Source organism: Rhodopseudomonas telluris (assembly GCF_042432815.1).
In the GTDB taxonomy this organism is placed as follows: Bacteria; Pseudomonadota; Alphaproteobacteria; order Rhizobiales; family Xanthobacteraceae; genus Rhodopseudomonas; species Rhodopseudomonas telluris.
The window spans coordinates 170,980-227,184 of the sequence record NZ_JBHLWM010000004.1 but is presented as its reverse complement, the minus strand read 5'-3'; the positions used below and the strand labels follow the sequence as shown (position 1 = coordinate 227,184).

Sequence of the window (56,205 nt, the reverse complement as noted above, 5' to 3'; positions counted from 1 at the left end):
GCCCACGGCCCACAGCATCGGCGTCTTGAACTCGATCGAGCCGCCCCACATCGTGGCGATCCAGGAGAAGATCTTCACGCCGGTCGGCACCGCGATCACCATCGTGGCGGCGACGAAATAGGCCTGCGTCGCGCTCGACATGCCGACCGTGTACATATGGTGCGCCCACACCACGAAGCCGATCACGCCGATCGCCACCATGGCGTAGGCCATGCCGAGATAGCCGAACACCGGCTTCTTGGAGAAGGTCGACACGATCTGGCTGATCATGCCGAACGCGGGCAGGATCAGGATGTAGACTTCCGGGTGGCCGAAGAACCAGAACAGATGCTGGAACAGCAGCGGATCGCCGCCGCCTTCGGCCGAGAAGAAGGTGGTGCCGAAGTTGCGGTCGGTCAGCAGCATGGTGATGGCGCCGGCGAGCACCGGCAGCGACAGCAGCAGCAGGAACACCGTCACCAGGATCGACCATACGAACAGCGGCATCTTGTGCAGGGTCATGCCCGGCGCGCGCATGTTGAAGATCGTGGTGATGAAGTTGATCGCGCCCATGATCGACGACGCACCGGCCAGATGCAGGGCCAGGATGGCGAAGTCGACCGCGGGGCCGGGATGCCCCGACGTGGACAGCGGCGCGTACATGGTCCAGCCGGCGCCGACGCCGTTCGACGACGGCTCGCCCTCGACGAAGGTCGAGATGATCAGCAGCGCGAACGCGGCCGGCAGCAGCCAGAACGAGATGTTGTTCATGCGCGGGAACGCCATGTCGGGCGCGCCGATCATCAGCGGCACGAACCAGTTGCCGAACCCGCCGATCATCGCCGGCATCACCATGAAGAAAATCATGATCAGGCCGTGCGAGGTCACGAACACGTTGTAGGTGTGGCTTTCGTGGAAGATCTGCACGCCCGGATACATCAGCTCGATGCGGATCGCGATCGACATCGCGCCGCCGATGATCCCCGCGATGATCGCGAAGATCAAATACATCGTGCCGATGTCCTTGTGATTGGTCGAATAGACATAGCGCCGCCACCCGGTCGGGTGCGCATGAGCGTGGTCGTCGTGCGCATGATCGGCGTGAGCAACCCGTGCAGCTTCCATCGTCATTCTTCAGATCCTGCCTTGAAACCTTCGAACCTTGCGGTCCCCGTTCAGACGTATCGCGCGTCGTAACCGATCACTGCGCGGAGGCGCCGATCGAGGCGTAGGATTTGCGAGCCGCCGAGGCGACCTGCTGCTGCTTCTTCCAGGCGTCGTATTCCTGATCGCTGACGACGCGAACGACGATGGGCATGAAAGCATGGTCCTTGCCGCAAAGTTCCGAGCACTGGCCGTAGTAGCGACCTTCCCGCGTCGCCCTGAACCAGGTCTCGTTGAGGCGTCCCGGGATCGCGTCGATCTTCACGCCGAACGACGGGATCGCCCAGGAATGGATCACGTCGGCGGCGGTGGTCTGGATACGCACCACCTTGTTGACCGGCACCACGGTCTCGTTGTCGACCGCGAGCAGACGCGGCGGCACCGGATTCATCTTGGCGCGCTCCTCGTCGGTCAGCATGATCGAGGTGAACTCGATCTTGTCGTCGGGATACTGATAGGTCCAATTCCACTGGTTGCCGGTGGCCTTGATGGTGAGGTCGGCCTTCGGAATGTCGAGCTGGAAGAACAGCAGCCGGAACGACGGCACCGCGACAGCCACCAGGATCATCACCGGAACGATCGTCCACGCCACTTCGATCAGCGTGTTGTGCGTGGTCTTGGACGGAACCGGGTTGGCCTTGGCGTTGAACTTCACCACCACGATCACCAGCAGCGCCAGCACGAACAGCGTGATCGCGGTGATCAGCCAGAGCAGGAAGCTGTGAAACCAGACGATGTTCTCCATCACCGGGCTGGCAGCATTCTGCAGCTGCATCTCCCACGGAGAGGGCTGCCCTTCGCCCGCGAGCGCCGATCCGGCGAGGCCGAGCAGGCCTCCGATCGTCGCGATTCCGATACCCGCAACGCCAAGCAAACGCCGATCGAATCGGCTCTTCGACATCGTCATGCCGCCTTCGCTCCCCTACGTATTTTGCGGGCTGAACCACTTCCGCGGAGTGCCCTTGTCATTCTTCGAGGGCGATTGTTCGCTCCCTTAAGAACGCTTCTTATTCTCTCTTTCAAACCACAATTTGCCAGTACCCGCAATGCACTATTGGACTTTCGCAGGGGCCTCGCGGAGGTTTGTCGCGCGCGTCGCAGACGACGGACACGCTTCGGTATTTTGCGGTGTTCGGGTAATGTGAACCATGCTTGACAGCGGCACACGCCGATGTAGGCACAGCAGCCAGAATTCACGGGAGCCTGATTCGCCGGTGGGCGGTGTCGCCTTGATGGTGCCGTCATTCCGGATCAGTCGGGGCCCTGATCCATGACATGTGTCTGATCTACCTCTGACTTGAAAGCGACCCCGATGGGCTTTGCCGAACGTTTGCCGTTGCTCGCCTCCTGCCGCTTGGTGCGGGGAAGCAGCATCCGGCTGGGGATCGCGGCCGCGCTGATGATGGCTGCGGTGCTCGGCAACAGCGCCCGCGCCGACGCGCAGGGCGCCGTGCGCTCCGTGCATGGCGACTGGCAGATCCGCTGCGACACGCCGCCGGGCGCCAAGGCCGAGCAATGCGCGCTGATCCAGAGCGTCGTGGCGGAGGACCGCTCCAACGCCGGCCTGACCGTGATCATCCTCAAGACCGCCGACCAGAAGAGCAAGCTGATGCGCGTGGTGGCGCCGCTCGGCGTGCTGCTGCCGTCGGGGCTCGGTCTGAAGCTCGACAACGCGGATGTCGGCCGCGCCGGCTTCGTGCGCTGCCTGCCCAATGGCTGCGTCGCCGAGGTGGTGATGGACGACAAGCTGCTCGGCCAGCTCCGCACCGCCAAGACCGCGACCTTCATCATCTTCGAGACGCCCGAAGAGGGCATCGGCTTCCCGCTCAGCCTCAACGGGCTCGGCGAGGGCTACGACAAGCTGCCGTAGCGCGGTCGTGGATCAGCCGTTGCGGCGGCCCGCATAATAGGCGAGCAGCCGACGCGCACCATCCGACGTCCAGTCGGCGTCACCCACCAGATAGCCGGCGATCCGCCCCGCAGGATCGACGATGTACGAGATCGGCATGCCGTAGCGGCCGAACGGCACGCCGGGGTTGTCGTTGTTCGCCGCGCGCACGACGCGTCCCTCCGGATCGAGATAGATCTCGAGATGCCGGATGTTCAGCTTGCGCACATATGGGGCAACGACGGCCGGACCTTGCACGTCCAGCGACACCGCGATCACCTGCAGATCCGTGCCGCCGGCCACCTGCTGCAGACGGTCGAGGCTCGGCAGCTCGGTCCGGCATGCCGGACACCAAGTCGCCCAGAAGTTGACCAGCACGACCTTGTTGCGAAATGCGTAGAAAGTGGCCGTCTCGCCGTCCAGCCGCGTGATCGGAACAGGCGGCACCATGCGCTCGGGCCGCACCACCGTGAACTGATGCCGCTCGCCGCCGAACGGCGGCGGATTCTCGCCCGCCGCGGCGGAACTGGCGCAGGCGGCCGCGGCCGCTCCGCCCAGCAGCCTTAGCAACACGCGACGGCGCGTGACCTCATGGTCCATCATTCGGCTCCTTAGCGCTCGTCGATTACGCTGGGACAAATCCGCGTCGACATCAGGGCCGCAGATAGGACCATCCGGCCTCCTGGAGCTCGACCAACCTGACCACGCCGAACGGCACCGACCGCGCGCCGTCGACGAGAGACAATGGATGTCCCTCGTTTCTTTCCATGATGGCGATGGTGTTGCCGCAGGCACTGAACACCACATCGGGATGAGTGGCGTGCAGAAAACGCAACAGATCCTTCACCGGCGAGGTGTCTTCCCGGAACATGTTGACGCCGGCGCCATAGGCGACGATCTCGACGGCCGCGGCTTCGTTCCTGTCGCCATAGGCCTTCAGAAGGTTGAGGCTGTTGGTGATCGCGTGTTTCATGATCACCGGATCGTCCGAATTGACCTGAACCACGACGCGGTGCACCGCCGTCTTCGGAACGGCCTGAACCGCCCCCTGGACTCTCGACTCCTTCGGGCTTGCCGCGCACGCATCGATCAGCACGAGCGTGACCGACATCGGCACAAAGAACGATAGACCGAACAGAGCCGCTACGGCCCATCGGCGGCGCGGCCAGCCGAACCGGAGCATCAGCGCGGCCGGCCCGAGAGGACGGCCGCGATGTCGCTGCGCTTGACGAAGATCACCAGCGCGTTGAACGCGAGCAGGACGAGGGCAGGCACCGGGGAGCCGCCGATCACAAAGAGGTGCGTGATCGTCGCGCCGATCATCACGCAACTGAGCACCACGGCGCCGAACGCGCCCAGCGGAGGGACCAGCAACAGGCAGGCGCCGAGCACTTCGAGCATCCCGGTCAAATAGCGAAACCACTGACCGAGGCCGATATGCTGAAACTCCTCGACCAGCATCGGTACGCCGTACAGCTTGGCGCCGCCGGCCGCGAGAAACACAACTGCAAGTAGCCCTCTGACGACCCAGAGCGCTGCGGGGGCCAGACGCGACGGCTTCGATTGAACGGCGATCGACATGATACCTCCTGAATTGCGGCGGACGCGCAGGGGCGCCGCCGGTGAACTGTCCAAATTCAGGATTACGGCGTAGTCTCGGAACGACAAGTAGGATGCTTTTTATGAGGCAGTACGCAAAACATGACTATTGAGCACGACGGCGACTCCGCCGCGGACACGCCCTGCCAGGGCGGCTCATCGACCACGCTGCAACATGCGATCGGCGTGCTCGCGGGCAAGTGGAAGGGAGAGATTCTGCGGGCCCTGATACAGGGCAAGCAGCGCTTCGGCGCGCTCAGGCGCGCAATCCCCGGCGTGACTCAGCATATGCTGACGATGCAACTACGCGATCTCGAAGCCAACGGCCTGGTGAAACGCACCGTCTATGCGGAGGTGCCGCCGCGCGTGGAATACGAAATGACGCCGTCGGCCAAGGCCCTGAAACCGGTGTTCGACGAATTGTTCAAGTGGTCGCAGGAGCACGGCTTCCCGACCGGTCCGCAGCCGCGTCCAACCAGAGACGACGAGATCGCCAGTCAGCCGGCCGCACCTCATCGTCACTAAGCTGATGCCAGCGCACGCGGCGTCTTCGCGCATCCATCTTGGCAAGCGAAGGCCACAAGGGTCGCCTGCGCTGCCCTTGTGGCCGGGGACCTGAATCGGTCAGACCAGCGTCAGCGTCACGTCGATATTGCCGCGCGTGGCGTTGGAATATGGGCACACGATGTGGGCACGGTCGATCAGCGTCTGGGCCTGCTCGCGGTCGACGCCGGGGAGGCTGATCTTGAGTTCGACTTCGATACCAAACCCGGTCGGGATCGGACCGATGCCGACCGTGCCGGTGACGCTGACATCCTTCGAGATCGGCAGCTTGTCGCGACCGGCGACGAACTTCATCGCGCCGAGGAAGCAGGCCGAATAGCCAACGGCGAACAGTTGCTCCGGATTGGTGCCGGCGCCGCCACCGCCGCCGAGCTCCTTCGGCGTCGTCAGCGCGACATCGAGATGGCCGTCGCTCGACACGCCGCGGCCGTCGCGGCCTCCGGTGGCGGTGGCCGTTGCGCGGTAGAGAACCTTTTCGACTGACATGGTGGTCTTCCTTTCGAGGGGTTGAGGTTGAAGGGCTTAATTAAGCGCGCGACTTAAAATCGTGCGCGATGTATTAGCCGGCGTGCGCCGGACATGGGAAACAGCACCTGGCTCATGCGGCCTCGAATAAATGCGCGCGAACCTTGGTCAGCTTGTCGCGCAGCTCGACGATTTCCTCGAGCGAGCCGCCCATCGCGGCGCCGAGGCAGTCGGGCACGTGCTTGAGCTGCTGCCGCAGCGCCCTGCCCTCGTCCGTGAGACTGACGATCACCTGCCGCTCGTCTTCGGCCGACCGCTTCCGGCTGATCAGCCCGCGCGCCTCCAGCCGCTTCAGCAGCGGCGTCAGCGTCGTGGTCTCGAGATAGAGCTGATCGCAGATCTCCGAGACGTTGACCCGATCCTTCTCCCACAACACCAGCATCACCAGGTACTGCGGATAGGTCAGATCGAACTCGCGCAGCAGCGAGCGATACACCTTGTTGACCCCGAGCAGCGTCGAATACAGCGCGAAGCAGAGCTGCGAGTCCAGCTTCTGCTTGTCCGCTGCCCGCAGAGGGCGGCTCGGCGATGTCGGGTTCGATTTCATGGACGACGATTTATATCGCGCGCGATATATTCGCAAGTGGGTGGGCGAAACACGCGCGCGAATGTCGATCACGTCATTGCGAGGAGCGAAGCGACGAAGCAATCCAGTCCTGTGCACAGAGCTGGATTGCTTCGCTTCGCTCGCGATGACGGAGAGCGCCGCAATGAACAATTTGTCACGGGACTTCGACTTAGGCTTTGCCGATGATGCGGGCTCTTCCCGCTAGCCTCTCGCACAAAGCCGGCACAGCCTCTATCTTCAACAGCGAACAACAGTCGGGAACCAACCTCATGACCAATCCAGCCCAGACCTCCCTGCTCGACCGCGCCAAGCTCGATCGTGATGCAGTGCGGCGCGAACTCACGCGGGGGTTGGCGGGGGCCGACGATGGCGAGCTGTTTCTCGAATACAGCCAGACCGAAGCGCTGGCGTTCGACAACGGGCGGTTGAAGCAGGCGACCTACGACACCGCGCAGGGCTTCGGGCTCCGCGCCGTCAAGGACGACGCGGTCGGCTATGCGCATTCGTCCGACGTGTCGCTGCCGGCGCTGATCCGCGCCGCCGACGCGGTGGCTGCGGTGCGCGGCGATTACAGCGGCACGCTGGCGGTGGCGCCGGCGCACACCAATGTGCGGCTCTACGGCGACGACAACCCGCTCGACGCGCCCGGCTTCGAGGCCAAGGTCAAGCTGCTCGCCGAGATCGACGCCTATATCCGCGACAAGGACCCGCGGGTGCGGCAGGTGTCGGTGTCGGTCGGCGCCACCTGGCAGGTGGTCGAGATCCTGCGGCCGGACGGCGAGAGCTATCGCGACATCCGCCCGCTGGTGCGCGTCAACGTCTCGGTCGTCGCCGGCCAGGGCGACCGCCAGGAGAGCGGCTCCAAGGGTTACGGCGGCCGCGAGCCGTATGCGCGGTTCATCGAGACCAAGGCCTGGCGCGATGCCGCCGATGGCGCGCTGCGCGAGGCGCTGGTCAATCTGGAATCGGTGCCGGCCCCGGCCGGCGAGATGGACGTGGTGCTCGGCCCCGGCTGGCCGGGCGTGATGCTGCACGAGGCGGTCGGACACGGCCTCGAGGGCGATTTCAACCGCAAGAAGACCTCGGCCTTCGCCGGCCTGATGGGTCAGCAGGTCGCCGCCAAGGGCGTCACCGTGGTGGACGACGGCACCATCTCGGCGCGGCGCGGCTCGCTGTCGATCGACGACGAAGGCACGCCGACGAGCCGCACCGTGCTGATCGAGGACGGCATCCTCACCGGCTACATGCAGGACCGCCAGAATGCCCGGCTGATGGGCATGAAGCCGACCGGCAACGGCCGCCGGCAGTCCTACGCCCACGTGCCGATGCCGCGCATGACCAACACCTACATGCTGGCCGGCCAGCACGACCCGGCCGAAATCCTGGCCTCGGTGAAGAACGGCATCTACGCGGTGAACTTCGGCGGCGGTCAGGTCGACATCACCTCAGGCAAATACGTGTTCCAGTGCACCGAGGCCTACCGGATCGAGAACGGCAAGATCGGCGCGCCGCTGAAGGGCGCGATGCTGATCGGCAACGGTCCGACTGATTTGCACCGCATTTCCATGATCGGAAACGACATGCAGCTCGACGACGGCATCGGCACCTGCGGCAAGAACGGCCAGGGCGTGCCGGTGGGCGTCGGCCAGCCGACGCTGCGAATGGATCGGATTACGGTCGGAGGCACCGGCGGATGAACAGCAAGGCAGGCGTGATCAGCGGGGCGGTACGGCGCTGGGGCGCGCAGCTCGGGCAACTGGCGGCGGTCGTGGCGATCGTACTGGTCGGCAAGGGCGCGCTGGCCGAGCCGTTCTACGTGCCGTCCGGCTCGATGGAGCCGACGCTGCTGATCGGCGACGCGCTGCTCGCCTCGAAATTTCCCTACGGCTACTCGACGGCGTCGCTGCCGATTCACGTGGCGTTTCCGGAGACCGGTCGCGTGTTCAGCGCCACGCCGCATCGCGGCGACGTCGTCGTGTTTCGCTGGCCCGGCGACCGCTCGCAGGTCTGGGTCAAGCGGGTGATCGGTCTGCCGGGCGACCGCGTCGAACTCACCAACGGCATCGTCCGCATCAACGGCGTCGACGCGGTGGTGAAATCGGACGGCGTCGGCAAGGCCGAAGATGAAGACGGCGCCTACGAGACGGCGGCGAAGTATGTCGAGACGCTGCCGGGCGGCGTGTCGCACCCGATCTTCAAGCTGTACGACAACGGCCGGCTCGACAACACGCCGGAAGTCACCGTGCCGCCCGGGCATCTGTTCGTGATGGGCGACAACCGCGACAACTCCTCGGACAGCCGCGTGCCGGTGCGCCAGGGCGGCGTCGGTCTGCTGCCGATGGACAATCTGGTCGGCCGCGTCGACGCCATCGTCGGCTCGTGGAATCCGGGTGTGCGCAAGGAGCCGGTGACCAACTGGATCTCCGGCTTCCGCATCGCGCGGTTCTTCACGTCGGTGCACTGAACTAGTAGCACGCACAAACGCCGATTTGTGAGGAGGCGCGTGGCGCAGGCTCAAACCGTTCGCGTGTTTGGCCATCATCCTTCGAGACGCCGGCTAAGCCGGGGCCCCTCAGGATCAGGGTCACCGATGTAGCAGGCCTGATAACAGTGCTCGCTACCGCACCACGCCGGACACGAATCCCGGTTTACGGCGCGGGGGTTTGACCTGGTTTTTCAGGAAGCAGCGCGCGTTGCGCCCGACCAGGCCGGGCCGCGCATAGGTCCAGGCGCGGCATTTGTTGTCCTGCTCGCAGGCGGCCTTGCAGGCGTCGTCGCCCTCGTTGGCCTTCATCTCGAAACTACGGAAGTCCCCGCCGAAGCGGTCGATCGACGCCTCGACCGAGCCGTTGCGCGGTTCGATGACGCCGGCCCCGCGCACGCCGGAGACGCAGCAATTGCTCGGGCTGCGCTGCGGCACGCCGCTTTTCAGCCAGCAGAACGCGCCGTCCTCGGGGACCTGCGGATAGGAGAAGGTCCACGACCGACAGCGGCGGTCGCGCTCGCACATCAGCGCGCAATCGGCCGGATCGTTGCTGTCCACGGGGAGACGCAGATAGTCCGCCCCGGGGCGGTCGAAATTGGCCTGCGCGTGCGCGACGCGCGGCGCCAGCGCTGCCGCAGCCACGACGAGCAAGACCAACCATGCCCCTAGGAGGCCGCCCCGCCGCATTCACGCTCGCCTTCGTGTTAGGCCCGAATCCAAGGTTCCAGAAAATTGGAGGCTGGGCCGTAGTTCCAAAATGTCATCTGACGGTCGGAGACCTGTATGCGCGATGAACAAACGTTTGTTGCTCGGTCACAGAATCGACTGACTTCGGTACACGCCAAACCCAAGCACGGATGCACGAACCCGTCATGCTGTTCTTTCAGCTGGGTCGCGGCGTAAAACACCGGCCCCCGGCGCAAAAGGTTGAACGGACGGCGCAATGCGGCCGCGCGGCGGATTGCCGCGTCTCGGCCGCGGCGATTCAGAATGCGTATTCGTCGTAGGCCGGCTCGACCGAGCCCTGCCAGGCGCCGTGGTACTTCTCCAGCATTTCCTCGGCGGGCGAGCGGCCGCAGGCGAGGATCTGATCGAGCGGCGCCAGATGCCGGGATTCGTCGTTGCCGAAGGAATCGATCCGCCCGCGCCGGCGCAGTCCGGCATGCGACAGGATCAGACACTCCTTCGCGATCTCGAACAGGAAGCGATTGCCGATCTTCGACTTGAAGCCGAGCCGGGGCACCTCGTCACGCAACGCCTGGCGCTCCTCGGCGGTCCAGCTCTTGACGATCTCCCAGGCCGCATCGAGGCTGGTGTCGTCGTAAAGCAGGCCGACCCAGAACGCCGGCAGCGCCGGCAGCCGGCCCCACGGCACGCCGTCGGCGCCGCGCATTTCGAGGTAGCGCTTCAGCCGCACCTCGGGGAAGATCGTCGACAGATGATTGGCCCAGTCCGACAGCGTCGGGCGCTCGCCCGGCATCTTGTCGTTCTTGCCGTCGAAGAAGGCGCGGAACGACGAGCCCGATACGTCGATGTACTGATCGCCGCGCTTGACGAAATACATCGGCACGTCGAGCGCGTAGTCGACCCAGCGCTCGAACCCCATGCCGTCCTCGAACGCCCACGGGATCATGCCGGAGCGAGCGTTATCAGTATCGCGCCAGATCTCCGAGCGGAACGACAGGAAGCCGTTCGGCTTGCCCTCGGTGAACGGCGAATTGGCGAACAAGGCGGTCGCGATCGGCTGCAGCGCGACCGAGACGCGCAGCTTCTTGACCATGTCGGCTTCCGACGAGAAGTCGAGATTGGTCTGCACCGTGCAGGTCCGGTACATCATGTCGAGGCCGTACGCGCCGACCTTCGGCATGTAGTTGGTCATGATCTTGTAGCGGCCCTTCGGCATCACCGGGATCTGCTCGCGCGACCACGACGGCGTCATGCCGAGGCCGAGGAAGCCGATGCCGAGCGGCGTCGCGATCTCGCGGACCTGCGCCAGATGCGCCATCAGCTCGGCGTGGGTCTGATGAATGGTCTCGACCGGCGCGCCGGACAATTCGAACTGACCGCCCGGCTCCAGCGAGATCGCGCCGCCGCCGGTGACGTCGTGCAGCCCGATGATGTGCGGGCCTTCCATGATCGGCTCCCAGCCGAGCAGGATCTGCATGCCTTCGAGCAGCGCGCCGATGCCGCGCGCGCCCTCGTAAGGCACCGGATGATGACCCTCGAGCGTGAACGGGGTCTTCTCGTGCTCGGTGCCGATGCGAAATTCGGACGGCGGTTTGACGCCCGCCTCGATCCACCCGACGAGTTCGTCGCGCGAGTTCAGCGGCGTCATATCGATCTGGTCACGCGCCATGGGACTTCCGGAAGCAGCGCGCGGGACGAAGCGGCGCAGGGTGGCAGGAGCCGCGGGCGAAATGAACCGCGGGTACGAGGGGTGAGCTGTGTATCATCGCGCCGCCGCGCTGTCTCGGGCGTCTGGCGCAGCCGGCGTGCCGTTGCAGGCACAGCCGAGCCGGTCGAGCAGCCCGCACAGCCGGGCAGCATCGGCATCGGACAATTTGGAGCCGACGTGCTTTTCGATCGCCGTCGAATAGGCGGCCCACATTTTCTTCTGCAATTCGCGCCCGGCGTCGGTGATCTCGACGAACTGGCCGCGCTTGTCCATCTTGCATTCGCGGCGCGCCGCCAGCCCCTCGTCGACCAGACGATCGATCAGGCGCGAGGTGGAGTATTGCGGAATCAGCATCTGCTTCTCGAGCTCGACCGGCCGCATCTCGCCGCCCGGCGCGCGCGACAATTCAAGCAGCGCGTCGTACCAGGCGAGCGGCGGAAAACCAGCCTTCTTCAATTCCTGCTCGACCGCATCGAGCACACGGCTGCGCACCCGCATCAGGCGAGCCCAGGCTGCGGTCGCTTCGGTCGACGGTTTGCTTTTCATCGCCTCATCCATCGTACGCACGAGTCTACCCCACCGGATGCAGATGCATCAATCTTGACTCCTTCATGCAAGCGCATTTAATCGCCGCCGCGCGCGTTTTCCATGATCCTCGAGGAGGAAATTCGATGAAGCTGTATTATTCGCCCGGCGCCTGTTCGCTGTCGCCGCATATCGCGCTCAGCGAATCCGGCCTGCCGTTCGAGCTGGTGAAGGTCGATATCCGGGCCAAGAAGCTGGAAAACGGCGACGACTACACGCAGATCAACCCCAAGGGCTCGGTGCCGGCGCTCGGCCTCGACGACGGCACCGTGCTGACCGAGGGACCGGCGATCGTCCAGATGATCGCCGACAAGGTCGGCGGCGGTAAGCTCGCACCCGAGAACGGCACGGCTGAGCGCTACCGCCTGCAGGAATGGCTGAACTTCATCTCGACCGACCTGCACAAGAGCTTCGGCCCGCTGTTCTCGCCGGTGCTCGGCGACGACGCCAAGCAGTTCTTCAAGGACCGCATCGCCAAGTACCTCGCCTATGCGGACAAGCAGCTTGCCGGCAAGGACTACCTGATGGGGTCGTCCTTCACGGTCGCGGATGGTTACCTGTTCGTGATCCTGAGCTGGGCCGAGCGGATGAAGATCGACACCTCGGGCTTCCCGAACCTCAACGCCTTCAAGGCCCGCGTCGCGGCGCGGCCGAAGGTGCAGCAAGCGCTGCAGAGCGAAGGGTTGTTGCAGAAGGCATAAGCGTCTTCGCCACAGCGTCATTGCGAGCCACCGGGTCCGGCCTTCGGCCGGCCCGATGACAGGCTCCGCGAAGCAATCCAGAGCTCCGTGCACTGAGCTGGATTGCTTCGTCGCTTCGCTCCTCGCAATGACGAACGACAAAAACAAAGGGCCGGATCGCGATGATCCGGCCCTTTGTTTTTGTACCAGAAGTGAGACGAGGCCTCGCCCCACCGGCAGCGCACCTCTCCCGCTTGCGGGAGAGGTCGGATCGCGCAGCGATCCGGGTGAGGGCACTCCGCTCCGCGAGTCGCTGAGTCAGTGCTCGGGGCGCCCTCACCCCACCCCTCTCCCGCAAGCGGGAGAGGGAGCGCTCTGTGCTCGGGGTGACTACGCCGCCGCCTGCTTCTTCGGGGCGAAGCGGTGGTAGAAGGTGTCGCCGGTCTTGGCCATGTCTTCGAGCAGCTTCGGCGGGGTGAAGCGCGAGCCGTATTTGCCCTCGAGCTTGTGGCAGAGCGCGACGAACTCCTTGGTGCCCATGAAGTCGATATAGCTCAGCGTGCCGCCGGTGAACGGCGCGAAGCCGAAGCCGAGGATCGAGCCGACATCGGCCTCGCGCGGATCGACGATGACGTTGTCCTCGACCGTGCGGGCGGCTTCGACCGCCTGCACCGCCAGGAAGCGCTGCTTCAGCTCTTCGACGTCGATGGTGTCGGGGTCGAGCTGCTTCGGCTGCAGCGCGGCGATGCCGTCCCACAGGCTCTTCTGACCCTTGCCCTTCTCCGGATAGATGTAGAAGCCCTTGCCGTTCTTGCGGCCGAAGCGGCCCTGCTTCTCGACCAGCTCGACCATCAGCTTCTTCTGCTGCTGATCTACCGCCTGTTCGCCGAGATCGGCTTCGGTCGCCTTCATGATCTTCAGGATCAGATCGAGCGCGACTTCGTCGGCCAGCGACAGCGGGCCGACCGGCATTCCGGCCATCTTGGCGGCGGTCTCGATCATCGGCGCCGGTACGCCTTCCATCAGCATCTCGAGGCCTTCGGCGGTGAAGCGCAGCACGCAGCGATTGGCAAAGAAGCCGCGCGAGTCGTTGACCACAATCGGGGTCTTGCCGATCTGGCGGGTGTAGTCGAGCGCGGCCGCCAACGTGGCATCGCTGGTGTTGTTGCCGAGGATGACTTCGACCAGCATCATCTTCTCGACCGGCGAGAAGAAGTGGATGCCGATGAACTTCGACTGATCCTTGAATTCCTCGGCCAGCGAGTTGATCGGCAGCGTCGAGGTGTTGGAGGCGAAGATCGCGCCTTCCTTCAAGAGCGGCTGCGCCTTGGCGTAGGTCTCGGCCTTGACCTTGCGATCCTCGAACACGGCTTCGATCACCAGATCGGCATCCGAGATCGCGTTGAAGTCGGCGGTCGCGGTGATGCGCGACATCAGCGCCTCGGCGTCGCCCGGCTTGGCGCGGCCCTTCTTGATGAGACCGTCGATGACCGACTGGCAATGCGCCTTGCCCTTGTCGGCGCTCTCCTGGTCGCGGTCGATCAGCACGACTTCGATGCCGGCCTTGGCCGAGACGTAGCCGACGCTGGCGCCCATGAAGCCGGCGCCGATGATCGCGAGCTTCTTGACCTTGGTGGGCGGCACGCCCTGCGGACGGCGCGCGCCCTTGTTCAGCTCCTGCATCGACAGGAACAGGCTGCGGATCATCGCCGCCGCTTCCTTGGTCTGCAGCACATGGGCGAAGTAGCGGGATTCGATGCGCAGCGCGACGTCCATCGGCACCTGCAGGCCCTCATAGACGCAGCTCATGATGGCGCGGGCGGCCGGATAGTTGTCGTAGGTCTCGCGGCGATAGATCGCGTTGCCGGCCGGGAACATCATCATGCCCTGCTTGGAAAACACCGGGCCGCCGGGCAGCTTGAAGCCCTTCTCGTCCCACGGCGCCACCGCCTTGCCGCCGGCCTTGATCCACTCCTTGGCGGTCTTGATCAGGTCGGCCGCCGGCACCACGGCGTCGACCAGCTTCAGCGCCTTGGCCTTGTCGAGCTTGAGCTGATCGCCCTTGAGCAGGATGGTCATCGCCTCCTGCGGATTGACGATGCGCGGAATGCGCTGCGTGCCGCCGCCGCCCGGGAACAGGCCGACCTTGATCTCCGGCAGGCCGAGCCGGGTCTTGGGATTGTCGGCCGCGACGCGGTAATGACAGGCCAGCGTGACTTCGAAGCCGCCGCCGAGCGCCATGCCGTTGATCGCCGCAACCCACGGCTTGCCGCCAGTCTCGATGCCGCGCAGGATCTGCGACAGCTTGCGGCTCTCGTCGAACAGCATCTGCTGCGCGGCTTCCTCGCCCTTGTCCTGCTTGAGCTGCGCGAACTGCTTGGTCATGTTCTCGAGCATCGACAGATCGGCGCCGGCGCAGAACGCGTCCTTGGCGGAAGTAATCACCACGCCCTTGACGGCCGCGTCCTTGCCGGTCGCTTCCGCGATCGCGGCGAGTTCCTCGATCGTCTTGGTATCGAGCACGTTCATCGACTTGCCGGGCAGGTCCCAGGTCACCAGCGCGATGCCGTCGGCGTCGGTCTCGATCTTGAAGTTGCTGTAGCTCATCGGCTCGGGCTCCACAGGTTGTTACGGTTTGTATCAAATGACATCGGCGAACTCATTCGTCGGCGCCGCGTCGACTTAACGTTGCGTAAGCGAAGGACGCCTACGGTCGAGCTTTCCTCACACGGGATGGAAGGTCGTTCATGAGTTCTGTCTGCACCGGATGCCAGGACGGCGTCGCGGTTCCCTTCGAGATGAAGATGGCTTTCCAGCCGATCGTCGACCTGTCGGCGCAGCGGGTGTGGGGTTACGAGGCGCTGGTGCGCGGGCCGAACGGCGAGCCCGCCGGCATGATCCTGTCGCAAGTCACCGACGAGATGCGCTACCGCTTCGACCAGGCGGCGCGCGTGCTGGCGATCGAGACCGCCGGCAAGCTGTTCACCGATCCGTGCGCGCGGCTGTCGATCAACTTCATGCCGAACGCCGTGTACGAACCGAACGCCTGCATTCAGAAGTCGCTCGCCGCCGCCAAGCGCGCGCAGTTCCCGCACCGGAACCTGATGTTCGAGTTCACCGAGAACGAGCGCATGCTCGACGTCGGCCATCTCAACCGGATCATCGAGGCGTATCGCGCACTCGGCTTCCTCACCGCGCTCGACGATTTCGGCGCCGGCTATGCCGGCCTGGGCCTGCTCGCCAAGCTGCAGCCCGACCTGATCAAGATCGACATGGAGGTGCTGCGCGACATCCATCTCAGCCGCGCCAAGCAGGCGATCGTCGCGGGAATCGTCGGCATCGCCCGCGAACTGGATATTCGCGTGCTCGCCGAAGGCGTGGAATGCGAACAGGAATGCACCGTGCTGCGTGCAGCCGGAATTTCGCTGTTCCAGGGTTACCATTTCGCCAAACCCGCCTTGATGGCTCTGCCCGAGGTGCCGCTGCTCAACGAACCCGCGACGATCCGCGTCGCGAGTTGATGTCTTCTCCCTCCCCCGCAAGGGGGGGAGGGAGCAGGCCGTGCTTGTGGCGCCGGCCGCCTCAGTTGCAATTGCTCACACTCGCTCGATGATCGTGGCTGTGCCCATGCCGCCGCCGATGCACAGCGTCACCAGCGCGGTCGCTTTGCCGGTGCGCTCGAGTTCGTCCAGCACGGTGCCGAGGATCATCGCGCCGGTGGCGCCGAGCGGATGGCCGAGCGCGATCGCGCCGCCATTGACGTTGATCTGATCCTTGTCGATCTCGAACGCCTGCATGTAGCGCAGCACGACCGAGGCGAACGCCTCGTTGAGCTCGAACAGATCGATGTCGCTCTTCTTCATGCCCGAGCGCTCGAACAGCTTCTTGGTGACGTCGACCGGACCGGTCAGCATCATCGCCGGCTCCGAGCCGATATTGGCGAAGGCGCGGATTTTCGCGCGCGGCTTCAGGCCGTGCTTGTCACCGGCTTCCTTGCTGCCGAGCAGCACCGCGCCGGCGCCGTCGACGATGCCGGACGAGTTGCCGGCGTGGTGCACGTAGTTGACCTTTTCGATTTCCGGATGCGACTGGATCGCCACCGCGTCGAAGCCGCCCATCTGGGCGAGCGGCGCGAACGACGGCTGCAGCTGCGCCAGCGACTGCATCGTGGTCGACGGCCGCATGTGCTCGTCCTTGGCCAGGATGGTCAGGCCGTTGATGTCCTTGACCGGCACCACCGACTTGTCGAAGCGGCCTTCCTCCCAGGACTTCGCGGCGCGCTGCTGGCTCTGCACCGCATACGCATCGACGTCGTCGCGCGAGAAGCCGTATTTGGTGGCGATCAGGTCGGCCGAGACGCCCTGCGGCATGAAGTAGGACGGCACCGCCATCGACGGGTCCATCGGCCAGGCGCCACCCGAGGCGCCGATGCCGATGCGGCTCATCGACTCCGCGCCGCCGCCGATCACCAGCTCGTGCTGGCCGCTCATGATCTGCGCCGCGGCGAAGTTCACCGCGTCGAGACCCGAGGCGCAGAACCGGCTGATCTGCACGCCCGGCACCGCTTCGCCGAGGCCGGCGTTCATCGCCGCGAACCGCGCGATGTCCGAGCCCGCCTCGCCGACCGGGTCGACCACGCCCATCACGACGTCGTCGACCACGTCCTGCTTGAGGTTGTTACGCTCCTTCAGTGCCTTCAGCGGCACCGTGGCGAGCGCCAGCGCGGTGACTTCGTGCAGCGAGCCATCGGCCTTGCCGCGGCCGCGCGGGGTGCGAACGTGATCGTAGATATAGGCTTCGGGCATGGGGTCTCTCCCGTTTCGGTCCGCGCTCAGAGTGCCGGACGAATTGAACAAGGGCATGTCGATCCGTCATTGCGAGGAGCGAAGCGACGAAGCAATCCAGACTTCGTGTGCGGCTCTGGATTGCTTCGCTGCGCTCGCAATGACGACGATTGTTGACGCAGGCTTTGATCAGAACGCTTCCGCCGGCAGTTCCATGGTGGTCGCGCTGCCGGTCTGCAGCCGCGCCAGATGCAGCGCGGTGGCGGGCAGCGTCCGCTCCATGAAGAACCGGCCGGTGACCAGCTTGGTGGTGAGATAGGGCGTGGCGCCTTCGGCGGCAATCTTGTCCTGCGCCACCTTGGCCATCTTGGCCCACATGTAGCCACAGGCGACCAGGCCGAACAGATGCATGTAGTCGGTGGCGCCGGCGCCGGCATTGTCGGGCGCCGCCATCGCGTTCAGCATCAGCCAGGTGGTGGCCTGCTGCAGATGGCCGAGCGAGGTCGACAGCGGGGTGACGAACGGCTTCACCGCCTCGTCGCCGCCGTGTTCCTTGGCGAAGGCGCCGACCTCGGCGAAGAACGCCATCACGGCGCGGCCGCCGTCGCGCGGCAGCTTGCGGCCGACGAGATCCAGCGCCTGGATGCCGTTGGCTCCTTCGTAGATCATCGCGATGCGGGCATCGCGGACGAACTGCTCGACGCCGTTGGCGTGGATGTAGCCGTGGCCGCCATAGATCTGCTGCGCCATCACGGTGTTGGCGAAGCCGGTGTCGGTCAGCACGCCCTTCAGCACCGGCGTCATCAGGCCGAGATGATCGTCGGCGGCCTGCCGCTCCTTGGCGTCTTCCGAGCGATGCGCGACGTCGCTCTTCAGCGCGGTCCACAGCACCAGCGCGCGCGCCGCCTCGTTGAACGAGCGCATCGTCAGCAGCGCGCGGCGGATGTCGGGATGCACGATGATCGGATCGGCCGGCTTGTCGGTCGCCTTCGGCCCCGACAGCGCGCGGCCCTGCAGCCGCTCGCGCGCATATTCGACGGCGTTCTGATACGCGACTTCGGACTGCGCGAGGCCCTGCACGGCGACGCCGAGCCGGGCCTCGTTCATCATCACGAACATGCCCTGCATGCCCTTGTTCTCTTCGCCGACCAGCCAGCCGGTGGCGTCGTCGTAGTTCATCGTGCAGGTGGCGTTGCCGTGGATGCCCATCTTGTGCTCGATCGAGCCGCACACCACGCCGTTGCGCTTGCCGGCCGAGCCGTCGGCATTGACCAGGAATTTCGGCACCACGAACAGCGAGATGCCCTTGATGCCGGCGGGCGCGCCTTCGATCCGCGCCAGCACCAGATGGATGATGTTGTCGGCCATGTCGTGCTCACCGGCCGAGATGAAGATCTTGGTGCCGGTGATCTTGTAGCTGCCGTCCGCCTGCTTCACCGCCTTGGTGCGCAGCAGCCCCAGGTCCGTGCCGCACTGCGGCTCGGTGAGGTTCATGGTGCCGGTCCATTCGCCGCTCACCATCTTGGGCAGATAGATCTGCTTCTGCTCCGGCGTGCCGTGCACCGTCAGCGCCGCAGCCGCGCCCATGGTCAGGCCCGGATACATCGCAAACGCCATGTTGGCGGAGTTCAGGAATTCCTGCACCGTCTGGGTCAGCGTGATCGGCAGTCCCTGGCCGCCATATTCGGCCGGCGACGACAAGCCCATCCAGCCGCCTTCGGCGATCTGCTTGTAGGCGTCCTTGAAGCCCTTCGGCGTGGTGACGCTGCCGTCGTCGTGCCGCGTGCAGCCCTGCTCGTCGCCGACGGTATTCAACGGATGCAGCACTTCCTCGCTGAGCCGCGCCGCTTCGTTGATGATCGCCTCGCGCACGTCCGGCGCCGCGTCGGCGAAGCCGGGCAGATTGTTGTAGCGGTCGAACTGAAACACGTCGTTCAGCAGGAAGCCGACATCTTCAACGGGAGCCTTGTAGATCGTCATGCGTGTCTCTCGATCGGGATCAGGTGTGAAGTGTACGCCATGTGGAGAAGGTTAGGCGGCGGCCACGAGGATTTGACTGGGTGCCGGTTCTGACGGGGTGCCGGCGCGTTATTGCCGCGCCAACTGCTCCCCCATCAGCCGATGCAGCAGATTGATCGCCTTCAATGGCCGGACCATGACCTTGAAGCGCGTAATACGTCCATCGTCCGCGAAGGTGATGATATCGACGCCGTTGAGCTTGATGCCCTCGATCTCGTTTTCGAATTCGAGCACCGCGCCGTTGGGGCTGCGCCACTCGCCCGTGTAGGTGAAGCCGGGGCCACCCAATACCTTTTCGGCGCTGGTGAGGTACTTGAACACGATCTCGCGCCCCGCCTGCGGCGTGTGCACGACCGGGCTTTCGAACACCGCGTCCGGATGCAGCAACTCCCACAGCGCATCCTTGTCGTGGTGTTTCATGAAGGCGTACCAGGCGTCGAGCCCGTTCAGTGCCATCGGTTGCGCTCCGAGTTCGTGTGAGTTGACTGCAGGGAGGTAACGGCCGAAACCATCCGCCGCGCCGTCACGCGCCGCGTCCGATGCTAACAGTCAAAGCATCGCCGGCGGCAGGTCTGATGTGAAGAACGGGCTGATTGCGACGACGCGTCACGCCGAGGTCGCGGATATCGCGAGCGGCGGATCGAAACGGCAGGTCCAGGTGCTGGACCGCATTGCCACGCAGGATCGCTGTCATCGCCACCCATCGCGCGGCGCCAGCGCCGCACCCTTCCGGACCGTTTCCATACATCCCTGAATGGAATCTAGCCAGACGGCTTGGCCGTGTCAATACACTGGTGTATGGTCGCCGCCATGGAAACGGATACCAAGGACCGGCTGACCCGCGCCGACTGGCTCGCGCATGGCCTGCGTACACTTGCGCGCGAGGGCGCGAACGCCCTCAAGGTCGGCGACCTGGCCGCCGGTCTGGACGTCTCCCGCGGCAGTTTCTATTGGCATTTCAAGGACGCGACCGACTTCCGCGTGCAGCTGCTGCAGCTCTGGCAGGAGCGCGTCACCGATCAGGTGTTTCGCGAGATTGATGCCGCCATCGTCGGGCCGGCGCGGCTGACGCATCTGATGAAGCTCGCCTTCAACGAGGACCGCAGCCTCGACCGGGCAATCCGGGCGCTGGCCGAAACCGACGCCACCGCGGCCGAGATGGTCGCCTCGGTGGATGCTCGGCGGATCGACTACCTGGCCAAGATCCTGATCGAATCCGGCGTCGAGAGCCGGCGGGCGCAGTCGCGCGCCGAATTTCTGTATTGGGCCTATATCGGCCAGACGGCGGTGCTGAATCCCGCCCACAGCGTCATCACCGAACGCGACATCGACGATCTGAGCGCCCTGTTCACCCGGTAGCAGCCCCCCCCTGAAACGCCGCGCCGGATGTGGCGCCGCGAGCATGCCGGCAACTTTACGGCGCCGCGGCTGCAAACCTTAACTCGGTATTTACCCTAACACGAAAAAGTCGATGCCAGAGGCGGTCCTCTCGCATTGGATACGAGTGTCTTTCGGCACGGGACATGCGGGGGAGGATCGCGGGCGCCGCAGTTGGCAGTTCGGAAGCGACCAGAGCATGAATCGCGTATCGTGGAGCGTCGAGGGTATCGAACCGTCCGTGCGCGAACGGGCGGAGGCCGCCGCCAAGCGCGCCGGCATGTCGCTCGCCGACTGGATCAATGGTCAGCTCGGCGACAGCGCTCCGCAGCCCCAGCCGCAACCCCAATATCAGTCCCAGCCGCAGCCGCAGGTCCGTGCGCCCGCCGCCCCGGCGCCGGGCCGCAGCCCGAATGCCGACAAGAGCGCGGCCGAAGTCGCCGAGATTCACCAGCGGCTGGATTCGATCGCCCGTCAGATCGACCAGATCTCACGCCCGCCGACGCGAGGCGAGCCGGTGGCGCGGCAGTTGAACGATGCGATTTCGCGGCTTGATGCGCGTCTGGCCCGGATCACCGAGCCGAAGCCGGCTCCCGCGCCGCAGCCAGCTCCGATCCCGCAGACCCCGACCGAGCGGGTCGAACGCGCGGCCGCGCAGGTCTATCACACCTCCCCGCCGCTCGATCCGAACGCGCTCGATCTAGCGATCGCCGAGATCGCCGCGCGCCAGAGCGAGCTCGACGCGGCCGTGAACCGCGTGCCGCCGCGGCAGGCTCCCCCGATCGCCCCGGCGATGGCGCCGCCGGCTGCGCCGGCCGGCCCGGACTTCTCCAGCCTCGAGCAGCAGCTGCTCAGGATCACCAGCCAGATCGACGCGCTGCAGCGCCCGGACCAGATCGAGCAGTCGATCGCGGCGTTCCGCACCGAGCTGGCCGAGATCCGCCACACCATCACCGAGGCGATGCCGCGCAAGGCGATTGAGCAGCTCGAAACCGAGATCAAATCGCTGGCGCGGCGGCTCGACGACACCCGCGCGGTCGGCACCGACGCCGGTACGATCGCCGGCATCGAGCGCGCGCTCGCCGAAATCCACGCCGCGCTTCGGTCGCTGACGCCGGCCGAGCAGCTCGCCGGCTTCGACGAGGCGATCCGCAATCTCGGCGGCAAGATCGACATGATCGTCCGCAACAGCGACGATCCGAGCACGATGCAGCAGCTCGAAAACGCCATCGGCGCGCTGCGCGGCATCGTCTCCAACGTCGCCTCCAACGAGGCGCTGGCGCAGCTCGGCGCCAACGTCCAGACGCTCGCCGACAAGGTCGATCAGCTGTCGCGCGCCGACAGCAACAGCGATTCCTTCGCGGCGCTCGAAAACCGCATCACGGCGCTGACCGCGGCGCTGGAAAGCCGCGAGCGGCCGGCCGCCGGCGGCTCCACCGAACAGCTCGAGGGCGCGCTGCGTGCACTGTCGGAGCGGCTCGATCATCTGCCGGTCGGCAACGACAGCCCGTCGGCCTTCGCGCACCTCGAACAGCGCGTCACCTATCTGCTCGAGCGGATGGAGCAGGCGGCCAGCCAGCGCGGCGCCGGCAATCTCGAGCGGGTCGAGGAAGGACTGCAGGACATCCTGCGGCTGCTCGAACGCCAGCAGGAGAGCTTCAGCCGCATCGCCGATCTCGGCCGCAACACTGCGCCGACGTTCGACAGCGGCATGGTCGAGACCATCAAGCGCGAGATCTCCGATATCCGCTTCAGCCAGTCGGAGACCGACCGGCACACCCAGGATTCGCTCGAAGCCGTGCACAACACGCTCGGCCATGTGGTCGATCGCCTGGCGATGATCGAGACCGACCTGCGCAGCGCGCGGACGGCGCCGCAGCCGGCCGCCCAGCCGGCCCCGGCTCCCGCGCGCGAACCGGTCAAGCCCGGCCCGGCTGCCATCGCATCGGCGCCGGCGCCGCAGATCAATCTGCCGCCGCGCCCCGAGCTGCCCAATCCCGCGGCCGCTCAGACTTCGGCTCCCGTTCCGGCGTTCGTGGCGGCGCCGCGCGACTTCGCGCCCGGCAGGCCCATGGCGGAGCCGGCGCCGGCCCCCGAACCGCGCGCGATCGCCGATATTCTCGATCCGCAGCCGGCCCGCGGCAGCGCGCCCGAGCCGCAGATCACCACGCGCTGGACGACGCCCGACACGCTGCCGCCGGATCATCCGCTTGAACCCGGCACCCGCCCGCCGGGCCGGATCGCCTCACCGTCGGAGCGCATTGCCGCGTCCGAAAGCGCGCTCAGCGAATTCGCCGGTGCCGCCAAGGCCGAGCCTGCCAGCAGCTCCAGCTTCATCGCGGCCGCGCGCCGCGCCGCCCAGGCGGCCGCCTCCGCCACCTCGCAGTCCGGCGACAAGGCCAAGGCCAAACCGGAGGGCGGCGCCACCGGCCCGACCGCCGGCAAGCCCGGCACCACGCTCGGCTCCAAGATCCGCTCGCTGCTGGTCGGCGCCAGCGTGGTGGTGATCGTGCTCGGCACCTTCAAAATCACCATGAACCTGCTGGACGGCGAGCGCCCGGTCCCGGCCGCGAGCCTGCACGACACCGCGCCGCAGGACAGCGCGGAGCCCGAGGACGACGAGGAAACGCCGCCCGCCGCGGCGCCGGCCGCGCCGACCCCCGCTGTGCCGTCGATGACATCGCCGACCCCGATCAACCGGCAGTCGCTGTTCGCGCCGCCGCAGACTCCGGCCGCTCCGGAGCCCGCGCCGATGCCGCCGGCGGCCGCGCCGGCCGACGTCACCGGCTCGATCCAACCGCCGCAACCCAGCACACCGCCGGGCCCGGTGGCGACCATCTCGATTCCGGCCGGCGAGACCCTGCCGGATGCGATCGGCGGCCCGGCGCTGCGCAAGGCGGCCCTGAAGGGCGACGCCGCGGCGGCCTACGAAGTCGGCACCCGCTTCTCCGAGGGCAAGGGCGTCCCCGCCAATACCGAGGAAGCCGCCAAGTGGTACGGCCGCGCCGCGCAGGCCGGCATCGTGCCGGCGATGTTCCGGATGGGCACCCTCAACGAAAAGGGTCTCGGCGTTCCCAAGGATCTCGACGTCGCGCGGCGCTACTACGTCCGGGCGGCGGATCGCGGCAACGCCAAGGCGATGCACAACCTCGCGGTGCTGGAAGCCGACGGCGGCGGCAGGGGCGCGAACTACAAGAGCGCGGCCGAATGGTTCCGCAAGGCGGCCGCCCGCGGCGTCGCCGACAGCCAGTTCAATCTCGGAATCCTGTACGCCCGCGGCATCGGGGTCGAACAGAACCTCGCCGAGTCGTTCAAATGGTTCAGCCTCGCCGCCGCGCAGGGCGATGCCGACGCCGGCCGCAAGCGCGACGACGTCGCCAAGCGGCTCGATCCGCAGTCGCTGTCGGCCGCCAAGCTGGCGATCCAGACCTTCACGGTCGAGCCGCAGCCCGACGACGCCGTCAAGGTCGCGGTCCCGGCCGGCGGCTGGGACGCGCAGCCCGCCGCCAACGCGGCCAAGCCCGGCATGGGCAAGCGCGCCGCGCGCTAAGCGGATCGTTCACCACCGCACGACGTCACGGCGGCGCCGGCCGAAAAAGCCCCGCCGTCGCGGATTCTTTAATCCCCGGTCAGGCTGATATCGGTTATGGAGGGCGGCCGGACGAGGTCCGCGCCTTCAGCCACAGCGACGACATCCGAAGCGACCGCGCGTGCAGCTTTATCTCCCGATCGCAGACCTACCCGTCAACGTCCTGCTCATCCTGGCGATGGGCGCCGCGGTCGGGTTCGTGTCCGGCATGTTCGGGGTCGGCGGCGGCTTCCTGATGACGCCGCTGCTGATCTTCATCGGCATATCGCCGGCGGTCGCGGTCGCCTCCGTCACCAGCCACATGGCCGCGTCGTCGTTCTCCGGCGCGCTGTCCTACTGGCGGCGCCGCGCGATCGATCCGATGCTGGCCTTCGTGTTGCTCTGCGGCGGCATCGCCGGGACCGCGCTGGGCGTCTGGTTCTTCGCGCTGATGCGCTCGGTCGGGCAACTCGACCTGATGATCGCGCTGTCCTACGTGGTGCTGCTCACCGCCGTCGGCGGACTGATGGTCTATGAGGGGCTGCGCGCGATCCTGCGCACCCGCCGCGGCCAGGTCGCGCTCGCCGGTCGCACCGGCAACCGCAACTGGATTCACGCGCTGCCGCTGAAGATCCGGTTCAAGCGCTCCAAGATGTATCTGTCGGTGATCCCGGTGCTGACGATCGGCCTGATGATCGGCTTCATCGGCGCCGTGATGGGCGTCGGCGGCGGCTTCATCCTTGTGCCGATGCTGATCTATCTGCTGCGTGTGCCGACCAGCATGGTGGTGGGCACCTCGATGGTGCTGACGCTGGTGACGATGCTGATCGCCACCGTGCTGCACGCCGCCACCAACCATTTGGTCGACGCCGTGCTGGCGCTGATCCTGATGATCGGCGGCGTCACCGGCGCGCAATTCGGCGCCCGCGCCGGCCAGCGCATCCGCGGCGAACAGCTGCGCCTGCTGCTCGGCCTGCTGGTGCTGGCGGTCGGCATTCGCTTTGCGATCGAGCTCGGCATCAGGCCGGACGAATTGTTCACGCTGCGCGAAACCGGGCCGAGCTGATGGCGCGCCGCGCACGACAGCTCTGGGTGATCGCCGCGCTGGCGCTGCTTGCCGTCGCCGCACCGGCGCGCGCCGAAAAGCTGATCGTGTCGGTCTCCAATGCGCGCGTCACCGTGACGCCGAACTATGCGGGCGGCGAGCTGGTGCTGTTCGGCTCGGTCGAGCGCGACAGCCCGGCGCCGGTCGAGCAGATGGCCTACGATCTCGTCGTCACGGTGATCGGTCCGCGCGCCGACATGGTGACGCGGCGCAAGGAGCGCCGGTTCGGGATCTGGATCAACACCGACTCGCGGCAGTTCCTGATGGTGCCGAGCTATCTGGCCGTGTTCTCCAACCGGCCGCTCGAAGCGATCGCACCGCCCGAGGTGCGCCGACGCCAGCAGCTCGGCATCAGGCACACGCTGCTGACGCAGCGGATCGGCACCGACTATGCGGACGTCGTCGCCGACGATCAGTTCCGCACCGCCTTCGTCCGGCTGCGCGAGGAGCGCAAGCTGTACGAGGAAGATCCGGCGGCGGTGAAATTCCTGACGCCGACGCTGTTCCGCACCGGAATTCCGCTGCCGGCCGAAGTGCCGATCGGCAGCTACGAGGTGCAGATCAAGCTGTTCGGCCAGGGCGAATTGCTGACCCAGACCGAAACCTCGTTCGAGATCGCCAAGGTCGGCTTCGAACAATTCGTCGCCACCGCCGCCAGGCAGCACGGCATCCTCTACGGCCTGATCACCGCCCTGATGGCACTCGCCACCGGCTGGATGGCGTCGATCGTGTTCCGGCGGGACTAATCCCACACGCCGGAATGAAGCGCTCTAAACAAAATAGCCGATCAGCATCGCGACGACGCTGACCGCCATCGCGGCGGTCGACAGCCAGCCGAGCCAATACAGCCAGCCGCGGACGACGAACTGCTTCATGATCGCGCGGCGTCCCACCATGATCATCAGCAGCACCATCACCGGCACCGCCAGCACGCCGTTGATCACCGCGCTCCAGTACAGCGCCGAGATCGGGTTGATCGGCGCGAAATTGATCGCGATGCCGAGCGCGCCGGCCAGCGCCAGCACGCCGTAGAACGCCGCCGCCTCCTTCGGCTTGCGCGCCAGTCCGACCGGCCAGCGCCGGCCCTCGCCGACCGCATAGGCGGCCGAGCCGGCCAGCACCGGGATCGCCAGCAGGCCGGTGCCGACGATGCCGAGCGCAAAGATCCATTCGGCGAACGGACCGGCGATCGGCTTCAGCGCTTCGGCGGCCTGTGCCGAGGTCTGGATGTCGGTCTTGCCGGCGGCGTGCAGCGTCGCCGCCGCCGTGGTCATGATCGCCAGCGCGATCAGATTGGAGAACGCCATGCCGATCACGGTGTCGGCGCGGATGCGCTGGAATTCGCTGCGCGCGTCGCGCGGCGACTTCGTCAGCGGCTTCTTGTCGGGATCGATGCGTTCTTCCTCGGCTTCCTGCGAGGCCTGCCAGAAGAACAGATAGGGCGAGATCGTGGTGCCGAAAATGGCGACGATCGTGGTCAGATAATCGACGCTCCAGCTGATCCGCGGCAACAGCACGCCCGTCAGCGCCTGCGACCAGTCGACCTTGGCAACGGCGAGCGCCGCCACATAGGCGAACAGGCACAGCGTCAGCCATTTCAGCACCGCGACGTAGCGGCGATAGTCGAAGAAGATCTGCGCGATCACCGAGATCGCGCCGTAGCCGACCACATAGAGCAGCGGGTGGCCGCCGATCAGCAGCCTTGTGGCGTCGCCCATCGCGGCGAGGTCGGCGGCGATGTTGATGGTGTTGGCGGTGAACAGCAGCACCACGATCGCGCCGAGCAGCTTGCCCGAATAGTGTCGGCAGACGTTGCCGGCGATGCCGTGGCCGGTGACGCGGCCGACCCGGCCGGAGATCTCCTGGATCGCCGTCATCAGCGGAAAGGTCAGCAGCATCGTCCAGCCGATGCCGTAGCCGAGCTGCGCACCGGCCTGACTGTAGGTGCCGATGCCGGAGGGGTCGTCGTCCGAGGCGCCGGTGATCAGGCCGGGGCCGAGCGTCTTGAAGAAGTTGCGCAGCCGGAAGGTCTTGAGGCGTTGGACTTTGGGCGCGCCGGGATCGGGATCGATGACGTCGGGCCCGTCGATCTCGCCCCTGGCATCTGTCTTCACGCGCGGCCCTCGGTTACCAAGCAACGACCCTAGCCGAACCGTTCGGCGCCTCCAACGGAGCCTTGCGGTTCCGCAAGCTATCCGGCCGGCGCTAGCTGGCGCGCCGGTCGCGTCACCAGATAGATGCCGATTGCGACGGGAACAACACCGAGCAAATCGCGTCCGTCGATCGCTTCGCCGAGCACCAGCCAGGCGAACAGCATCGCCAGCGGCGGCATCACGAAATGCCAGGCGCTCGCCGCGGTTGCGCCGTACAGTGTCAGCATCCGAAACCACAGCCAATACGCGACGATCGAGCCGCCCAGCACCAGGAACGCGAACGCCCCGACGAGCCGCCAGCCCGGCACGATATCGCTCGCGCTCGACACCGAGACCGCGATCGGGATCAGCACCAGGCCGGCGGCGAGATTCTGGATGCCGTTGCCGATCCACAGGCTCCCCTGCGGCGCCAGCCGCTTGAACAGGATGGTGCCGGCCACGATCGACGCGAGCGACGCCAGCGTGAACGCAATGCCATGCCACGCCTCGGCGCCGATCGCGATCCGGTGCCAGACGATGAAGGCGACGCCGGCGACGCCGAGCATCAGGCCCACCACCTTCCGCCATGTCAGCGCCTCGCCCAGCACCAGCGCGGCGGCGACCGCCGTGAACACCGGATTGGCGCTGACGATCAGTCCGCCGATGCCGGCCGACACGGTCTGCAGCCCGACATAACCGAGCCCGAGATACAGCGCGTTGTTGATGATGCCGAGCACCGCACACAGCGCGACGTCGCGCGGCCGCAAGTTCCAGCGCTCGCGCATCAGCACCGACAGGCCGAGGATCAGCACGCCCGCCAGCGTGAACCGCCCGGCCAGCAGGATCAGCGGCGGGCAGTCCGCGACGCCGGCCTTGCCGGCCACGAAGGCGAAGCTCCACAGCGCGCAGAACAGCGCGATCTGCAGCGGGCGGGTGTTGAAGGCGGGCGTCGTGAGCGAGGTGGCGGGGGCGAGCGACATCGGGCAACTCCTTGGATCCCTCCCGATCTAGGGCCGCGCGTTGTCATTTGGAAATTAAATGATAAGATCGATACCAGTGGATTTTTGAATGGCAACGATCCGATGCTCGATCTCGAATTGCTGCGCAGTTTCGTCTCGGTGGTCGACGCCGGTGGCTTCACCCGGGCCGGCGAGCGCGTGCATCGGACGCAGTCGACAGTCAGTCAGCAAATCCGGCGGCTTGAAGATGATCTCGGCCAGCAACTGCTCAATCGCGCCGGCAAGGACGTCACCCCGACCGAGGCCGGCGAGCGGCTGCTGTCCTATGCACGGCGGCTGCTGGCACTGGCCGAAGAGGCGCGCGACGTGGTGGCGCGGCCGGGGCAGGACGGCGCGATCCGGCTCGGCATCCCGGAAGACTTCGCCGCCTATCGGCTGCCACGGCTGCTCGGCAGTTTTGCACGCGCGCGGCCCGGACTTCGGCTCGACGTCCGCGCCGACCAGAGCCTGAACCTCAAGCGAGATCTGGAACGCGGCGACCTTGATCTCGCGCTGCTGAAGCGCGAGGCCGGCGGCCCGGAGGCGATCGCGGTGTGGCCGGAGCGGGTGTACTGGGTGAACAGCCGGAACCACCCCTGCAACGCCAAGGCGGACTCGGTGCCGCTGATCTTCTTCCCGGGCGGCTGCCTGTATCGCACCCGCGCGATCCACGCGATCGAAGCCGCCGGGCGACGCTGGCACATGGCCTATTCGAGCTCGAACCTCGCCGGCATCCAGGCCGCGGTCGCGGCCGGCCTCGGCCTGTCGATCCTGTCGGAGATCTCGATCCAGGCCGAGCACCGCAAACTCACCGCCCGCGACGGCTTTCCGCCGATCGACCGCACCGAACTGGCCCTGGTCGCCGCCCCGCAGGCAAGCCCGGCGACTCTGCGGCTGGCGGACAGGCTCGCGGAGTTCTGCGAGGACGTTTACGCCAAGGCGGCGTGAGATTCTCTGCGGTACGACGAGTCGTTAGCGAGACCATTCGGCTTCTGACAGCGTCAGAGCCGACGAGCTTGAGCGCTCGCAACCAGCACAACTTCATGGTGAGGCGGCGCGAAGCGCCGTCTCGAACCATGGGCCGCAGGTGTTCTTGAGCTCATCCGTCGAGACGCCCGGCTCTGCCGGGCTCCTCAGCATGAGGTCAGCGCCTTGGAGAGACGCCGTATCGCCTGCATCGATCAACGAGGCGCCAAATTCACTGACGGCGAACGAACGATCCTCAGCAGCAGCGCGACGCTGCGATGGCATGGAGGCGATGGTCGCCGAGGACGTGGGCGATGAAGGCGGCGGAGCCGAACAACTTCGCAAACGCGACGTCGCGGATGTTGAGGCCGCCGGTGTAGGCGCCGAACGCCGGCATCACCACGCGCATGCCGTCGCCGGCGAAGCAGCGCCGCTCGACGCTGCGGCCGCGGCGGCTGACCCGCGCCTTGGGATGCAGATGCCCGGCGATCTCGCCGGGCGCGCCCGTGGGCTCGTGGCGGAACGCGATGTCGCCGATGCTGACTTCGGCGGCGACGCTGCCGCCGAAGTCGTGCGGCAGTTCGGGATCGTGATTGCCGGCGATCCAGATCCAGTCGCGCCGCGCCCGCAGCGCGGTGAGGATGCCGCGGTTGGCTTCTGACAGCCGGCCATGCGCCTCGCGGTCGTGAAAGCTGTCGCCGAGCGCGATCACGCAGCGCGGATCGAACCGCGCGATCACCGCACCTAAGCGGCCGAGCGTCGCCACCGTATCGTAAGGCGGCAACAGCACGCCGCGCATCGCGTAGCTGGAGCCTTTTTCGAGATGCAGATCGGACACCACCAGCAGCCGCTCGTCTTCCCAGTACAACGCGCCCGACAGATCGGCGACGAACGTGGCGCCGGCGATGGTGACACTCTGCTCCCCTAACCCTTGCGGGGAGGGGTCGGGGGTGGGGGTGAGGCAGGAACGCGGCGTCAATTGAGCACCGTGCCCGGGGCACCCCCCACCCCGCCCCTCCCCCGCAAGGGGAGAAGGAGAAGGAAACCGGCCCTGTCAGGCATCAACCGCATCGCATTGTCTCGGTTAGTTCGACGTCTCGATTAGTTCGACCGTCCCGTCGCCTCGCGCACCAGATCCTCGGCGGCTTCGGCGAGCAGTTCGTCGGAGGCTTCGCCGTACACGGCTTCGCGGCCGATTTCCAGCATCACCGGCACCGCCAGCGGCGAGACGCGGTCGAGTTCCCTGTGGACGATGTGTCCCTTGATTCGTGTCAGCATATCACTGAGACGGCGCAAATCGAGCAACCCTGTGGCGGCGTCGGCGCGAGCAGCGCGCAGCAGCACGTGATCGGGCTGGTGCTTGTTGAGCACGTCATAGACCAGATCGGTCGAGAACAGCACCTGCCGGCGCGACTTCTCCTCGCCGGCGAAGCGCCGCGCGATCAGCCCCGAGATGATCGCCGCGTAGCGAAAGGTGCGCTTCATCAGCGCCGATTCGGCGAGCCAGGCTTCGAGATCGTCGCCCAGCATGTCGGGATCGAACAGCGCGTCGAGATCGAGCCGCCCCTGCCGGATCATATGCGACGTATCGCCCAGTCCCCACACCGCCAGCGCGTATTCGTTGGCGACGAAGCCGAGCGGCCGGGCGCGGGCCCGCTCCAACCGCCGCGTCAGCAGCATGCCGAGCGTCTGGTGCGCCAGCCGGCCTTCGAACGGATAGCAGACGAGATAGTACTTGGCGGCGCGCGGAAAGGTCTCGACCACCAGCTCGCTGCGGCCCGGCACTTTCGACGCCTTGGTCTGCAGCGCGAGCCAGTCGCGCACCTGATCCGGCAGGCCTTTCCACGTCCGCTTGTCGGCCAGCAGCCCGCGGACGCGCTCGGCGAGATATGTCGACAGCGGGAACTTGCCGCCCATGTAAGACGGCACCCGCGCGTCCTTGTCGGCGGCGCGCGAGACGTAGACCTGATCCTCCATCATCGCCTCGTAGCGCACCACCTCGCCGCCGAACACGAAGGTGTCGCCGGGCGTCAGCCCCTCGATGAAGTACTCCTCGATCTGGCCGAGCATCCGCCCGCCGCGCGCGATCGCGCCGGTGTGACCGCCGCCCTTCGATTTGGCCGAGCGCACCAGCTTCACCTTCAGCATCGCCTCCTCGACGATGGTGCCGACGTTGAGCCGATAGGCCTGCCGCATCTTCGGATTGGCGACGCGCCAACGGCCCTGCTTGTCCTGCTTGATGCGGGCGAAGCGTTCGTAGCTCTTCAGCGCGTAGCCGCCGGTGGCGACGAAATCGAGCGTATCGTCGAAATCTTCGCGGGAAAGATCCGCATAGGGCGCGGCGCTTCTAACTTCACGATACAGATCGTCGGCGACAAACGGCTCGCCGCAGGCGCAGCCGAGGATGTGCTGCGCCAGCACGTCGAGCGCGCCCTTGCGCTGCGGCGGGGTGTCCTGGGCGTTCTCCGCCACCGCGTCGATCGCCGCGACGCATTCCAGCACTTCGAAGCGATTGGACGGTACCAGCACGGCGCGCGACGCTTCATCCAGCCGATGATTGGCGCGGCCGATCCGCTGCATCAGCCGCGACGAGCCCTTCGGCGCGCCGACATTGACGACGAGGTCGATGTCGCCCCAGTCGATGCCGAGGTCGAGCGACGAGGTACACACCACGCCGCGCAGCCGGCCCGCCGCCATCGCGTCCTCGACCTTGCGGCGCTGCGCGACGTCGAGCGAGCCGTGATGCAGCGCGATCGCGAGGTTGTCGTCGTTCATCCGCCAGAGTTCCTGGAACAGCATCTCGGCCTGGCTGCGGGTGTTGACGAACACCAGCGTGGTCTTGTTGCGCTTGATGAGATCGTAAATCTCGCCGAGCGCGTGCCGCGCCGAGTGCCCGGCCCACGGCAGCCGTTCCTTGGTATCCAGCATCTCGACGATCGGCTGCACCGCGCCGCTGGCGACGACGATGTCGGCGGACACCGCCCCGCTCTCCGGCTGCGGCACCAGGAAGCGCGCGAGTTCGTCGGGATCGGCGACCGTCGCCGACAGGCCGGTGGCGCGGAGTTGCGGGGCGATCCGCCACAGCCGCGCCAGCCCGAGCGAGAGCAGATCGCCGCGCTTCGACGTCACCAGCGCGTGCAGCTCGTCGAGCACGATGCGGCGCAGATTGCCGAACAGGTACGGCGCGTCGTCGGAGGCGAGCAGCAGCGCGAGCTGCTCGGGCGTGGTCAGCAGGATGTCGGGCGGATATTTGCGCTGCCGCGTCCGCCGCGACACCGGCGTGTCGCCGGTGCGGGTCTCGACCCGGATCGGCAGCTTCATCTGGGCGATCGGCGCCTCGAGGTTGCGGGCGATGTCGACCGCGAGCGCCTTGAGCGGCGAGATGTACAGGGTGTGCAGGCCGCGGCTTGGCCCCTCCTCCCGGGCGCGAGGCGCGGCCTCGCTCAGCTCGACCAGCGTCGGCAGGAAGCCGGCCAGCGTCTTGCCGGCGCCTGTCGGCGCGATCAGCAGCGCGGCGCGCTCGGCCCGCGCCCGCTCCAGCAGCGCGAGCTGATGCGCGCGCGGCGCCCAGCCGCGCTCCGCGAACCAGCGCCGGAACCGCTCGGGCAGCAGATCAAGGGAGGGATCGGTCTCGGCGAGGCTCACACCGCTAAGCTAGGCATTCGGGATGCGCAGGTCGAGGTTCGGCGAGCAAAATGTCCAGCTGCTTCGTCATTGCGAGGAGCGAAGCGACGAAGCAATCCAGCTCCGTACACCGAACTCTGGATTGCTAAGCCTCGCTCGCAATGACGCCGCGTGGCCAAGTGACTGCTGCCTCATGGTTCAAGACGCATCGCTGCGCGATGCTCCTCCCCACGAGGATCACCGCCTGCGCGGAGCAGCCCGAAAAGAAAACCCCGGCCTCGCTGCGCTTGGCCGGGGTTGCGTCATCGCAAGGTCAGACCGTTACTCCGTGACCGCCTTGTCCGAGACGTCCCAGTCCTTGCCGTTGAACTGCATGGTGTAGAGCGTCTTGATCGAGGTGTAGTCGGTCGGCGTGTAGGAGTAGCTGACGCCCGGCAGCATGTGCGGCGTGCTGAAACCGCCCAGCATCGAGGCCTGCTTCAGAACGTTCTCGTGGGTGAGCTCGTCGCCGCAGCGGCGCAGGATCTCGGCCATCGCGACCGCCTGGCCGTAGCCCGAAAACGCGATCGAGTTGTCCGCCGTGACGTTGGGCAGATACTTCTTGCGCAGCTCGTCGAACGCCACCACGCCCGGATCGCTGGCCCATTTGGCCGAGCCGATGTCCTTGGTGTAGGCGATCGCCACGATGCCCTTGGCGTTTTCGAGGCCCGCGGCTTCGAGAATCGAACGCCCGGTCGAGCCGGCCGACAGCAGCTGCAGCGGCTTCCAGCCAAGTTCGGCGACCTTGCGGATCGACTGCGACGTCGCCTTGCCGGTGGTGATGTTGTAGAACACGTCGGCGCCCGACTTCGACAGGTTGATGATCTGCGAGTCGATGGTCGGCTCGGTCAGGTCATAGCTGGCCTCCGCCACCACCTTGGCCTTGCCGCCGGCCTCTTCCAGGACCTTCTTGAACGGGCCGAGGAAGTCGCGGCCGAAATCGTCGTTCTGATACAGGATGGCGACTTTAGCGTCGGGCTTGTTGGCGACGACGTATTTGGCGAGAATCCGCGCCTCGGTCGGATACAGCGGCAGGCCCGCCATGGTCCATTTGAAATTCTTCGGATCGTTCCACTTCGAGGCGCCGGTGTTCAGCAGCAGCTGCGGGACCTTCTTGGAATTCAGGTACTTGTGGACCGCGGTCTGGGGCGCGGTGCCGAGCGAGCCGTACAGCGCCAGCACCTCTTCCTGCTCGACCAGCCGGCGGGTGGCTTCGACCGCCTTCGGCGCGCTGTAGGAATCGTCCAGGGTGATGAACTTGACCTTGCGCCCGTTGATGCCGCCCTTCTCGTTCAGCATCTGGAAATAGGCTTCGCCGACGCGGCCGAGCACGCCGTAGAGCGAGCCGGGACCGGAATGCGGCACGGTCTGGCCGATCTTGATTTCGGTGTCGCTGGCGCCGGGATCGTATTTCTTCTCGGCCGCAGCCGCCGAGGTCGCGGCGAGCAGCAGCGCCCCCAGGGCCGCGGCGGACGTGAAGACGGACTTCGAGCGCAGATTCATCCAGTTTCCTCCTGTGGCCGGCTCGCTGGCGCGTCCGGTTCTCGTTCTGCCGTGGCGGTTCGCTCTTGCGGCGGCGGCATCCTGTGCGGAACACCGGTCGTTCGCAACCCTGAATAGCGGTGAAAAAACGCTGATTTTCCCGCGTGACGGGAAGCCGTGGGGTTTCGACAGCGACCTGTCGCCGCAGCGCCGGGCAGGTTCCGGCGCGACCTGATTCGGCCCGTTAATCAGACGTTTACGGCCCGGCCGGCGGGCGAATTTCCGAGGGTGTGGCCGGCCGGGTACAGCCGCCAGCAGCGAACGGAGTTAGTTTCCAGGGATCATCAGGAAGGTATCCCATGAAAAAGATTCTCGCCGGTGTGGCGCTCGTTGGCTCCGCGGTCAGCGCCCAGGCAGCCGATTTGGCCGTGAAGGCCCCGTACATGAAGGCGCCGGTCGCTGCGATCTATGACTGGACGGGTTTCTACATCGGCGCCAACGTCGGCGTCGGCGTCGGCCGTGACCTGGCTGCGCATGCGTTCCCGGCCGGCGGCACGTTCAACTCCACCTATCTGCAGCCGCTGGGCGCGATCGGTGGCGGCCAGATCGGCTACAACTGGCAGAGCAACACCACCTTCCTGGGCCCGCTGCTGATCGGCGTCGAAGCCGACATCCAGGGCAGCGGCATGAGCACCGGCAGCACCACGCTGAACACGGCGACCGGGCTGGGCACGGTCAACTACAATCAGAAGCTCGACTGGTTCACCACGGTTCGCGGCCGCATCGGCCTGGTGCGCGGTCCGGCGGTCGGCTACTTCACCGGCGGCTTCGCGGCCGGCAACGTCAAGACCACGATCACGGAAACCGGCGTGGGTCAGTTCGGCGTCAGCGAAACCCGCACCGGCTGGACCATCGGCTCCGGCGTCGAAGCGGCGCTCGGCGGCAACTGGACCGGCAAGATCGAGTATCTGTATCTCGACCTCGGCAACCGCAACGACACCTTCGGCACCCAGGCGCTGCGCACCGAATATCGCGAGAGCATCTTCCGCGCCGGCTTGAACTACCGCATCGGCGGCAACGGCATGTACATCACGCCGCCGCCCGCGAACTGGGCCGGCCTGTACATCGGCGGCAATTTCGGCGGTGCCCTCGGTCGCAACAAGTCGACCGCCACCACCGCCACCGGCTTCACCGAGCAGTTCCACCTGTCGCCCGACGGTTATGTCGGCGGCGGTCAGATCGGCTACAATTGGCAGGCTGCGAACTGGGTGTTCGGCGCCGAAGCCGACTTCCAGGGCTCGACCCAGAAGGACGACCGCACCGCGGTGTTCGGCTCGACCGCGCTGTACAACCAGAAGCTCCCGTGGTTCGGCACGGCGCGCGCCCGCCTCGGCTACTCGGTTGGCACCACGCTGTTCTACGCCACCGGCGGTTACGCTTACGGCAACGTCAAGACCAACATCGTGACGCCGATCAGCAACGAGACCTTCAACCGTACCCGCAGCGGTTACGCTGTCGGCGCCGGCGTCGAAACTCCGTTCAGCCTGTTCGGCCTGCTCGGCCCGAGCTGGACCTCGAAGACCGAATATCTGTATGTCGACCTCGGCTCGACCAGCGACGTCTTCGCGGGCGGCACGGCTGTGAACACCTCCAAGGTCACCGAGCACATGCTCCGCACCGGCATCAACTATCACTTCAACCAGCCGGTCGTCGCGAAGTACTAAGCTTCACGTCCGATCCGGACCTGAGACACCAAACCCCGGCCTCGCGGCCGGGGTTTTTGTTTGCCCTCACTGCCTGGGCCGCCCTCACCCCAACCCTCTCCCGCGAGCGGGAGAGGGAGTGCTTTGCGGGACGCGGCGGCACTTCGTCCTTCATTATTAAACGCAGAAGCAGCGCCGAGCACAGCGCACCTCTCCCGCCTGCGGGAGAGGTCGGATCGCGTCAGCGATCCGGGTGAGGGCACTCCTCTCCGCGGGTCGCAGACTCACTGCCCGGGTCGCCCTCACCCCGGCCCTCTCCCGCACGCGGGAGAGGGAGCGCGTTGTGCTCGGGGCAAGGGCGTGGCCTCGACACTCAAGGCTTGAGCCCCACCACCACCAACCCGGGCAATGGCGCGTGGTGTTCGTTGCGGGCGGAGGCGTCCTGCAGTAGCGCGACCTGAAGGCCTGCCCGCTGCAGCTCGTCGCGTAGATAGGATTCGGACTGCGCGAATCGCAGGCCCTCGGTCAGCGCGACGCCATCGCCGGGGTGGGTTTCGGCGGTGACGGCGATCAGGCCGCCCGACGTCAGCACCCGCGCGGCCTCGCGCAGCAGCGGCGCGGCGTCGCGGACGTAGATCAGCACGTCGGCGGCGAGGATCAGGTCGGCGCTGGCCGGCGGTTCGGCCGACAGCCCCTCGACCAGATCGGCATGCACCAGTCGCGCATAGGCGCCGGTGCCGCGCGCCTGCGCCAGCATCTGCGCCGACAGATCGATGCCGATGATGTCCTCGACGAGCGGCCGGAACGCGCGCCCGACGAGGCCGGTGCCGCAGCCGAGGTCGATCGCCCGGCGGAACCGCGCCGGCCATCCGGCCGCGCCGCAAGTATCGGTCACGGCCTGCAGCAGCAATTCATGCCCGCGATAGCCGAGCTCGCCGACCAGCGCCGCCTCGAAGCGCGGCGCGTATTGATCGAACAGCGCGCCCACATAGGCCGGCGTCATCGCGCCGAGCTCGAGAGCGCCGAGCCGCATCAGCCGCAGGCCGGCGCCGTGGCGATCGGACGGGTCCGCGGCGCAGGCTCGGCGAAAGGCCTCGATCGCGCCGATCCTGTCATCCAGACGATCGGCGCGGATCTCACCCAGCGCAAACCAGGCCGACGCAAACGCCGGCGCCAGTTCGGTCGCCTGCAGCAGCAGCTCGGCGGCGGCCGTCGCATCGCCGCGCGCCAGCAGATCGCGCGCGAAATCGAAGCGGCGATCGGCCAGCACGTCTCCGGACGACAGGAACAGGGGCATCGACGGAACCGGCCGGGGTGCGACTCGTTTGACCTTCAGGCCGGCCTATATAACGAACATGCGTCCCCACGACATCCTTATGCCGATCGCCTCGGGCTTGTGCTGCAAGCCCGGCGGCTTCCATATCGATCCGGTGCGACCGGTGGAGCGCGCCGTGATCACGCACGGCCATTCCGACCACGCCCGCCCCGGCCATGGCGCCGTGCTGGCGACGCAGGAAACCCTCGACATGATGCGGCTGCGCTACGGCGAGAATTTCGCCGGCAGCACGCAGGCGATCAGCTACGGCGAGACGCTGCGGCTCGGCGATACGACCATCACGTTTCATCCCGCCGGCCATGTGCTCGGCTCGGCCCAGGTCGCGGTCGAATGCGGCGGCGTCCGCATCGTCGCCTCCGGCGACTACAAGGACGCGCCCGACCCGACCTGCACGCCGTTCGAGATCGTGTCCTGCGACGTGTTCATCACCGAGGCGACGTTCGGGCTGCCGGTGTTTCGCCATCCCGACGCGGCCGGCGAAGTCCGCAAGCTGCTCGATTCCGTCGCGCTGTTTCCGGAGCGGGCGCATCTGGTCGGCGCCTACTCGCTCGGCAAGGCGCAGCGGGTGATGGCGCTGATCCGCGAGGCCGGATACGACGCGCCGATCTATCTGCACGGCGCGATGGAGAAGATCACATCTTACTACGCCGGGCGCGGCGTGCCGCTCGGCGAGCTGCGCCCGGTGAAGGGCGTCAAGAAAGCCGAACTCGCCGGCACCATCACGCTGGCGCCGCCGTCTGCGACCTCCGATCTGTGGACGCGACGTTTCCCTGATCCGCTGACGGCGTTCGCCTCCGGCTGGATGCGGGTTCGCGCCCGCGCTCGGCAGCGCGGCGTCGAACTGCCGCTGGTGATTTCCGACCACGCCGACTGGGACGGCCTCACCGCGACGATCACGGCGACCGGCGCGGGCGAAGTCTGGGTCACGCACGGCCAGGAAGACGCGCTGGTGCACTGGTGCCAGAGCAAGGGCCTCGCCGCGCGGCCGCTCGATCTGGTCGGCTATGGCGACGAGGACGAAGACGTCGGCATGCCGGCGGCCGAGAGCGAGGCCGCGGACGCATGAACCGCTTCGCCGCTTTGCTCGACCGCCTCGCCTACGAACCCGGCCGCAACAACAAGCTGCGGCTGATCGTGAACTACTTCCGCGAAGTCGAAGACCCCGACCGCGGCTACGCGCTGGCCGCCCTGACCGGCGCGCTGTCGTTCCGCCACGCCAAGCCGGCCCTGATCCGCGCCCTGATCGCCGAACGCACCGACCCGGTGCTGTTCGGCCTGTCTTACGACTACGTCGGCGATTTGTCGGAGACGGTGGCGCTGATGTGGCCCTCTCCCCATGCACAGCGCAACTCCCCTCCCCCTTGCGGGGAGGGGTCGGGGGTGGGGGTCCACGACGGGACGCCATCCTCGGGGCGCCCTCACCCCAACCCTCTCCCGCAAGCGGGAGAGGGAGCTCGCCGTGCGCGGGGAAAGGAAATCGCCTCCGCCGATGAATTAGTAACTCCCGGCCACAACAACCCGCCGCCCCCGACGCTGACCGAGATCGTCACCACGCTGCACAGCCTCGGCAAGGCCGAACTCCCCGCACAGCTCACCCGCTGGCTCGACGAACTCGACGAGACCGGGCGCTGGGCGCTGCTCAAGCTGGTCACCGGCTCCTTGCGGATCGGCGTGTCGGCGCGGCTGGCCAAGACCGCGGCGGCGGCGCTCGGCGACAAGGACCCGCACGATGTCGAGCTGATCTGGCCCGGCCTCGAGCCGCCTTATCTCGAGCTGTTCGCCTGGCTCGAAGGCCGCGGGCCGCAGCCGGTCAATCGCGATCCGGCGCCGTTCCGCCCGGTGATGCTGGCGCATGCGGTCGAGGACACCGACTTCGCTGCGCTGAACCCGGCCGACTACATCGCCGAATGGAAGTGGGACGGCATTCGCGTCCAGGCGGTGAGCGGGCTCGGCGAACACGGCGATAGGGTTGTGCGCCTCTATTCGCGCAGCGGCGAAGACATCACCATGAGCTTCCCGGATCTGCTGCCGTCGCTGCGCTTGCCCGGCGCGATCGACGGCGAATTGCTGGTGCTGCGCGAGGGGCGCGTGCAGACCTTCAACGTGCTGCAGCAGCGGCTCAATCGCAAATCGGTGACGCCGAAGCTGACCAAGGAGTATCCGATCCATCTGCGCGCCTACGATCTGCTCGGCGGCGGCGACGAGGATCTGCGCACGCTGCCGTTCGCCGAGCGCCGCGCCCGGCTCGAAGCCTTCATCGCCCGGCTCGACGATCCGCGGATCGACCTGTCGCCGACCGTCGCGTTCGACGACTGGGAGGGGCTGCGCGCGGCACGCCGCGATCCCGCCTCCGCAGGCGCCGGCCTCGATGCCGACGCGGTCGAGGGCGTGATGCTGAAACGGCGCGACGCGCTGTATCTGCCGGGCCGGCCGAAGGGCCAATGGTGGAAGTGGAAGCACGACCCGCACATCATCGACGCCGTGCTGATGTATGCGCAACGCGGCCACGGCAAGCGCTCGTCTTATTACTCCGACTACACCTTCGGGGTCTGGACCACGGGCGACGGCGGCGGCGACCAGCTGGTCCCGGTCGGCAAGGCGTATTTCGGCTTCACCGACGAGGAACTGCTGCAGATCGACCGCTTCGTCCGCCGCAACACCACCGAGAAATTCGGCCCGGTCCGCCACGTCGTCCACGAGCCCGACCAGGGCCTGGTGTTGGAAGTCGCATTCGAAGGCCTGCAGCGCTCGCCGCGGCACAAGTCCGGCGTCGCGATGCGCTTTCCCCGGATCAACCGGCTGCGCTGGGACAAGCCGCCGCGCGACGCCGACCGGCTCGAAACCCTGGAGCGGATGCTCAAGGCCGACACGCCGCGCCGCGAAAAAGCCGCCACGACCGGGCATTGACGCCGCCAAGCCAGTTCCCCATCTCCACGATAGTGATTATCATGCGGCCGACCCGCACGAGGACCGATACGATGCGTGACGATACCCGCCCCCTGCCGGCCTCCGACGACGGCCTCACCCGCTTCCTCGGCGGCTCGCCGCTCGCGGTGCTGTTCCGCCTCGTGCTGATGTCCGTTCTGGTCGGCGTCGTGCTGGCCGCGGTCGGGCTCGATCCGTGGAATATCCTCGTCAGTATCCAGTTGCTGTTCCAGCGGCTGTGGGACCTCGGCTTCGACGCGGTCACCGGGCTCTGGCGGTATTTCCTTCTCGGCGCCGTGATCGTGATTCCGATCTGGCTGCTGTCGCGTCTGGTCGGCGGGCCGCGCGGACGCTGATCCGCGGGCGCCACAGGTTTGCCACAAGACTCCAGCGTCACCTCCCGGCAGGTTTTTGCCATCGCCGGCCCGGCGATGGTCGCCAATCTGACGACCCCGCTGCTCGGCGTGGTCGCCACCGCGGCGATCGGCCGGCTCGGCGACGCCACGCTGCTCGGCGGCGTGGCGATGACGTCGGTGATTTTCGACTGCCTGTTCTGGCTGTTCGGCTTCCTGCGGATGAGCACGCTGGCGTTCACCGCGCAATCGCTCGGCGCCGGCCACGGCCGTGAAGTTCCGGCGCATCTGCTGCGCGGACTGATCGTCGCCGGCGCGGTCGGCCTGTTGCTGATCGCCCTGCAGGCGCCGCTCGCCAGCGCAGTGATCGGCGCGATGGGCGGCAGCGACGCCGTCAGCGCCGCGGCGAAGAGTTACTTCACCATCCGGATCTGGTCGGCGCCTCTAGTCTTGGCGAACTTCGCCGTGCTCGGCTGGCTGGTCGGGCAGGCGCGCGCCACGCTGGCGCTCGGCATCCAGGTCGCTATCAACCTCGTCAACATCGCCGCGACGATCACGCTGGTGCTGTGGTTCGACTTTGGCATCACCGGCGCGGCGATTGCCGCCGTGATCGCCGAAGGCTCGGGACTGATCATCGGACTGATCGTCGCCGGCTGGCTGTTCCGCGGCGTGCCACCGCTGCCGCGCGCGGCGTTGTTCGATCGCGACAAGCTGAGGCGGATGTTCGCAGTCAATCGCGACATCATGATCCGCACCGCGGCGCTGATCACCGTGTTCCTGTTCTTCACCGCGCAGGGCGCGCGCTCCGGCGACGTCATCCTCGCCACAAACTCGGTGCTCAACAACTTCCTGATGGTCAGCGCGTTCTTCCTCGACGGCCTCGCCAATGCGGCCGAGCAGTTGTGCGGTCGCACGCTCGGCGCGCGCGACCGCGCCGGCTTCGTGGCGGCGACGCGGCTGGTGATCCTGTGGGGCTTCGCCTTCGCGATCGTGGTCAGCGCGATCTACGCCTTCGCCGGACCGCAACTGATCGATGCGATGACGTCGAGTCCCGAGCTCCGCGGCGCCGCGCGCGACTATCTGTGGCTGGTGACGCTGGCGCCGCTGCTCGGCGTGTTCGCCTTCGCGTTCGACGGCATCTTCATCGGCGCCACCTGGGCGCGCGAGATGCGCAATCTGATGCTGCTGTCGCTGGTGTTGTTCTTCGCCGGCTGGTTCGCACTCCGCCCGTTCGGCAACACCGGCCTGTGGCTCGCTTTGCTGCTGCACTACGTCTGGCGCGGCGGGCTGCAGGCGCTGCGCTATCCGGCGATGCTGCGGCTGTCGTTTCCACCGATGGCGACGCGCTGATTTTTCCTAAAGCTTGCGGCTCCGCTTTAAGTCGGTCTTCACGACTAGTTAGTTGTGCTCAAAACAGCTCTTCGCGGAAACTCATCACTGGAAATACCATCCCCTCGGAAACGCCCTCAGAGGAGAGATGGAATGTGCAACGCCTGCGTTGAGCCCGGACTGTCCCGACGCACCTTGTTTCAAGGCGGACTAGGCCTGCTGGCCGCCGCCGCACTGCCTGCGGCCGCTTATGCCCAGGCGGCCCAGAGCCCGAGCGATACGCCGGACGCCGCGCTCGACAAGCTGATGCAGGGCAACGCGCGTTACATCGGCAACGACCTGCGCGAACGCGACTTCTCCGCCGGCCGCGTCGCCCGGACGCAAGGCCAGTCGCCGTTCGCCGCAATCCTCGGCTGCGCCGACTCGCGGATCGCGCCCGAGCTGGCGTTCGATCAGGGCCCGGGCAATCTGTTCGTCGCCCGCGTCGCCGGCAACTTCGTCACGCCCGACGGGCTCGCCAGCCTCGAATACGGCGCCGCGGTGCTCGGCACCAAGGTGATCCTGGTGCTGGGCCACAGCAATTGCGGCGCCATCAACGCCACCATCGGCGCACTGCAGAAGGGCAACGACCTGCCCGGCCATATCGGTGACCTGGTCCGCGCGATGAAGCCCGGCGTCGAGCCGGCGCTGAAGCAGGCGGGCGACGACCTGCCGCAGCGGGCGGTGATCGCCAATGTGCGTCACAACGTGAAGACCCTGCAGGAGTCGCAGCCGATCCTCGCCGGGCTGGTGTCGAGCGGCAAGCTCAAGGTGGTTGGCGGCGTCTACGACCTCGCCACCGGCAAGGTCGAGCTGGTCTGAGACGCAATCCGGCGATGGTGGGGCTTTCGCTCCCCCTCTCCCGAGCGTAGAGGTGCCCCGGCACGGCAAACCGCCGGCCGGGGGATCAGCGATGCAACTGCGATTTGTCGGCTGCGGCGACGCGTTCGGCTCCGGCGGACGTCTCAATACCTGCTTCCATGTTGCCGGCCAGAACGCCAATTTCCTGATCGACTGCGGCGCCACCTCGCTGCCGGCGCTGAAGCGCTACGGCATCTCGCGTGAGGCGCTGGATCTGGTGCTGATCACGCACTTTCACGGCGATCATTTCGGCGGCCTGCCGTTCCTGCTGCTCGACGCGCAATTCACCAAGCGCAAGCGGCCGCTGGTGATCGCCGGCCCGGCGGGGATCGATATCCGGCTGACGCGGGTGATGGAAGCGCTGTTCGAACACTCGTCGGCCACCAAGCCGACCTTCGATCTGCAGGTGATCCCGCTCGACCCCGCGATGGCGCGCAGCTTCGGCCCGGTGACCGTCACGCCGTTTCCTGTGGTGCATGGCGATTCGGGCGGGCCGTTCTATGCCTATCGGATCGAGGCCGAGGGTCGTACGCTCGCCTATAGCGGCGATACGCAGTGGACGCCGACGCTGGTGGATGCGGCGCACGACGCCGACCTGTTCGTCTGCGAGGCCTACACCTACGACCGCGCCGTGAAGAACCATATCAGTCTCAAGCAGCTCGAAACCCACCTGCCGCAGATCAACCCGAAGCGGCTGATCCTGACCCACATGGGCGACGAGGTGCTGCACAAGCTCGACAGCATCACGCACCTGGCGGCGAGCGACGGACTGATCGTGGAGTTGTAGGTCGCCGCGCGCCCGGCATGACGTGCTATTTGACGGGCCGGAGCCGACTCTAGACCGGCCACTCTTCGGCAGTAATCGTCGGCGCGTCCGCTCCGACGATTTCAGACAGCGAATCGCGGCCGGTGCGAAGCAAGGTCGAGGCGAGGTCGGACTTGATGCTGTCCACCAGCCCGAGACCCTTGTAGATCAACGCCGAATAGAGCTGCACCAGGCTGGCGCCGGCGCGGATCTTGGTCAGCGCGGCACCGCCCGAGTCGATGCCGCCGACACCGATCAGCGGGAATGCGCCCTCGGCCCGCACATAAGTCTCCGCCACCATCCGGGTCGACAGCCTGAAGAGCGGCCGGCCGCTGAGACCGCCCTGCTCGTTCAGCTTGCTGCGCTCGCGTAGCAGCGGCGACCGGGACAGCGTGGTGTTGGCGACGATCATGCCATCGACGCGGCGCGACCGGGCGATGTGCACCACGTCGTCCAGTTCGCCGAGCGTCAGATCGGGAGCGATCTTGAGCAGCACCGGCGTATCGCCGGCGCTGGCCCGCACCCGCTCGCGAGCCGCGATCACACGTGCCAGCAGATCGTCGAGCGCCGCGGCCTGCTGCAGATTGCGCAGGCCCGGCGTGTTCGGCGACGAGACATTGACGGTGAAGTAGCTGGCGACCGGCGCGAAGGTCTCGATCAGCGAGACGTAGTCCGCCACCCGGTCTGAGCTGTCCTTGTTGGCGCCGACATTGACGCCGAGGATGCCGCCCTGCCCGGCCCGCGCCGCGAGCCGGCGCAGCACCACCTCGGCGCCGTCATTGTTGAAGCCCATGCGGTTGATGACCGCCTCGTCGCGCTCCAGCCGGAACAGCCGCGGCCGCGGATTGCCGGCCTGCGGCTTCGGCGTCACCGTGCCGACTTCGACGAAGCCGAAGCCCAGCCGCATCAAGGCGTCGGGCGCCTCCGCGTTCTTGTCGAAGCCGGCCGCGATGCCGACCGGATTGGGAAAGTTCAGACCGAACGCCCGGACCGCCAGCTTCGGATCGTCCGGCCGCGGCTTGACCTGCGGCAGCAGCTTCAGCCCCTGGATCGCCAGCCGGTGCGCATCCTCGGCGTCGAACAGCCGCAACAGCGGCAGCGAAAGTGCATCGAAGGCGCGGATCACGGCACCAGCTCCGGAATATCGTGGGTGCCGTCGGCGCGGGTTGCGATCTCCTGCACCGAGGTCACGGCGCCGAGCGCCAGTTCACCATACAGATGCGGAAACAGCGCGCCGCCGCGTGACGGCTCCCAGCGCAGCGCCGGACCGAGCGCATCGGCATCGACCGCCACCAGCTTCAGCCCGGTCTGGCCGGCGTAATGCTTGGCGAGCGTCCCCGCCAATTGCTCCGCGGTGGAGAAATGGATGAAGCCGTCGCGGCTGTCGTCGGCGCTGCCGCGGTAGACGCCGGCCTGCTCGGCCATGCGCCACGCCGGCGCGTCACAGATTTTGTAGATCGTGCGCAAAGGCGCGGATTCCCGTTGCGGCTGGACAGGGCGGATCGGTCATGCAACCCGAGAAAGCGCCGGGCAACCGAAATAACATCCGCGGAAACAGTATTTTGCGCACGTCCTGATCGCGGAAGCCGGGCTGCTGAGGGCGGACCGGCACGCGTTCGGTTGCCTGGAAATCACCCGGGCCTGGGCTCGACCGTATCGGCCGCCCGGAGGCACTGCAAGGGCCGCGTTTTTGTCGCAAGACGGGATTGCGGAACGCGCCGTGTTGAGGTAATAATTCCTACTTGTCAAGCTCTTTTTTGTCGCCCGGCGCACCGGGCTTCGCCATGGGGATGGCCGCGATGCATATGCTGACGCACGACCAGATCTGGACCGCACTCGACCGCTTGGCCGAGCGGTCCGGCCTCTCGCCCTCCGGGCTTGCCAAGAAGTCCGGGCTCGATCCCACCACGTTCAACAAGTCGAAGCGGATCACCAATGACGGCCGCGAGCGCTGGCCGTCGACCGAATCGGTGGCGAAGGCGCTGACCGCGACCAACACGGCGATCGACACCTTCGTGCAACTGATCAGCGACCGGCCGCGCGTGGTACAATCGGTGCCGCTGCTCGGGCTCGCCCAGGCCGGCGCCGGGGGGTTCTTCGACGATGGCGGCTTCCCGGCCGGTAAGGGCTGGGACGAAATCGGGCTGCCTTCGATCAACGACGAGCACGCCTACGCGCTGGAAATCTCCGGCGATTCAATGAAGCCGGCCTACCGCGACGGCGACATCATCGTGGTTTCGCCCGGCACGGCGATCCGGCGCGGCGACCGCGTGGTCGTCAGAACCACCGGCGGCGAGGTGATGGTGAAGGAGCTGAAGCGGCGGACCACCAAGATCGTCGAGCTGGCTTCGCTGAATCCAAGCCATCCCGACCGGACCCTGGCGCCGGCCGAGGTCGAATGGATCGCCCGTATCGTCTGGGCAAGCCAGTAATCGAACCGGTTCGGTAGCACTTCTCCTGACTTCACAAAGCAGGGCTCCCGGCGATAATGAAACTCTCGACCGCTGGGAGCATCGAATCATGGATCGTCGCGCTATTCTGAAAGCCTTTGCCGGCCTCGCCCTCTGCCCGCTCTGCGCCACCGCCGGGGCTGCCGCCGAAGGCGCGCACCATTGGGGATACGAGGGAGACGCCGGGCCGACAAAGTGGGGTGAGCTGGATTCGGCCAACCAGATCTGCAGCATTGGCGTCCAGCAATCGCCGATCGACATCGGCACCACCGTCAGCGCCAACCTGTACCCGATCGAGACGGAGTGGACCGGCAAGGTCGACACCATCATCAACAACGGCCACACGATCCAGCTCAACGTCGGCGACGACAGCAAGCTGAAGCTCGGCGGCGTCACTTTCAAGCTGGTGCAGTTTCACTTCCACCACCCGAGCGAGCACCTGATCGACGGCAAGAACTTCCCGATGGAAGTGCATTTCGTGCACCGCGCCGAATCCGGCACGCTCGGCGTGCTCGGCGTGCTGATGCAGCAGGGCAAGGCCAACCCGACCTTCGCCAAAATCGTCGCCACCATGCCGCAGAGCGAAGGCCCGGCCGTCAAGGCCGACGCCGCGATCGATCCGAACGCGCTGCTGCCCGAGAAGCGCTCCTACTATCGCTACGAGGGCTCGCTGACGACGCCGCCGTGCTCCGAAGTGGTGGACTGGATGGTGCTCGCCAATCCGATCACGGTGGCCGAAGAAGACATCGCGGCCTTTGCCAAGCTGTATCCGATGAATGCGCGGCCGCCGCAGAAGGACAACCGTCGCTTCGTGCTGCAGTCGAACTAAGCCGCAGCATCGACTCGAACAGAAAGGCCCCGAGGCGGCAGCGCCCCCGGGGCCTTTTTTGTCCATCATCCGGAGGTGAGAACTATCCGCCCGTCGCGGCGGAGGCGTCGGCTGTGACCGGCGACAGCTTCACATCGTCGACCAGCGACGACGTCACGGACGGCACCTGGGCGCCGCCGGTCGCCCGCGTCACCGCGAGCCGGGCCTTGGCGAAGGCTGCGTCGGCGCTGACGACACGCGACGAAATCGAGCCGAGCAGCGCGCCGATCAGCAAGCTGTTCTCGCCGTCGCCGTCCTCGGCGACCTTGCCGGGCGTCGCCGACGACAGCACCAGCGCATTGGCCGGCGCGCTGATGGGCGCCAGCCCGTGCGAATAGGCGCGGAAACGGCGCTCGTAGGGATTGCGGCGGGAGGCGTCGATAATCGCCAGCTTGGCCTGGACGCCGCTGTCCTTGAACGAGTCCAGCACCGACTCGATGCTGACGCCGGCACGGCGGACGTCCGCCTCGTTCCAGATCCTGGCGTCGACCGGGATCATGTAGCTCTCGCGACCGGACTGGATGCCGTAGCCGCCGTAGAACAGCATGACGGTGGAGTCCTTGGTGACCCGAGCCTTCAGCCGCTCGACCGCCTGGACGATATCGCCACGCCGGGCATCCTCGATCACGTCGACATCGAAGCCCTCGCGGCGCAGTGCGGCGCTCAGCGCGCGGGCGTCGTTGATCGGCTGCGACAGCGGGCGCGGCGCATCCGGATAGCGGCCGTTACCGATCACCAGTGCGAAGCGCGACGCGGCAGGCACGGCCGCGTCGACCTGTGCGGTGTCCTTGCTACGCGGCGCTTCGACGCCGCGCTTGTTCAGCGCAGCGTGGGCGCCGATGGCGGCTGATACCACCCCGATCAGGGCAGCAATCGTCGTCATCGAACGGCGCGACGGACGGGGTACGCGAAACATCATCAGCAATCGATCCTGGTCCACGCGCAGTCCAGCGCGCGACGCGATACGTCAGTGAAGGATGAGGCAATCCCGTGCGGTTGAATTACGCTCTAATTGCGGCACCGCACCATAACAAAGGATTAACCGTTTCAAGCCCTTCGGGCAAGTCAGCAATCTCGGGCACCGTATAGCTGCTGACAGCCCCGATGCCTAGACTGAAGCTTTGCTTGGAGCCATTCACACTTCTTCGATCAATATTACGTCTCGTGACTTAGAGGCTCCAAAATACATCTTGGAACCACTACTAGGCACACCTTGATACCTGCACCGATTAACTGGGCGCGGCATCGTGCCGCCGGACTGGGCGTGTATTTGTCAATCCGGCTGGACCGTGATTTATCAAAGACTTGACGGTTTTGGACGGCGGGAAGACCCATGGACATGTTGACGATGGCCGGCGCGGCGGTCCGTGCGCTGACGGCCCGCAAACAGGCTCCATCGCTTTACGATGTGTGCGACCCGGTGTTTCTCGGCCGCAAACACGGCGATCCGCATATTGCCAAGTTCTACAAGACGGCGCTGGCCAACCCGGCGCTGCGGCTGCTGCTGCGCAAGGCCGGGTTGCCGGAACTGACGGATCCGGTGCGGTTCCGGGCGGTTCGCGACGCGCTGATCGCCGCGCGCGACGCGAACGATCCGGACTGGGCCGCGATCGGCCGCCCGATCGCCGACCTGCTCGACACCGTGACGCTGCAGCATCCCCGGCCGCGGCCGATCCCGGCCCCGACGCAAATGCCTCGGCTCGCAGATGTCGACAGCGCCATCCGCGCGGCGAGTGATCATCTGCTACGGTCGTGGGAGCGGCATGGCTTCATCCCAACCTACGCGGCCTTCAATCTGATCGGCGATCCGGATTTCGACAGCCGCGCCTTTCTCGCCGCGCTCACCGGGCTGAACGCCCGCAGCTACAAGAACTCGACGCTGCTGTTCAATCTCGCCCGGGTGTTCATCGCCCGCTCGCCGGTCGCCGGCGTGATCAACCCGCCGTGGCGGGGTATCGCCGAGCCGATGTGGGAGCCGGTGCAGATCCGGCATCGCTCGGCGTATTACGACGCGTTCTATATCGAGGCCTTGCTCAGCTTCATCGAAACCGGCCTCGGAACCCCCGAGGATGTCCGGATCGCGCGGCGGATCATCGCCGACATGACCGAGTTCTGCATCAAGACCAGCCGCGAGCGTGTGCGTACCGCAGATGGCGAGGCATTCGACGTCATTACCGCGCTGGCGCCGCCACCGCATCCGCGCTTCAGCCGTTTCTTCACCCATATCAAGCGGGACCTCGGCTTCGGCGTCTACGTGCCCGACTGCGACACCACCGCCTGCTCGATCTCGGCGGCGACACAGGCCAACTCGACCGACCCGATCCTCGATCAGCCGCTGATCGACTTCTACGCCTCCTATCAGGTCCGCGCCGGCGCCAACGCGCCGCTGGTCACCGTGCCGCTCAACGACAATGTCGACTACGACGGCGGCATCGTCACCTGGATCGACAACGTCGCCGGCGAGCGGCCGTTCGGCAACGATCTCGACCCGACGCTCAATCTCGACGTGCTCGAAGTGAGCTTCCGCAATTGCGCGCGCTGGAAAATCATCGAAACGCCGTCGCGATTGGAGACGGTGCGACGGATCGTCGACTTCCACCGCCGGCTGGTCGCCAGCGGCGGCTTCGCCGACCCCAAGTCGCATGTTTACTATCTGCCCGAGCTGTACTGCGCCTATTTCGGGCGCTGCTACGTCGCCTTCCGCGCGCTCGACGAGACCGCGCGGCGCGCGATCGATCCGGACGGCGTGTTCGAGTTCATCCGCGGGCAGGTGCTGGCCTATGTCCAGGACGAGCTGGTCGCCAGGGAGATGAACGTGTTCGACGCCGCGCTGGCGTTGATCGCGCTCGGCCATCTCGATGCAGAGCTGATGCACTTCACCCCCGCGCTGCACTGCATCCTCAATCATCTCGGCGAGGGCGGGCGGCGCGGACCGTTCAAGGCCTATGAATGGAACAAGATGAAGACGCCGACGCGTATTCTGGTCGGCGGGCCGCACGTCACCTCCGCCTTCGTGCTGATGGGGCTGGCGCTGGCGCGGCGGGCGATGCTGCGCTCTCAGCACCGCGGCTGAACGGGATGAACGAGTTCTGCAGATGAACAGGACTCGCGCGAAGTTGAAGCCATCGACTACGCGGCGCTCTGGCCGGAGCGCCCAATAATCATCACAATCGCGCACCTTGCTGCGGCGGCCCGGCGCGCGCGTCGCCGCAACAATCCGATCGAGATGGCGAACGCATGTTGAAAGCTCTCCTGCTCCCGTTGTCGTTCGCCCTGCTGCTACCCGTCGCGGCGCAGGCCGCCGACGTCAGCGGCGTGCCGAAAATCCGCGACGGCGACCAAATTACGATCGGCGGCACACGTATCCGGCTCGCCGGCATCGATGCGCCGTCGCTCGATCAGCTCTGCCTCAGTCCGAAAGGCGACCGCTGGACTTGCGGCATCGCCGCCCGCGACGCGTTGGCCGGCCACGTCGGCAACAAGAGCTGGACCTGCTCCGTGCTGCGCACCGACAAGAAACAGTCGGTGGCCAAATGCACGGTCGACGGCGAAGACATCCAGCAATGGATGGTGCAGAACGGCTGGGCGCTGTCCTACGTGCGGATGTCCCACGCCTACGATGCCGACGAGAAGACCGCCCGCACCGCCAAGGTCGGCCTGTGGCAGGGCGCATTCATCGCGCCGTGGGACTGGCGGGTGCGCAACAACAAGACCGTCATCCTCGGCGCCACCCGTCCGCCGAAAAATGCCCGCCGCATTCTGCTGGCTTCGGCCTCCGGCCCGGTTGCGCCGTCGCCCGACTGCACCATCAAGGGCAACGTCAACACCTCGGGCGAATGCATCTATCACAAGCCCACCAGCCGCTGGTATGCCAAGATCCAGATGAAGATCAGCAAGGGCACGCGCTGGTTCTGTTCGGTCGAAGATGCCGAAGCCGCCGGCTGCCGGGAGACGCGCCGCTAGCGTGACCTGCCCGAACGGGGGCGACACGTGAGCCGGACAGGCGAGACCAAGCGACGGCGACACCCCCGGCTGCGGCGCGCCGGCCTCGTCACCGCGCTGTTCATCACCGTCTATACGCTCGCAGCCTATCTGGCGCTGCCGCTGTTCTGGACGCATTACGATCATCAGCGCGGCCTCGCCGATCTGCCGATGGCGACCCGCACGGCGCAGGGCATTCCGGGTGACCCGATCAATGTCGGACTGATCGGCAATCAGACCGACGTGCTGCGCGCGATGCTCGCAGCCGGCTGGTCACCGGCGGATCCGATCACGCTGCGCTCGTCGATCGAGATTGCCGGCAGCGTGCTGCTCGACCGGCCGTACCGCAACGCGCCGGTGTCGAACCTGTACTATCTCGGCCGCCGCGAGGATCTCGCCTTCGAGAAGCCCGACGGGCGCAGCGCCGACCGGCGCCATCACGTCCGGCTGTGGAAGGTGCTCGACAGCGGCGATGAAGGCCGTCCGGTCTGGCTCGGCGACGCCACCTTCGACCGCGGCGTCGGGCTGAGCCACTACACCGGCGCCGTCACCCATCACATCGATCCCGACATCGATGCGGAGCGCGAGCGGCTGGCGGCCGATCTCGAGACCGCCGGCATGGTCGAGGCGCGCTATCAGGTCACCGGCATCGGCCCGACGATCGCCGGCCGCAACGGCGAAGGCGACCGCTATTACACCGACGGCGAAGTCTGGATTCTGCGGCTGGTCGAGAACGGCCAGAAGCGCGACACCCCGGCCGCCATGCTGCCGAGCCCGCTCGCCACGACGATCAAGGATCAACTGTTTCGAACCATCACCGAGGCGATCGCGCCCGCGCCTTGAATTCAGTCCCGCAGGGCGGCATGGTCGCGGCCGCTTCACATCGAGGATCAATGTCATGGCCGTCAGAGCCGGACGGGAATTCCTGGCGATTCCCGGACCAACCACCATGCCGGACGAAGTGCTGCAGGCGATGCATCGCCCGGCGCTCGACATCTACTCGTCCGAGATGGTGGAGCTGAGCGAGAGCCTGCTGCGCGACCTCAGCCGGCTGTTCGCCACCAAGGGCAAATCCTACATCTACATCGCCAATGGACACGGCGCCTGGGAAGCCGTGATCAGCAACGTGCTGTCGCGCGGCGACAAGGTGCTCGTCCTGGAAAGCGGCCGGTTCGCGCTCGGCTGGGGCAATGCCGCGCAGGCGATGGGGTGCGAGATCGAAGTGCTGCCGGGCGACTGGCGACGCGCCGTCAATCCCGCCGAGGTCGAAGAGCGGCTGCGCCGCGACACGGATCACCGTATCAAGGCAATCGTGGTGGTGCAGGTCGACACCGCGTCGAGCGCGGTCAACGATCTCGAAGCGATCGGACGGGCCATCAAGGCGGCCGGGCATCCGGCGCTCTACATGGTCGACACCGTCGCCTCGCTCGGCTGCATGCCGTTCGAGATGGATGCGTGGGGCATCGACGTCGCGATGTCCGGATCGCAGAAAGGCCTGATGTCGCCGCCCGGCCTCGGTTTCGTCGCGGTCGGCGATCGCGCCCGGGCCGCGCACCAGCACGCCGATCTGCGCACGCCGTATTGGGACTGGACCAACCGCGACGGGCCGGAGCATTACCAGAAATACGCCGGCACGGCGCCGGTGCATCTGCTGTTCGCGCTGCGCAAGGCGCTCGACATGCTGTTCGCCGAGGGGCTCGACGCCACCTTCCGCCGGCATCGGCTGCTGGCCGAAGCGGTGCGCAGCGCCGTCGGAGTGTGGAGCGAGGGACAGGTGTTCAGCTTCAACATCGACAACGCCCGCGAACGCGCCGACACGGTGACGACGGTGCGTGCCGCAGACGGCCACGACCTCGCTGCGCTGCATCGCTATTGCAAGGAGAAATGCGGCCTGGTGCTCGGCGTCGGCATCGGCGAGTTGCAAAACCGCGCGTTCCGCATCGCCCATATGGGCCACATCAACGCGCCGATGATTCTCGGCACGCTGGGCGTAATCGAGATGGCCCTGACGGCCCTGAACATCCCGCACGGCAAGGGCGGGGTCGCCGCCGCGATCGATCATCTCGCGAACGGCGTGCCGGCCTAGGACGTTCAGGCGCCCGGGAGAACCTTACGACTCGATTTTCACGTATTCGAAGTCACCCGGCTTGTTGTCGATGCCGACCTTGGGCGGCGAGATCCACGGGGCGTATTCGCCCGGCTCGCTGACCGGCTGCATCAGCGACGAGATGAAGTCGCCGTCGTCGGTCGACGGCAGCCAGTCGTCCTTGCGCTTGGCCCAGGTCACGCCGTCGATCAGGATGCCCTCGGGCGTCGCATGGACGTCCTTGAACTCGCCGATGGCGCGGTGGAAGGCGACGTGCGGCAGCGCCAGCTTGTAGTCGTAGCCGGCGGTCGTGATCACCTTGTTCCAGCGCAGCAGGCCCTTGACGCAATCCTGCGAGTAGTCGTCGCGCAGCCGCATGTTGAGCGCCGTCAGCGCCGGTTCGTCGACCCGCTTGATGACGCCGTCGACCAGCTTCAGCACCGGATAGGTCGAATTCTTGAGCTGATGATCGTCGTCGATCTGGGTCTCGTGATAGCGGCCCTTGATTCCGAAGTTGAAGGCATTGGCGGCGTTGGTCGAGACTTCCGAGCCGAACAGATCGAGCGACAGCGTGTAGTGCAAATTCAGTTTTTTCTGGATCGTCGGCAGATCGATGACCCCGAGCGCGCGAACTTTCGCAATGTCGGTCGGATCGGTGATGCCGGCTTCGCGCATCGCGTCGCAGGTGCGCTGGATGACGCGGGTGATGCCGGTCTCGCCGACGAACATATGGTGGGCTTCCTCGGTCAGCATGAAGCGGCAGGTGCGCGACAACGGATCGAAGCCCGACTGGGCCAGCGAGTGCAGCTGCATCTTGCCGTCGCGATCGGTGAAGTAGGTGAACATGAAGAACGAAAGCCAGTCCGGCGTCGCCTCGTTGAAGGCACCGAGCATGCGCGGCGCATCGGCGTCACCGGAGCGGCGGCGCAAGAGATCGTCGGCCTCCTCGCGGCCGTCGCGGCCGAAGTACTTCTGCAGCAGATACACCATCGCCCACAGATGGCGGCCTTCCTCGACATTGACCTGGAACAGGTTGCGCATGTCGTAGAGCGACGGCGCGGTCTTGCCGAGATGGCGCTGCTGCTCCACCGAGGCCGGCTCGGTGTCGCCCTGGATCACGATCAGCCGGCGCAGCATCGCGCGATATTCGCCGGGGACTTCCTGCCAGGCCGGCTCGCCGTAATGCTCGCCGAACGGAATCTTGCGGTTCTCCTCCTGCGGCGCCAGCAGCACGCCCCAGCGATAATCCGGCATCTTGACGTAGTCGAACTTGGCCCAGCCGCGCGGATCGACCGAATAGGCCGTGCGCAAGTACACGAGCTTCTCCTGGAAGCCCTCCGGCCCCATGTCGTTCCACCAGTCGATGTAGCCCGGATGCCAGCCCTCCAGCGCCTTGAGCACCTGACGGTCGGAGGCGAGGTCGACATTGTTGGGAATCTTGGTCGAGTAGTCGACGTTCATGATGTTCATGTTCATGGGCGGCTCCCGGTTTATTCGTGAAAATTGTCGGCGTCATTGCGAGGAGCGAAGCGACGAAGCAATCCAGCGACTCAGTGCAATGCGTCTGGATTGCTTCGCTGCGCTCGCAATGACGGAAAGGCTTAGACTCGCGTCATGTCGTATTGCGCTTTCTGGCCGGTGCCGTAGCGGCGCAGGGCGCCGTCTTCGCCGACGGCGTTGGGGCGCTGGAAGATCCAGTTCTGCCACGCGGTGAGGCGCGAGAAGATCTTGGACTCCATCGTCTCCGGGCCGACGAAGCGCAGATTGGCTTCCATGCCTGTGAGGCTGTCGGGCGAGAACGAGGCGCGCTCTTCGAGAAACACGCGGACCTCGTCGTCCCAATCGATATCGTCGAGCGCGAAGGTGACGAGGCCGAGTTCGTCGGCGGTTTCCGCATCGAGCGGCTCGCCGATCTTCGCCTCGGCCTGCTTGAGCTCGTCGGGATCGGCCTGGAAGCGCGACTGCAGCCGCGTCAGCCCGTGGCTCATCGGATACGGGCCGAAATTCATCGCGCTCAGCGTCAGCGTTGGCGCCGGACGGTTGTCGCCCTCGCGGGTGCCGATCAGCATGTAGGAACGGTCGGCGGCGAACACGAGTTCGGCCAGCGTGCCGGCGAAGCAGGAGCCGGGCTCGACCAGCGTCACCAGCGTCCTCGAGGTGACGTCGACGCGCTTCAGCACGCGCTTCCAGTAATGCCGGATTTCATTGACCAGCCAGTGCGCCTTGTGGGCGTCGAGGAACGCGTCGTGTGCCAGCACCTGCGCGCTGTCGCCATGCGACTTGAACACCAGCATGGCGATGCCGAGTTCGTTGATCCGCAGATGCAGGATCGCATCGTCGAGTTCGCGCGCGACCTGCAGCGGCCAATACGCCGCGCCCTGCGCGATCAACCCGTCGATATCGGTCGGCGGCGCTACATCCGGACCGGAGATCGAGATCGTGGCGATACGCGCGTCGCGGTCGAGATCGACGCTAACGAATTGGTAGCGCACGCCGGACTCGTCGAAGCTGCGCGTCAGCGGCGTCAGCGTGATGCCAGGGCCGGAAGCGTTGCGCGGCGACGACGCGGCGAGCGCCTGCACGCGCTCGGCGATCTTGGCCTCGAGCTTGCTGTTCGGCGCGATCTCATCGACCAAGCGCCACTGCACGGCACGCTTGCCCTTGATGCCTTCCTCGATGGTACAGAAGAAGTCGGCGCGGTCGCGCCGCACCTTGCGCTTGTCGACGACGCGCGTCAGCCCGCCGGTGCCGGGCAGCACCGCGAGCAGCGGCACTTCCGGCAGAGCCACCGCGGCGGCGCCGTCATCCGCCATGATGATCTGATCGGCGGCGAGCGCCAGCTCGTAGCCGCCGCCGGCCGCGGTGCCGTTGATCACCGCGATGCTGCGCTGGCCGGAGAACTCGGAGGAGTCCTCGAAGCCGTTGCGGGTCTCGTTGGTGAAT

Annotated in this window: 50 protein-coding genes (2 of these 50 cut by a window edge); 24 read left to right on the top strand and 26 right to left on the bottom strand. The window is 66.6% G+C overall.

Translation table 11 applies throughout. The features are described from left to right. Nucleotides 1-1,110, bottom strand: the 5' portion of a protein-coding gene (ctaD, locus tag ACFFJ6_RS10925; protein ID WP_378387459.1) for a cytochrome c oxidase subunit I. Its footprint begins 516 nt before the window's first position; the window shows 1,110 of its 1,626 coding nt (coding positions 1-1,110); its start codon is at nt 1,108-1,110; its stop codon lies off the left edge, out of view. 70 nt (nt 1,111-1,180) lie between these two features. Continuing rightward, nucleotides 1,181-2,050: a cytochrome c oxidase subunit II gene (gene coxB, locus ACFFJ6_RS10920; protein WP_378387457.1), complete on the bottom strand. Its 870-nt coding sequence runs from the start codon at nt 2,048-2,050 to the stop codon at nt 1,181-1,183. Between the two features lie 405 nt (nt 2,051-2,455). Between coxB and ACFFJ6_RS10915 the strand changes: the two genes are divergently transcribed. Next, nucleotides 2,456-3,013 carry an invasion associated locus B family protein gene (locus ACFFJ6_RS10915; protein ID WP_378387732.1) on the top strand — a complete coding sequence of 186 codons (558 nt, stop codon included), beginning with the start codon at nt 2,456-2,458 and terminating at the stop codon, nt 3,011-3,013. A 12-nt stretch (nt 3,014-3,025) separates the two neighbouring features. On the opposite strand, the gene ACFFJ6_RS10910 is transcribed toward ACFFJ6_RS10915, so the two are convergent. The 3 genes from ACFFJ6_RS10910 to ACFFJ6_RS10900 all read right to left on the bottom strand — a co-directional run bounded on the left by ACFFJ6_RS10910 (nt 3,026) and on the right by ACFFJ6_RS10900 (nt 4,612). Continuing rightward, nucleotides 3,026-3,631 carry a TlpA disulfide reductase family protein gene (locus tag ACFFJ6_RS10910; RefSeq protein WP_378387455.1) on the bottom strand — a complete coding sequence of 202 codons (606 nt, stop codon included), beginning with the start codon at nt 3,629-3,631 and terminating at the stop codon, nt 3,026-3,028. 52 nt (nt 3,632-3,683) lie between these two features. After that, entirely contained in the window at nt 3,684-4,142 is a 459-nt protein-coding gene (locus ACFFJ6_RS10905) for a DsrE family protein (protein WP_378387453.1), read from the bottom strand. A gap of 71 nt (nt 4,143-4,213) precedes the next feature. Then, a complete protein-coding gene (locus ACFFJ6_RS10900) occupies nt 4,214-4,612 on the bottom strand; it encodes a DoxX family protein (RefSeq protein ID WP_378387451.1) in 399 nt (132 codons plus the stop codon). A 120-nt stretch (nt 4,613-4,732) separates the two neighbouring features. Between ACFFJ6_RS10900 and ACFFJ6_RS10895 the strand changes: the two genes are divergently transcribed. After that, nucleotides 4,733-5,155, top strand: a complete 423-nt coding sequence (locus ACFFJ6_RS10895) for a winged helix-turn-helix transcriptional regulator (RefSeq protein ID WP_378387449.1) — start codon at nt 4,733-4,735, stop codon at nt 5,153-5,155. 99 nt (nt 5,156-5,254) lie between these two features. Here ACFFJ6_RS10895 and ACFFJ6_RS10890 read toward each other — a convergent pair whose 3' ends face one another. Both ACFFJ6_RS10890 and ACFFJ6_RS10885 read right to left on the bottom strand, forming a co-directional pair. Beyond that, on the bottom strand, nt 5,255-5,680 hold the full coding sequence (locus tag ACFFJ6_RS10890) for an organic hydroperoxide resistance protein (protein ID WP_378387447.1): 426 nt from the start codon (nt 5,678-5,680) through the stop codon (nt 5,255-5,257). A 112-nt stretch (nt 5,681-5,792) separates the two neighbouring features. Continuing rightward, on the bottom strand, nt 5,793-6,266 hold the full coding sequence (locus tag ACFFJ6_RS10885; RefSeq protein ID WP_378387445.1) for a MarR family winged helix-turn-helix transcriptional regulator: 474 nt from the start codon (nt 6,264-6,266) through the stop codon (nt 5,793-5,795). Nucleotides 6,267-6,556: 290 nt separating this feature from the next. Here ACFFJ6_RS10885 and tldD point away from each other — a divergent pair, with 290 nt between their 5' ends. Both tldD and lepB read left to right on the top strand, forming a co-directional pair. Further along, a complete protein-coding gene (tldD, locus tag ACFFJ6_RS10880; protein WP_119858713.1) occupies nt 6,557-7,984 on the top strand; it encodes a metalloprotease TldD in 1,428 nt (475 codons plus the stop codon). Continuing rightward, a complete protein-coding gene (gene lepB / locus ACFFJ6_RS10875; RefSeq protein ID WP_378387442.1) occupies nt 7,981-8,751 on the top strand; it encodes a signal peptidase I in 771 nt (256 codons plus the stop codon). The genes tldD and lepB overlap by 4 nt, the downstream gene beginning before the upstream one ends. A gap of 153 nt (nt 8,752-8,904) precedes the next feature. Here lepB and ACFFJ6_RS10870 read toward each other — a convergent pair whose 3' ends face one another. The 3 genes from ACFFJ6_RS10870 to ACFFJ6_RS10860 all read right to left on the bottom strand — a co-directional run bounded on the left by ACFFJ6_RS10870 (nt 8,905) and on the right by ACFFJ6_RS10860 (nt 11,713). After that, nucleotides 8,905-9,459: a PAN domain-containing protein gene (locus tag ACFFJ6_RS10870; protein ID WP_378387440.1), complete on the bottom strand. Its 555-nt coding sequence runs from the start codon at nt 9,457-9,459 to the stop codon at nt 8,905-8,907. A 298-nt stretch (nt 9,460-9,757) separates the two neighbouring features. Continuing rightward, nucleotides 9,758-11,128 carry a glutamate--cysteine ligase gene (locus ACFFJ6_RS10865; protein WP_378387438.1) on the bottom strand — a complete coding sequence of 457 codons (1,371 nt, stop codon included), beginning with the start codon at nt 11,126-11,128 and terminating at the stop codon, nt 9,758-9,760. A 93-nt stretch (nt 11,129-11,221) separates the two neighbouring features. Next, nucleotides 11,222-11,713 (bottom strand): MarR family winged helix-turn-helix transcriptional regulator, encoded by a 492-nt coding sequence (locus ACFFJ6_RS10860; protein WP_378387436.1) that lies wholly within the window; start codon nt 11,711-11,713, stop codon nt 11,222-11,224. A 125-nt stretch (nt 11,714-11,838) separates the two neighbouring features. Between ACFFJ6_RS10860 and gstA the strand changes: the two genes are divergently transcribed. Further along, on the top strand, nt 11,839-12,453 hold the full coding sequence (gstA, locus tag ACFFJ6_RS10855; RefSeq protein WP_378387434.1) for a glutathione transferase GstA: 615 nt from the start codon (nt 11,839-11,841) through the stop codon (nt 12,451-12,453). A gap of 369 nt (nt 12,454-12,822) precedes the next feature. Here the strand turns inward: gstA and ACFFJ6_RS10850 are convergent, their stop codons facing one another. Then, nucleotides 12,823-15,039 carry a 3-hydroxyacyl-CoA dehydrogenase NAD-binding domain-containing protein gene (locus ACFFJ6_RS10850; protein WP_378387432.1) on the bottom strand — a complete coding sequence of 739 codons (2,217 nt, stop codon included), beginning with the start codon at nt 15,037-15,039 and terminating at the stop codon, nt 12,823-12,825. 140 nt (nt 15,040-15,179) lie between these two features. Between ACFFJ6_RS10850 and ACFFJ6_RS10845 the strand changes: the two genes are divergently transcribed. Continuing rightward, the gene (locus tag ACFFJ6_RS10845) at nt 15,180-15,953 is read left to right on the top strand and encodes an EAL domain-containing protein (protein WP_378387430.1); all 774 of its coding nucleotides are present in this window, start codon (nt 15,180-15,182) and stop codon (nt 15,951-15,953) included. A 75-nt stretch (nt 15,954-16,028) separates the two neighbouring features. Here the strand turns inward: ACFFJ6_RS10845 and ACFFJ6_RS10840 are convergent, their stop codons facing one another. From ACFFJ6_RS10840 to ACFFJ6_RS10825, 4 genes are all read right to left on the bottom strand, one after another. After that, nucleotides 16,029-17,237, bottom strand: a complete 1,209-nt coding sequence (locus tag ACFFJ6_RS10840; protein WP_378387428.1) for an acetyl-CoA C-acetyltransferase — start codon at nt 17,235-17,237, stop codon at nt 16,029-16,031. Nucleotides 17,238-17,405: 168 nt separating this feature from the next. Then, nucleotides 17,406-19,196, bottom strand: a complete 1,791-nt coding sequence (locus tag ACFFJ6_RS10835; protein ID WP_378387425.1) for an acyl-CoA dehydrogenase C-terminal domain-containing protein — start codon at nt 19,194-19,196, stop codon at nt 17,406-17,408. 108 nt (nt 19,197-19,304) lie between these two features. After that, nucleotides 19,305-19,691, bottom strand: coding sequence for a nuclear transport factor 2 family protein (locus tag ACFFJ6_RS10830; protein WP_378387423.1), 387 nt, complete (start codon nt 19,689-19,691; stop codon nt 19,305-19,307). 67 nt (nt 19,692-19,758) lie between these two features. After that, nucleotides 19,759-19,929 carry a hypothetical protein gene (locus ACFFJ6_RS10825; protein ID WP_378387421.1) on the bottom strand — a complete coding sequence of 57 codons (171 nt, stop codon included), beginning with the start codon at nt 19,927-19,929 and terminating at the stop codon, nt 19,759-19,761. A gap of 116 nt (nt 19,930-20,045) precedes the next feature. Here ACFFJ6_RS10825 and ACFFJ6_RS10820 point away from each other — a divergent pair, with 116 nt between their 5' ends. The 4 genes from ACFFJ6_RS10820 (at nt 20,046) to ACFFJ6_RS10805 (ending at nt 26,031) form a co-directional block, all read left to right on the top strand. Then, a complete protein-coding gene (locus ACFFJ6_RS10820; RefSeq protein ID WP_378387419.1) occupies nt 20,046-20,594 on the top strand; it encodes a TetR/AcrR family transcriptional regulator in 549 nt (182 codons plus the stop codon). A 217-nt stretch (nt 20,595-20,811) separates the two neighbouring features. Continuing rightward, nucleotides 20,812-24,162 carry a hypothetical protein gene (locus ACFFJ6_RS10815; protein ID WP_378387417.1) on the top strand — a complete coding sequence of 1,117 codons (3,351 nt, stop codon included), beginning with the start codon at nt 20,812-20,814 and terminating at the stop codon, nt 24,160-24,162. 160 nt (nt 24,163-24,322) lie between these two features. Next, a complete protein-coding gene (locus ACFFJ6_RS10810; protein ID WP_378387415.1) occupies nt 24,323-25,246 on the top strand; it encodes a sulfite exporter TauE/SafE family protein in 924 nt (307 codons plus the stop codon). Then, nucleotides 25,246-26,031 carry a TIGR02186 family protein gene (locus ACFFJ6_RS10805; protein WP_378387413.1) on the top strand — a complete coding sequence of 262 codons (786 nt, stop codon included), beginning with the start codon at nt 25,246-25,248 and terminating at the stop codon, nt 26,029-26,031. Before ACFFJ6_RS10810 ends, ACFFJ6_RS10805 begins: the two co-directional genes overlap by 1 nt. Nucleotides 26,032-26,055: 24 nt before the next feature. On the opposite strand, the gene ACFFJ6_RS10800 is transcribed toward ACFFJ6_RS10805, so the two are convergent. Further along, nucleotides 26,056-27,399, bottom strand: a complete 1,344-nt coding sequence (locus tag ACFFJ6_RS10800; protein WP_378387411.1) for an Nramp family divalent metal transporter — start codon at nt 27,397-27,399, stop codon at nt 26,056-26,058. Between the two features lie 77 nt (nt 27,400-27,476). Continuing rightward, nucleotides 27,477-28,397 carry a DMT family transporter gene (locus ACFFJ6_RS10795; protein ID WP_378387409.1) on the bottom strand — a complete coding sequence of 307 codons (921 nt, stop codon included), beginning with the start codon at nt 28,395-28,397 and terminating at the stop codon, nt 27,477-27,479. A 102-nt stretch (nt 28,398-28,499) separates the two neighbouring features. Between ACFFJ6_RS10795 and ACFFJ6_RS10790 the strand changes: the two genes are divergently transcribed. Further along, a complete protein-coding gene (locus ACFFJ6_RS10790) occupies nt 28,500-29,363 on the top strand; it encodes a LysR family transcriptional regulator (RefSeq protein WP_378387407.1) in 864 nt (287 codons plus the stop codon). A 274-nt stretch (nt 29,364-29,637) separates the two neighbouring features. Here the strand turns inward: ACFFJ6_RS10790 and pdeM are convergent, their stop codons facing one another. The 3 genes from pdeM to ACFFJ6_RS10775 form a co-directional block, all read right to left on the bottom strand. Further along, nucleotides 29,638-30,288, bottom strand: a complete 651-nt coding sequence (gene pdeM, locus ACFFJ6_RS10785) for a ligase-associated DNA damage response endonuclease PdeM (RefSeq protein ID WP_378387730.1) — start codon at nt 30,286-30,288, stop codon at nt 29,638-29,640. Between the two features lie 194 nt (nt 30,289-30,482). Further along, a complete protein-coding gene (locus tag ACFFJ6_RS10780; RefSeq protein ID WP_378387405.1) occupies nt 30,483-33,026 on the bottom strand; it encodes a ligase-associated DNA damage response DEXH box helicase in 2,544 nt (847 codons plus the stop codon). Nucleotides 33,027-33,326: 300 nt separating this feature from the next. Beyond that, nucleotides 33,327-34,547, bottom strand: coding sequence for an ABC transporter substrate-binding protein (locus tag ACFFJ6_RS10775; protein WP_378387403.1), 1,221 nt, complete (start codon nt 34,545-34,547; stop codon nt 33,327-33,329). A gap of 338 nt (nt 34,548-34,885) precedes the next feature. On the opposite strand from ACFFJ6_RS10775, the gene ACFFJ6_RS10770 reads away from it, so the two are divergent. Beyond that, the gene (locus tag ACFFJ6_RS10770) at nt 34,886-36,250 is read left to right on the top strand and encodes an outer membrane protein (protein ID WP_378387401.1); all 1,365 of its coding nucleotides are present in this window, start codon (nt 34,886-34,888) and stop codon (nt 36,248-36,250) included. 352 nt (nt 36,251-36,602) lie between these two features. Here ACFFJ6_RS10770 and ACFFJ6_RS10765 read toward each other — a convergent pair whose 3' ends face one another. After that, on the bottom strand, nt 36,603-37,526 hold the full coding sequence (locus ACFFJ6_RS10765; protein ID WP_378387399.1) for a class I SAM-dependent DNA methyltransferase: 924 nt from the start codon (nt 37,524-37,526) through the stop codon (nt 36,603-36,605). Nucleotides 37,527-37,584: 58 nt separating this feature from the next. On the opposite strand from ACFFJ6_RS10765, the gene ACFFJ6_RS10760 reads away from it, so the two are divergent. The 6 genes from ACFFJ6_RS10760 to ACFFJ6_RS10735 all read left to right on the top strand — a co-directional run bounded on the left by ACFFJ6_RS10760 (nt 37,585) and on the right by ACFFJ6_RS10735 (nt 43,859). Continuing rightward, nucleotides 37,585-38,631 carry a ligase-associated DNA damage response exonuclease gene (locus tag ACFFJ6_RS10760; protein ID WP_378387397.1) on the top strand — a complete coding sequence of 349 codons (1,047 nt, stop codon included), beginning with the start codon at nt 37,585-37,587 and terminating at the stop codon, nt 38,629-38,631. Then, a complete protein-coding gene (locus ACFFJ6_RS10755) occupies nt 38,628-40,472 on the top strand; it encodes an ATP-dependent DNA ligase (RefSeq protein ID WP_378387395.1) in 1,845 nt (614 codons plus the stop codon). The genes ACFFJ6_RS10760 and ACFFJ6_RS10755 overlap by 4 nt, the downstream gene beginning before the upstream one ends. A gap of 71 nt (nt 40,473-40,543) precedes the next feature. Further along, entirely contained in the window at nt 40,544-40,846 is a 303-nt protein-coding gene (locus ACFFJ6_RS10750; protein WP_378387393.1) for a DUF6460 domain-containing protein, read from the top strand. 75 nt (nt 40,847-40,921) lie between these two features. After that, a complete protein-coding gene (locus ACFFJ6_RS10745) occupies nt 40,922-42,193 on the top strand; it encodes an MATE family efflux transporter (RefSeq protein WP_378387728.1) in 1,272 nt (423 codons plus the stop codon). A gap of 132 nt (nt 42,194-42,325) precedes the next feature. Then, on the top strand, nt 42,326-43,033 hold the full coding sequence (locus tag ACFFJ6_RS10740) for a carbonic anhydrase (RefSeq protein WP_378387391.1): 708 nt from the start codon (nt 42,326-42,328) through the stop codon (nt 43,031-43,033). A 91-nt stretch (nt 43,034-43,124) separates the two neighbouring features. After that, nucleotides 43,125-43,859, top strand: a complete 735-nt coding sequence (locus tag ACFFJ6_RS10735) for an MBL fold metallo-hydrolase (protein ID WP_378387389.1) — start codon at nt 43,125-43,127, stop codon at nt 43,857-43,859. 49 nt (nt 43,860-43,908) lie between these two features. On the opposite strand, the gene ACFFJ6_RS10730 is transcribed toward ACFFJ6_RS10735, so the two are convergent. Both ACFFJ6_RS10730 and ACFFJ6_RS10725 read right to left on the bottom strand, forming a co-directional pair. Further along, nucleotides 43,909-45,003, bottom strand: coding sequence for a quinone-dependent dihydroorotate dehydrogenase (locus ACFFJ6_RS10730; RefSeq protein ID WP_378387387.1), 1,095 nt, complete (start codon nt 45,001-45,003; stop codon nt 43,909-43,911). Next, nucleotides 45,000-45,344: a DUF952 domain-containing protein gene (locus ACFFJ6_RS10725; protein ID WP_378387385.1), complete on the bottom strand. Its 345-nt coding sequence runs from the start codon at nt 45,342-45,344 to the stop codon at nt 45,000-45,002. Before ACFFJ6_RS10725 ends, ACFFJ6_RS10730 begins: the two co-directional genes overlap by 4 nt. Nucleotides 45,345-45,682: 338 nt before the next feature. Between ACFFJ6_RS10725 and ACFFJ6_RS10720 the strand changes: the two genes are divergently transcribed. Both ACFFJ6_RS10720 and ACFFJ6_RS10715 read left to right on the top strand, forming a co-directional pair. Beyond that, complete coding sequence (locus ACFFJ6_RS10720; protein WP_378387726.1) at nt 45,683-46,309, top strand: S24 family peptidase; 627 nt, start codon at nt 45,683-45,685, stop codon at nt 46,307-46,309. A gap of 88 nt (nt 46,310-46,397) precedes the next feature. Continuing rightward, nucleotides 46,398-47,156, top strand: coding sequence for a carbonic anhydrase (locus ACFFJ6_RS10715; RefSeq protein ID WP_378387382.1), 759 nt, complete (start codon nt 46,398-46,400; stop codon nt 47,154-47,156). An 82-nt stretch (nt 47,157-47,238) separates the two neighbouring features. Here the strand turns inward: ACFFJ6_RS10715 and ACFFJ6_RS10710 are convergent, their stop codons facing one another. After that, nucleotides 47,239-48,114, bottom strand: a complete 876-nt coding sequence (locus ACFFJ6_RS10710) for a caspase family protein (RefSeq protein WP_378387724.1) — start codon at nt 48,112-48,114, stop codon at nt 47,239-47,241. Between the two features lie 414 nt (nt 48,115-48,528). Here ACFFJ6_RS10710 and ACFFJ6_RS10705 point away from each other — a divergent pair, with 414 nt between their 5' ends. The 4 genes from ACFFJ6_RS10705 to ACFFJ6_RS10690 all read left to right on the top strand — a co-directional run bounded on the left by ACFFJ6_RS10705 (nt 48,529) and on the right by ACFFJ6_RS10690 (nt 53,262). Beyond that, nucleotides 48,529-50,268, top strand: coding sequence for a hypothetical protein (locus tag ACFFJ6_RS10705; RefSeq protein ID WP_378387379.1), 1,740 nt, complete (start codon nt 48,529-48,531; stop codon nt 50,266-50,268). A 164-nt stretch (nt 50,269-50,432) separates the two neighbouring features. Continuing rightward, nucleotides 50,433-51,158 carry a thermonuclease family protein gene (locus tag ACFFJ6_RS10700; RefSeq protein WP_378387377.1) on the top strand — a complete coding sequence of 242 codons (726 nt, stop codon included), beginning with the start codon at nt 50,433-50,435 and terminating at the stop codon, nt 51,156-51,158. A gap of 27 nt (nt 51,159-51,185) precedes the next feature. After that, nucleotides 51,186-52,019 (top strand): LssY C-terminal domain-containing protein, encoded by an 834-nt coding sequence (locus ACFFJ6_RS10695; RefSeq protein WP_378387375.1) that lies wholly within the window; start codon nt 51,186-51,188, stop codon nt 52,017-52,019. A gap of 55 nt (nt 52,020-52,074) precedes the next feature. Beyond that, nucleotides 52,075-53,262: a pyridoxal-phosphate-dependent aminotransferase family protein gene (locus ACFFJ6_RS10690; protein ID WP_378387372.1), complete on the top strand. Its 1,188-nt coding sequence runs from the start codon at nt 52,075-52,077 to the stop codon at nt 53,260-53,262. Nucleotides 53,263-53,286: 24 nt separating this feature from the next. On the opposite strand, the gene boxB is transcribed toward ACFFJ6_RS10690, so the two are convergent. Both boxB and boxC read right to left on the bottom strand, forming a co-directional pair. Then, nucleotides 53,287-54,738 carry a benzoyl-CoA 2,3-epoxidase subunit BoxB gene (boxB, locus tag ACFFJ6_RS10685; protein ID WP_378387370.1) on the bottom strand — a complete coding sequence of 484 codons (1,452 nt, stop codon included), beginning with the start codon at nt 54,736-54,738 and terminating at the stop codon, nt 53,287-53,289. A gap of 125 nt (nt 54,739-54,863) precedes the next feature. After that, nucleotides 54,864-56,205, bottom strand: partial view of a 2,3-epoxybenzoyl-CoA dihydrolase gene (gene boxC, locus ACFFJ6_RS10680; protein WP_378387367.1) — the 3' portion only. It continues 347 nt past the right edge of the window; only the last 1,342 of its 1,689 coding nucleotides appear in the window; the start codon falls outside the window, past its right edge; the stop codon is at nt 54,864-54,866.

Excerpts from the sequence above, each read along its gene's own strand:
- coxB (WP_378387457.1), bottom strand. The coding sequence starts at position 2,050 with ATGACGATGTCGAAGAGCCGATTCGATCGGCGTTTGCTTGGCGTTGCG.
- ACFFJ6_RS10845 (WP_378387430.1), top strand. The coding sequence starts at position 15,180 with ATGAGTTCTGTCTGCACCGGATGCCAGGACGGCGTCGCGGTTCCCTTC.
- ACFFJ6_RS10770 (WP_378387401.1), top strand. The coding sequence starts at position 34,886 with ATGAAAAAGATTCTCGCCGGTGTGGCGCTCGTTGGCTCCGCGGTCAGC.
- tldD (WP_119858713.1), top strand. The coding sequence starts at position 6,557 with ATGACCAATCCAGCCCAGACCTCCCTGCTCGACCGCGCCAAGCTCGAT.
- ACFFJ6_RS10910 (WP_378387455.1), bottom strand. The coding sequence starts at position 3,631 with ATGGACCATGAGGTCACGCGCCGTCGCGTGTTGCTAAGGCTGCTGGGC.
- ACFFJ6_RS10750 (WP_378387393.1), top strand. The coding sequence starts at position 40,544 with ATGCGTGACGATACCCGCCCCCTGCCGGCCTCCGACGACGGCCTCACC.
- boxB (WP_378387370.1), bottom strand. The coding sequence starts at position 54,738 with ATGAACATGAACATCATGAACGTCGACTACTCGACCAAGATTCCCAAC.
- ACFFJ6_RS10735 (WP_378387389.1), top strand. The coding sequence starts at position 43,125 with ATGCAACTGCGATTTGTCGGCTGCGGCGACGCGTTCGGCTCCGGCGGA.
- ACFFJ6_RS10835 (WP_378387425.1), bottom strand. The coding sequence starts at position 19,196 with ATGACGATCTACAAGGCTCCCGTTGAAGATGTCGGCTTCCTGCTGAAC.
- ACFFJ6_RS10795 (WP_378387409.1), bottom strand. The coding sequence starts at position 28,397 with ATGTCGCTCGCCCCCGCCACCTCGCTCACGACGCCCGCCTTCAACACC.
- ACFFJ6_RS10820 (WP_378387419.1), top strand. The coding sequence starts at position 20,046 with ATGGAAACGGATACCAAGGACCGGCTGACCCGCGCCGACTGGCTCGCG.
- ACFFJ6_RS10700 (WP_378387377.1), top strand. The coding sequence starts at position 50,433 with ATGTTGAAAGCTCTCCTGCTCCCGTTGTCGTTCGCCCTGCTGCTACCC.
- ACFFJ6_RS10900 (WP_378387451.1), bottom strand. The coding sequence starts at position 4,612 with ATGTCGATCGCCGTTCAATCGAAGCCGTCGCGTCTGGCCCCCGCAGCG.
- ACFFJ6_RS10870 (WP_378387440.1), bottom strand. The coding sequence starts at position 9,459 with ATGCGGCGGGGCGGCCTCCTAGGGGCATGGTTGGTCTTGCTCGTCGTG.
- ACFFJ6_RS10710 (WP_378387724.1), bottom strand. The coding sequence starts at position 48,114 with ATGATGTTTCGCGTACCCCGTCCGTCGCGCCGTTCGATGACGACGATT.
- ACFFJ6_RS10895 (WP_378387449.1), top strand. The coding sequence starts at position 4,733 with ATGACTATTGAGCACGACGGCGACTCCGCCGCGGACACGCCCTGCCAG.
- ACFFJ6_RS10715 (WP_378387382.1), top strand. The coding sequence starts at position 46,398 with ATGGATCGTCGCGCTATTCTGAAAGCCTTTGCCGGCCTCGCCCTCTGC.
- lepB (WP_378387442.1), top strand. The coding sequence starts at position 7,981 with ATGAACAGCAAGGCAGGCGTGATCAGCGGGGCGGTACGGCGCTGGGGC.
- ACFFJ6_RS10890 (WP_378387447.1), bottom strand. The coding sequence starts at position 5,680 with ATGTCAGTCGAAAAGGTTCTCTACCGCGCAACGGCCACCGCCACCGGA.
- ACFFJ6_RS10760 (WP_378387397.1), top strand. The coding sequence starts at position 37,585 with ATGCGTCCCCACGACATCCTTATGCCGATCGCCTCGGGCTTGTGCTGC.
- ACFFJ6_RS10905 (WP_378387453.1), bottom strand. The coding sequence starts at position 4,142 with ATGTCGGTCACGCTCGTGCTGATCGATGCGTGCGCGGCAAGCCCGAAG.
- ACFFJ6_RS10815 (WP_378387417.1), top strand. The coding sequence starts at position 20,812 with ATGAATCGCGTATCGTGGAGCGTCGAGGGTATCGAACCGTCCGTGCGC.
- ACFFJ6_RS10825 (WP_378387421.1), bottom strand. The coding sequence starts at position 19,929 with ATGACAGCGATCCTGCGTGGCAATGCGGTCCAGCACCTGGACCTGCCG.
- ACFFJ6_RS10850 (WP_378387432.1), bottom strand. The coding sequence starts at position 15,039 with ATGAGCTACAGCAACTTCAAGATCGAGACCGACGCCGACGGCATCGCG.
- ACFFJ6_RS10805 (WP_378387413.1), top strand. The coding sequence starts at position 25,246 with ATGGCGCGCCGCGCACGACAGCTCTGGGTGATCGCCGCGCTGGCGCTG.
- ACFFJ6_RS10690 (WP_378387372.1), top strand. The coding sequence starts at position 52,075 with ATGGCCGTCAGAGCCGGACGGGAATTCCTGGCGATTCCCGGACCAACC.
- ACFFJ6_RS10830 (WP_378387423.1), bottom strand. The coding sequence starts at position 19,691 with ATGGCACTGAACGGGCTCGACGCCTGGTACGCCTTCATGAAACACCAC.
- ACFFJ6_RS10885 (WP_378387445.1), bottom strand. The coding sequence starts at position 6,266 with ATGAAATCGAACCCGACATCGCCGAGCCGCCCTCTGCGGGCAGCGGAC.
- ACFFJ6_RS10865 (WP_378387438.1), bottom strand. The coding sequence starts at position 11,128 with ATGGCGCGTGACCAGATCGATATGACGCCGCTGAACTCGCGCGACGAA.
- ACFFJ6_RS10860 (WP_378387436.1), bottom strand. The coding sequence starts at position 11,713 with ATGAAAAGCAAACCGTCGACCGAAGCGACCGCAGCCTGGGCTCGCCTG.
- ACFFJ6_RS10745 (WP_378387728.1), top strand. The coding sequence starts at position 40,922 with ATGGTCGCCAATCTGACGACCCCGCTGCTCGGCGTGGTCGCCACCGCG.
- ACFFJ6_RS10705 (WP_378387379.1), top strand. The coding sequence starts at position 48,529 with ATGGACATGTTGACGATGGCCGGCGCGGCGGTCCGTGCGCTGACGGCC.
- ACFFJ6_RS10915 (WP_378387732.1), top strand. The coding sequence starts at position 2,456 with ATGGGCTTTGCCGAACGTTTGCCGTTGCTCGCCTCCTGCCGCTTGGTG.
- ACFFJ6_RS10765 (WP_378387399.1), bottom strand. The coding sequence starts at position 37,526 with ATGCCCCTGTTCCTGTCGTCCGGAGACGTGCTGGCCGATCGCCGCTTC.
- ACFFJ6_RS10775 (WP_378387403.1), bottom strand. The coding sequence starts at position 34,547 with ATGAATCTGCGCTCGAAGTCCGTCTTCACGTCCGCCGCGGCCCTGGGG.
- ACFFJ6_RS10790 (WP_378387407.1), top strand. The coding sequence starts at position 28,500 with ATGCTCGATCTCGAATTGCTGCGCAGTTTCGTCTCGGTGGTCGACGCC.
- ACFFJ6_RS10720 (WP_378387726.1), top strand. The coding sequence starts at position 45,683 with ATGCTGACGCACGACCAGATCTGGACCGCACTCGACCGCTTGGCCGAG.
- gstA (WP_378387434.1), top strand. The coding sequence starts at position 11,839 with ATGAAGCTGTATTATTCGCCCGGCGCCTGTTCGCTGTCGCCGCATATC.
- ACFFJ6_RS10755 (WP_378387395.1), top strand. The coding sequence starts at position 38,628 with ATGAACCGCTTCGCCGCTTTGCTCGACCGCCTCGCCTACGAACCCGGC.
- ACFFJ6_RS10740 (WP_378387391.1), top strand. The coding sequence starts at position 42,326 with ATGTGCAACGCCTGCGTTGAGCCCGGACTGTCCCGACGCACCTTGTTT.
- ACFFJ6_RS10840 (WP_378387428.1), bottom strand. The coding sequence starts at position 17,237 with ATGCCCGAAGCCTATATCTACGATCACGTTCGCACCCCGCGCGGCCGC.